The organism is Lentzea miocenica (assembly GCF_033949945.1).
In the GTDB taxonomy this organism is placed as follows: Bacteria; Actinomycetota; Actinomycetes; order Mycobacteriales; family Pseudonocardiaceae; genus Lentzea; species Lentzea miocenica.
Genome location: NZ_JAXAVW010000039.1, coordinates 57,153 through 114,177, shown reverse-complemented (window position 1 = coordinate 114,177; position 57,025 = coordinate 57,153). Strand labels below are relative to the sequence as shown.

52 protein-coding genes (2 of these 52 only partly in view) are annotated in these 57,025 nt (G+C 68.2%); 27 read left to right on the top strand and 25 right to left on the bottom strand.

What is annotated here, in order from left to right:
* Window positions 1-575: the 5' portion of an Lrp/AsnC family transcriptional regulator gene (locus SK803_RS37570; RefSeq protein ID WP_319970959.1), read on the bottom strand. The gene continues 352 nt to the left of window position 1, outside the view; 575 of the gene's 927 nt are visible here — the first part of the coding sequence; it begins with the start codon at window positions 573-575; the stop codon falls past the left edge of the window.
* A gap of 85 nt (window positions 576-660) precedes the next feature.
* Between SK803_RS37570 and SK803_RS37565 the strand changes: the two genes are divergently transcribed.
* Window positions 661-1,350, top strand: a complete 690-nt coding sequence (locus SK803_RS37565; protein ID WP_319970958.1) for a class I SAM-dependent methyltransferase — start codon at window positions 661-663, stop codon at window positions 1,348-1,350.
* Here the strand turns inward: SK803_RS37565 and SK803_RS37560 are convergent.
* Window positions 1,307-1,909: a TetR/AcrR family transcriptional regulator gene (locus tag SK803_RS37560; RefSeq protein ID WP_319970957.1), complete on the bottom strand. Its 603-nt coding sequence runs from the start codon at window positions 1,907-1,909 to the stop codon at window positions 1,307-1,309. The two genes, SK803_RS37565 and SK803_RS37560, sit on opposite strands and share 44 nt — an antisense overlap.
* Window positions 1,910-1,972: 63 nt before the next feature.
* Between SK803_RS37560 and SK803_RS37555 the strand changes: the two genes are divergently transcribed.
* Both SK803_RS37555 and SK803_RS37550 read left to right on the top strand, forming a co-directional pair.
* Window positions 1,973-2,446 (top strand): DUF1453 domain-containing protein, encoded by a 474-nt coding sequence (locus tag SK803_RS37555; protein WP_319970956.1) that lies wholly within the window; start codon window positions 1,973-1,975, stop codon window positions 2,444-2,446.
* Window positions 2,433-3,650, top strand: coding sequence for an aminotransferase class V-fold PLP-dependent enzyme (locus SK803_RS37550; protein WP_319970955.1), 1,218 nt, complete (start codon window positions 2,433-2,435; stop codon window positions 3,648-3,650). The genes SK803_RS37555 and SK803_RS37550 overlap by 14 nt, the downstream gene beginning before the upstream one ends.
* Here SK803_RS37550 and SK803_RS37545 read toward each other — a convergent pair.
* The 3 genes from SK803_RS37545 to polA form a co-directional block, all read right to left on the bottom strand.
* Window positions 3,640-4,695, bottom strand: coding sequence for an Hsp70 family protein (locus tag SK803_RS37545; RefSeq protein WP_319970954.1), 1,056 nt, complete (start codon window positions 4,693-4,695; stop codon window positions 3,640-3,642). The two genes, SK803_RS37550 and SK803_RS37545, sit on opposite strands and share 11 nt — an antisense overlap.
* 56 nt (window positions 4,696-4,751) lie before the next feature.
* Window positions 4,752-5,378, bottom strand: a complete 627-nt coding sequence (locus tag SK803_RS37540) for a SecDF P1 head subdomain-containing protein (protein ID WP_319970953.1) — start codon at window positions 5,376-5,378, stop codon at window positions 4,752-4,754.
* Between the two features lie 392 nt (window positions 5,379-5,770).
* The gene (gene polA / locus SK803_RS37535; protein ID WP_406601641.1) at window positions 5,771-8,551 is read right to left on the bottom strand and encodes a DNA polymerase I; all 2,781 of its coding nucleotides are present in this window, start codon (window positions 8,549-8,551) and stop codon (window positions 5,771-5,773) included.
* On the opposite strand from polA, the gene SK803_RS37530 reads away from it, so the two are divergent.
* Window positions 8,550-8,909: a hotdog fold thioesterase gene (locus tag SK803_RS37530; protein WP_319970961.1), complete on the top strand. Its 360-nt coding sequence runs from the start codon at window positions 8,550-8,552 to the stop codon at window positions 8,907-8,909. The genes polA and SK803_RS37530 overlap by 2 nt on opposite strands.
* A gap of 76 nt (window positions 8,910-8,985) precedes the next feature.
* Window positions 8,986-10,152, top strand: coding sequence for an alpha/beta hydrolase family protein (locus SK803_RS37525; protein WP_319970951.1), 1,167 nt, complete (start codon window positions 8,986-8,988; stop codon window positions 10,150-10,152).
* Between the two features lie 54 nt (window positions 10,153-10,206).
* On the opposite strand, the gene SK803_RS37520 is transcribed toward SK803_RS37525, so the two are convergent.
* From SK803_RS37520 to SK803_RS37500, 5 genes are all read right to left on the bottom strand, one after another.
* Entirely contained in the window at window positions 10,207-10,923 is a 717-nt protein-coding gene (locus tag SK803_RS37520; protein WP_319970950.1) for an ABC transporter ATP-binding protein, read from the bottom strand.
* On the bottom strand, window positions 10,920-11,741 hold the full coding sequence (locus tag SK803_RS37515) for an ABC transporter ATP-binding protein (RefSeq protein WP_319970949.1): 822 nt from the start codon (window positions 11,739-11,741) through the stop codon (window positions 10,920-10,922). The genes SK803_RS37520 and SK803_RS37515 overlap by 4 nt, the downstream gene beginning before the upstream one ends.
* Window positions 11,738-13,474, bottom strand: coding sequence for a branched-chain amino acid ABC transporter permease (locus SK803_RS37510; RefSeq protein ID WP_319970948.1), 1,737 nt, complete (start codon window positions 13,472-13,474; stop codon window positions 11,738-11,740). The genes SK803_RS37515 and SK803_RS37510 overlap by 4 nt, the downstream gene beginning before the upstream one ends.
* Window positions 13,471-14,385 carry a branched-chain amino acid ABC transporter permease gene (locus SK803_RS37505; protein WP_319970947.1) on the bottom strand — a complete coding sequence of 305 codons (915 nt, stop codon included), beginning with the start codon at window positions 14,383-14,385 and terminating at the stop codon, window positions 13,471-13,473. Before SK803_RS37505 ends, SK803_RS37510 begins: the two co-directional genes overlap by 4 nt.
* Window positions 14,386-14,461: 76 nt before the next feature.
* Window positions 14,462-15,559, bottom strand: coding sequence for a branched-chain amino acid ABC transporter substrate-binding protein (locus tag SK803_RS37500; RefSeq protein WP_319970946.1), 1,098 nt, complete (start codon window positions 15,557-15,559; stop codon window positions 14,462-14,464).
* Between the two features lie 576 nt (window positions 15,560-16,135).
* On the opposite strand from SK803_RS37500, the gene SK803_RS37495 reads away from it, so the two are divergent.
* Window positions 16,136-17,548, top strand: a complete 1,413-nt coding sequence (locus tag SK803_RS37495; RefSeq protein ID WP_319970945.1) for a hypothetical protein — start codon at window positions 16,136-16,138, stop codon at window positions 17,546-17,548.
* Here the strand turns inward: SK803_RS37495 and SK803_RS37490 are convergent.
* The 4 genes from SK803_RS37490 to SK803_RS37475 all read right to left on the bottom strand — a co-directional run bounded on the left by SK803_RS37490 (window position 17,529) and on the right by SK803_RS37475 (window position 20,167).
* Complete coding sequence (locus SK803_RS37490) at window positions 17,529-18,140, bottom strand: ANTAR domain-containing response regulator (RefSeq protein ID WP_319970944.1); 612 nt, start codon at window positions 18,138-18,140, stop codon at window positions 17,529-17,531. The two genes, SK803_RS37495 and SK803_RS37490, sit on opposite strands and share 20 nt — an antisense overlap.
* Before the next feature lie 42 nt (window positions 18,141-18,182).
* Complete coding sequence (locus SK803_RS37485) at window positions 18,183-19,004, bottom strand: hypothetical protein (protein ID WP_319970943.1); 822 nt, start codon at window positions 19,002-19,004, stop codon at window positions 18,183-18,185.
* A gap of 210 nt (window positions 19,005-19,214) precedes the next feature.
* Window positions 19,215-19,817, bottom strand: a complete 603-nt coding sequence (locus SK803_RS37480) for a hypothetical protein (protein ID WP_319970942.1) — start codon at window positions 19,815-19,817, stop codon at window positions 19,215-19,217.
* The gene (locus SK803_RS37475; RefSeq protein ID WP_319970941.1) at window positions 19,814-20,167 is read right to left on the bottom strand and encodes a PLDc N-terminal domain-containing protein; all 354 of its coding nucleotides are present in this window, start codon (window positions 20,165-20,167) and stop codon (window positions 19,814-19,816) included. The genes SK803_RS37480 and SK803_RS37475 overlap by 4 nt, the downstream gene beginning before the upstream one ends.
* Before the next feature lie 557 nt (window positions 20,168-20,724).
* On the opposite strand from SK803_RS37475, the gene SK803_RS37470 reads away from it, so the two are divergent.
* Genes SK803_RS37470 through SK803_RS37460 form a run of 3 tightly spaced genes read left to right on the top strand, consistent with a single transcriptional unit; the run spans window position 20,725 to window position 24,225 of the window.
* Complete coding sequence (locus SK803_RS37470; RefSeq protein WP_319970940.1) at window positions 20,725-22,311, top strand: thiamine pyrophosphate-binding protein; 1,587 nt, start codon at window positions 20,725-20,727, stop codon at window positions 22,309-22,311.
* Between the two features lie 29 nt (window positions 22,312-22,340).
* The gene (locus SK803_RS37465) at window positions 22,341-23,720 is read left to right on the top strand and encodes an ArnT family glycosyltransferase (RefSeq protein WP_319970939.1); all 1,380 of its coding nucleotides are present in this window, start codon (window positions 22,341-22,343) and stop codon (window positions 23,718-23,720) included.
* Between the two features lie 19 nt (window positions 23,721-23,739).
* A complete protein-coding gene (locus tag SK803_RS37460; protein WP_319970938.1) occupies window positions 23,740-24,225 on the top strand; it encodes a DinB family protein in 486 nt (161 codons plus the stop codon).
* 9 nt (window positions 24,226-24,234) lie between these two features.
* Here SK803_RS37460 and SK803_RS37455 read toward each other — a convergent pair whose 3' ends face one another.
* The gene (locus SK803_RS37455; protein ID WP_319970937.1) at window positions 24,235-25,152 is read right to left on the bottom strand and encodes a LysR family transcriptional regulator; all 918 of its coding nucleotides are present in this window, start codon (window positions 25,150-25,152) and stop codon (window positions 24,235-24,237) included.
* A gap of 81 nt (window positions 25,153-25,233) precedes the next feature.
* Between SK803_RS37455 and SK803_RS37450 the strand changes: the two genes are divergently transcribed.
* From SK803_RS37450 to SK803_RS37425, 6 genes are all read left to right on the top strand, one after another.
* Window positions 25,234-26,718 carry an aldehyde dehydrogenase family protein gene (locus SK803_RS37450; RefSeq protein ID WP_319970936.1) on the top strand — a complete coding sequence of 495 codons (1,485 nt, stop codon included), beginning with the start codon at window positions 25,234-25,236 and terminating at the stop codon, window positions 26,716-26,718.
* 43 nt (window positions 26,719-26,761) lie between these two features.
* Entirely contained in the window at window positions 26,762-27,859 is a 1,098-nt protein-coding gene (locus tag SK803_RS37445; protein WP_406601643.1) for an NAD(P)/FAD-dependent oxidoreductase, read from the top strand.
* A 10-nt stretch (window positions 27,860-27,869) separates the two neighbouring features.
* Window positions 27,870-28,988, top strand: a complete 1,119-nt coding sequence (locus SK803_RS37440; RefSeq protein WP_319970934.1) for a Glu/Leu/Phe/Val family dehydrogenase — start codon at window positions 27,870-27,872, stop codon at window positions 28,986-28,988.
* Entirely contained in the window at window positions 28,985-30,070 is a 1,086-nt protein-coding gene (locus SK803_RS37435; RefSeq protein WP_319970933.1) for a CaiB/BaiF CoA transferase family protein, read from the top strand. Before SK803_RS37440 ends, SK803_RS37435 begins: the two co-directional genes overlap by 4 nt.
* Window position 30,071: 1 nt before the next feature.
* Window positions 30,072-31,244: an acyl-CoA dehydrogenase family protein gene (locus SK803_RS37430; protein ID WP_319970932.1), complete on the top strand. Its 1,173-nt coding sequence runs from the start codon at window positions 30,072-30,074 to the stop codon at window positions 31,242-31,244.
* Window positions 31,245-31,346: 102 nt separating this feature from the next.
* Complete coding sequence (locus tag SK803_RS37425) at window positions 31,347-31,895, top strand: TetR/AcrR family transcriptional regulator (RefSeq protein ID WP_319970931.1); 549 nt, start codon at window positions 31,347-31,349, stop codon at window positions 31,893-31,895.
* 202 nt (window positions 31,896-32,097) lie between these two features.
* On the opposite strand, the gene SK803_RS37420 is transcribed toward SK803_RS37425, so the two are convergent.
* From SK803_RS37420 to SK803_RS37405, 4 genes are read right to left on the bottom strand one after another with little or no spacing between them, the layout of a single operon-like run.
* Window positions 32,098-32,814: a peptidylprolyl isomerase gene (locus tag SK803_RS37420; protein ID WP_319970930.1), complete on the bottom strand. Its 717-nt coding sequence runs from the start codon at window positions 32,812-32,814 to the stop codon at window positions 32,098-32,100.
* A gap of 50 nt (window positions 32,815-32,864) precedes the next feature.
* The gene (locus SK803_RS37415; protein WP_319970929.1) at window positions 32,865-33,197 is read right to left on the bottom strand and encodes a lipoprotein; all 333 of its coding nucleotides are present in this window, start codon (window positions 33,195-33,197) and stop codon (window positions 32,865-32,867) included.
* 60 nt (window positions 33,198-33,257) lie between these two features.
* On the bottom strand, window positions 33,258-33,884 hold the full coding sequence (locus SK803_RS37410) for a response regulator transcription factor (RefSeq protein WP_319970928.1): 627 nt from the start codon (window positions 33,882-33,884) through the stop codon (window positions 33,258-33,260).
* On the bottom strand, window positions 33,881-34,954 hold the full coding sequence (locus tag SK803_RS37405; RefSeq protein WP_319970927.1) for a sensor histidine kinase: 1,074 nt from the start codon (window positions 34,952-34,954) through the stop codon (window positions 33,881-33,883). Before SK803_RS37405 ends, SK803_RS37410 begins: the two co-directional genes overlap by 4 nt.
* Before the next feature lie 108 nt (window positions 34,955-35,062).
* Here SK803_RS37405 and SK803_RS37400 point away from each other — a divergent pair, with 108 nt between their 5' ends.
* From SK803_RS37400 to SK803_RS37370, 7 genes are all read left to right on the top strand, one after another.
* Window positions 35,063-35,746, top strand: a complete 684-nt coding sequence (locus SK803_RS37400) for an ABC transporter ATP-binding protein (RefSeq protein ID WP_319970926.1) — start codon at window positions 35,063-35,065, stop codon at window positions 35,744-35,746.
* Window positions 35,743-37,527 carry an FtsX-like permease family protein gene (locus SK803_RS37395; protein ID WP_319970925.1) on the top strand — a complete coding sequence of 595 codons (1,785 nt, stop codon included), beginning with the start codon at window positions 35,743-35,745 and terminating at the stop codon, window positions 37,525-37,527. Before SK803_RS37400 ends, SK803_RS37395 begins: the two co-directional genes overlap by 4 nt.
* Window positions 37,528-37,581: 54 nt before the next feature.
* Window positions 37,582-37,773, top strand: coding sequence for an antitoxin (locus SK803_RS37390; protein ID WP_319970924.1), 192 nt, complete (start codon window positions 37,582-37,584; stop codon window positions 37,771-37,773).
* Window positions 37,774-37,877: 104 nt separating this feature from the next.
* Window positions 37,878-39,437 carry a galactose-binding domain-containing protein gene (locus SK803_RS37385; protein WP_319970923.1) on the top strand — a complete coding sequence of 520 codons (1,560 nt, stop codon included), beginning with the start codon at window positions 37,878-37,880 and terminating at the stop codon, window positions 39,435-39,437.
* Window positions 39,438-39,491: 54 nt separating this feature from the next.
* Entirely contained in the window at window positions 39,492-41,528 is a 2,037-nt protein-coding gene (locus SK803_RS37380) for a hypothetical protein (protein WP_319970922.1), read from the top strand.
* An 88-nt stretch (window positions 41,529-41,616) separates the two neighbouring features.
* Window positions 41,617-42,282 carry an RlpA-like double-psi beta-barrel domain-containing protein gene (locus tag SK803_RS37375; RefSeq protein ID WP_319970921.1) on the top strand — a complete coding sequence of 222 codons (666 nt, stop codon included), beginning with the start codon at window positions 41,617-41,619 and terminating at the stop codon, window positions 42,280-42,282.
* 58 nt (window positions 42,283-42,340) lie between these two features.
* A complete protein-coding gene (locus SK803_RS37370; RefSeq protein WP_319970920.1) occupies window positions 42,341-43,006 on the top strand; it encodes a hypothetical protein in 666 nt (221 codons plus the stop codon).
* A gap of 4 nt (window positions 43,007-43,010) precedes the next feature.
* Here SK803_RS37370 and recQ read toward each other — a convergent pair whose 3' ends face one another.
* Entirely contained in the window at window positions 43,011-44,987 is a 1,977-nt protein-coding gene (recQ, locus tag SK803_RS37365) for a DNA helicase RecQ (protein ID WP_319970919.1), read from the bottom strand.
* 202 nt (window positions 44,988-45,189) lie between these two features.
* Window positions 45,190-47,040, bottom strand: coding sequence for a Xaa-Pro dipeptidyl-peptidase (locus SK803_RS37360; RefSeq protein ID WP_319970918.1), 1,851 nt, complete (start codon window positions 47,038-47,040; stop codon window positions 45,190-45,192).
* Between the two features lie 101 nt (window positions 47,041-47,141).
* Between SK803_RS37360 and SK803_RS37355 the strand changes: the two genes are divergently transcribed.
* The 4 genes from SK803_RS37355 (at window position 47,142) to SK803_RS37340 (ending at window position 54,235) form a co-directional block, all read left to right on the top strand.
* Window positions 47,142-48,080, top strand: coding sequence for an iron-containing alcohol dehydrogenase (locus SK803_RS37355; RefSeq protein WP_319970917.1), 939 nt, complete (start codon window positions 47,142-47,144; stop codon window positions 48,078-48,080).
* A gap of 92 nt (window positions 48,081-48,172) precedes the next feature.
* Window positions 48,173-49,471, top strand: a complete 1,299-nt coding sequence (locus SK803_RS37350; protein WP_319970916.1) for an alpha/beta hydrolase — start codon at window positions 48,173-48,175, stop codon at window positions 49,469-49,471.
* Window positions 49,468-51,933: a rhomboid family intramembrane serine protease gene (locus tag SK803_RS37345; RefSeq protein ID WP_319970915.1), complete on the top strand. Its 2,466-nt coding sequence runs from the start codon at window positions 49,468-49,470 to the stop codon at window positions 51,931-51,933. The genes SK803_RS37350 and SK803_RS37345 overlap by 4 nt, the downstream gene beginning before the upstream one ends.
* Before the next feature lie 64 nt (window positions 51,934-51,997).
* Complete coding sequence (locus SK803_RS37340; protein ID WP_319970914.1) at window positions 51,998-54,235, top strand: ATP-binding protein; 2,238 nt, start codon at window positions 51,998-52,000, stop codon at window positions 54,233-54,235.
* Between the two features lie 232 nt (window positions 54,236-54,467).
* On the opposite strand, the gene SK803_RS37335 is transcribed toward SK803_RS37340, so the two are convergent.
* The 3 genes from SK803_RS37335 to SK803_RS37325 are packed head-to-tail and all read right to left on the bottom strand — an operon-like array spanning window position 54,468 to window position 56,174.
* Window positions 54,468-55,076 (bottom strand): LysE family translocator, encoded by a 609-nt coding sequence (locus SK803_RS37335; protein ID WP_319970913.1) that lies wholly within the window; start codon window positions 55,074-55,076, stop codon window positions 54,468-54,470.
* A gap of 40 nt (window positions 55,077-55,116) precedes the next feature.
* Entirely contained in the window at window positions 55,117-55,596 is a 480-nt protein-coding gene (locus SK803_RS37330; RefSeq protein WP_319970912.1) for a GNAT family N-acetyltransferase, read from the bottom strand.
* Window positions 55,596-56,174 carry a DUF4232 domain-containing protein gene (locus SK803_RS37325; protein WP_319970911.1) on the bottom strand — a complete coding sequence of 193 codons (579 nt, stop codon included), beginning with the start codon at window positions 56,172-56,174 and terminating at the stop codon, window positions 55,596-55,598. The genes SK803_RS37330 and SK803_RS37325 overlap by 1 nt, the downstream gene beginning before the upstream one ends.
* Window positions 56,175-56,276: 102 nt before the next feature.
* Between SK803_RS37325 and SK803_RS37320 the strand changes: the two genes are divergently transcribed.
* A complete protein-coding gene (locus tag SK803_RS37320) occupies window positions 56,277-56,810 on the top strand; it encodes a M23 family metallopeptidase (RefSeq protein ID WP_319970910.1) in 534 nt (177 codons plus the stop codon).
* A 59-nt stretch (window positions 56,811-56,869) separates the two neighbouring features.
* Here SK803_RS37320 and SK803_RS37315 read toward each other — a convergent pair whose 3' ends face one another.
* Window positions 56,870-57,025, bottom strand: partial view of a chitinase C-terminal domain-containing protein gene (locus tag SK803_RS37315; RefSeq protein WP_319970909.1) — the final stretch only. It continues 2,193 nt past the right edge of the window; 156 of the gene's 2,349 nt are visible here — the last part of the coding sequence; its start codon lies off the right edge, out of view — the gene reads right to left on this strand; the stop codon is at window positions 56,870-56,872.

Sequence of the window (57,025 nt, the reverse complement as noted above, 5' to 3'; positions counted from 1 at the left end):
GACGTGCCGGCTCGTGTCGCGAGCTCGGCGTACCCGGCGCGACCGTCGAGGGCCAGGGTGACGAGCAGCGCCTCGTCCAGGTCCGTGAGCCCGGTCGGCGGTTCTGGTGCGACCTCCGGTTTGAGGGCGGTCGCTTCGTCGTCGGTGAGGCACGCGATGCCGCGCCAGGTGCCCGGCGACGCGAAGCCTTGAAGGATGTTGTGGGCGCTCACGTCCACCAAGCGCCTGGGGAGGCGGTCCAGCAGCAGTTCGTCCGGACTCTCCACCTGCTGGAGGCAGGAGATCTCGGTGCCGCCGGACATCAGGTGCACCCAGAAGGTGTCCGGGCGCCTCGCGAGCGCTTGCGCCAGCGTCGGTCCGGCGTCCGGGGTGCAGCGCAGCCGCAGCGTCCACGCGTGGTGGCCGAGCCGGAACCGGTTGAGCGCGCCCCGCACCCTGATGCCGCGTTCCCTGAGCCGGTGGTAGCGGCGAGCGGCTGTGTGTTCGGAGATCCGGAGGGCTCCGGCGATCTTCGCGAACGGGGCGCGGCCGTCGATCTGCAGCGCGTGGATCAGCCTCTGATCGATGGATTCCACCTACCGGACGCTAGTTGGTGGCGGATTCCGCCGCATTTGCGTTCATGGCCGATGGATCAGCTCCGGTTCCGCCAACCTTGATCACATGGTTGATTTCGAGGAGTTCTACCGGGGCGGCGAACTGGTCGAGGGGATGCCGCACGCGGGCGTGCCGTGGGACATCGGTGCGCCGCAACCGGTCGTCGTGGACTGGGAGCGTGCCGGACGGTTCCGCGGGCACGTGCTGGACGCGGGGTGCGGCACGGGCGACAACGCGATCTTCCTGGCGTCGCGCGGGCTGCGGGTGACGGCGGTGGACATCGCGCCGACCGCGATCGAGACGGCTCGGGCCCGCGGAATCGATTCCGTCTCGCCCCCTTCGGGGGAGATCGAAGGCCCCACTCCCATCTTCTCAGGCAGGTCTGACAATTCCGGGAGCGTCGAGTGGGTGGTGGGCGACTCGGCGGCGTTCGCCGGGCGGTTCGACACCGTGCTGGCGAGCGCGTTGATCCACTGCGTGCCGGCAGAACAGCGCCCCGGCCTGGCAGCGGCCCTGCGGAACGCGGCTGTCGACGGTGCGTTGCTGAACCTGACCTCGCTCGCGGTCGAGGGAAGCCCGTTCGACGTGACCGAGCCCGAACTGCGGTCCGCGCTGGAAGGCGCAGGGTGGGAGATCACCAGGTTCGAGCGGGATGTCATCGTCCTGACCGGCGTCAACGACCTGCCCGAACTGCCGGTCTGGGTCGTGGAAGCTACCGCAACGAGTCGAGGTGCCGACGCAGCAACAACACCGTGAGATCCGGCGTCATCCGGTCCGGGTGCAGCACGCCGTCGACGGTGAGGCCGTTCAGCAGTGACGCCAGCCGATCGGTCTCCAGCGCGATGTCGAGGCCGGCGGCCGCGGTGCCGGCCTCGGACATCACGGTCAGCGCCCGACGGCACAACGCGCGCAGCCCGTCGTAGAGCCGTTCGGCGTGCGGCAGCAGTGACGGCCGGGTGCGGGCGGCGGTCGCGAAGGCCAGCCACAGCACGGCCTCGTCGCGCCGGCGGTCGTCGAGCGGGAGGACCTCGGACAGCACGCGTTCGGCCGGGCGGCGGAGGTCCGTGCGGCCCGCGAGCGACCGCACGTGGTCCATCACGCGCTGGTCTGTCGACTGGATCAGGGCTTCGACCGCGAAGATGATCATGTCGTCGTGGCTGTCGAAGTAGTGCCGGATCGAGCCGATGGCCAGGCCCGCCTCCACGGCCACGTTGCGCAGCGAGGCCTGCTCGACGCCGTCCCGCACGACCACGCGGAACACCGCCTCGGCGACGGCCTGGCGGCGGGCGACGGGATCGACGACTCGAGGTGACACCTCCCTTTTGTAGCATGACCCTGCTAGTTTAAGTAGCAGGGTCATGCTACTAAGGGGGATGCAATGACGTATGCGCTGATCGCGGCGGGTGTGCTGTACGTGCTGGTGCGCAGGTTCAGGGGAGAACCGCTCAACGCCAGGGACCTGCTCGCGCCGCCCGCGTTCCTGTTGTTCTTCGGCATCCGGGCCGTGGAGGAGTTCCAGCTGATCTACCTGCTGCCGTTCTTCGCCGGGTTCGCGTTCGGCGCGTTCCGGGGGATGACGATCAGGCTGTTCGAACGCGACGGGCACCTGTGGCAGCGCTACACGCCGTGGACGTTGCTCGTGTGGGTGACGTCGTTGGGCGTGAGTTTGGGACTGGGGCTGCTCATCGGCGGGCACGCGCCGACGCAGTTGTCCATCGGGGTGGGCATGCTCGGCGAGTTGTGCACGATCGGGGCCAAGGCGTTGAACACCGGGATTCCGTTCGCCCCGGAGAAGAAACAGCTGTCCAACGACGTCCGCGAGCGGTTCTATGGAAGGCATGGATCGTCGTGACTTCCTCGTGGGGACCGGGCTTCTCGCCGTCACGCCGACCGCGGCGTCGGCCGCGCAGGGAGTGGACTGGGGTGCCGTGCGCCGCGAGTTCCGGCTGGACCCGACGCTGATCAACCTGGGGTTGTTCTACCTGGCGTCGAACCCGCGGGAGGTGCGGAACGCGGTCGACAGCTTCAAGCGCAAGCTCGACGCCAACTCGCACGACCTGATGACCGGCCAGGCGCAGGAGGTCGCCGTCGCGCTCGGGCAGTACGTCGGCGGCGATCCCGGAGACATCGCGTTCGTGCCCAACACGACCATCGGGCTCTCGATCGTCTACGGCGGCCTGAAACTGCGCCCGGACCAGGAGTTGCTGCTCAGCGACCAGGACCACTCGTGGCACCAGCAGGCCGCCCAGCTCGCGGCGGGCCGGGTCGGCGCGAAGGTCAGGATCGGCACGCTCTACGAGAGTTCGGCGAAGGTCACCGAGGACGAGGTCGCGTCGAGGCTGCGAAACTCGATCACACCGCAGACACGGGCCGTGGGCGTCACGTGGGTGCAGTCGAGCACTGGCGTGAAGATGCCGGTACGGGCGTGCGCGCAGGTCGTCGCCGAGGCCAACAACGGCCGCAAACCGGAAGACCGCTGTCTTCTCGTCGTCGACGGCGTGCACGGACTGGCGGCGGTCGACGACGACGCCGCGCGCATGGGTGCGGACGTGTTCGTCGCGGGCACGCACAAGTGGCTGTTCGGGCCGCGCGGCACCGGCATGGTCTGGGTGAACCCCCAGGTGAGCAACGAGATCGTGCCGTTGCTGCCGAGCCTGAGCAACCGCAGCGAAACAGCGTCGCTCGGGCCGGGCGGTTTCCACGCGTTCGAGCACTACTACGCGGTGAAGGCGGCCGTGGAGTTCCACCAACGCCTCGGCCGCAACCGCGTGGCGGCCCGGATCACCGAGCTGGCCACGCGGTTCGAGGACGGGCTCGCCGAGATCCCCGGCGTCGTCATCCACACGCCGCGCGACCCGCGGATGTCCGCGGGCCTGGTGTGCTTCGACGTCGCCGGGCAGACCGGCAACGAGGTCGTGGCGCGGCTGGAGCAGAAGCGCGTCCAGATCACCACGGCGGCCTACCGGATCCCGTACGCGCGGATCGGCACCGCGATCCTCAACACGCCGGAGGAGATCGACCGGACGTTGAAGGAGATCCGCGCGCTCAGCCGGTGATCCGGGGCAGTTCCGCGGTTCCTGGCGGCTTGAGCACGACGCTGGTGGTCTCCACCTGCACCTTCGGCCGGTCCATGGCCTCGTGCGCGGCCCATCCTCCTCCGAGGACGACCACGAGCAGTCCCATGGCGATGAACGGCGTCGTCGGAATCCGCCGCTTCGGCTTCTCTTCTTCGCGCGGCACCGGCACGTAGACGGTCGTCTCGTCGGACGGTTCAGGCTCCAGCTGCTTGGCTTCGAGCAACGCGCCCATCGCGGCCGCGCCGTCCGGTGCCCGCATCACCGGGATGTGCAGCCGTTCCACGATCTCCTTGACCACCAACGGAATCCGCGCCGACCCGCCGACGAGCAGGATCACGTCCGGCTCACACAGACCCGCGGTCCGGACGACGCGTTCGAGCGCGTCGACGACGAGTTCGACGGACGGCCGGATGATCGACTCGAACTCCAGCCTGCTGAGCCTGATCTCGCGAACCTCGGCGTCGACCACGACCGGAATCCGCACCTCGGGATAGCTGCCGAGCAGTTCCTTCGCCTCCACGCAGCTCCGCACGAGCTCAGGGCTGTGCGCCCGGATCTTCGCGATCACGTGCTCCGCGACCAGGTCGTCGAGGTCGAATCCGCCGATCTCGACCCGCTCCGGCCGCCCGGTCAGCAGGAACACGCTTTGCTTGCGCAGCAACGTGATGTCGCACCCGGTGGCGCCGAAGTCGAACACCGCGACCGTGCTGTGCTCCGGCATCTGCGCACTGTCGTCGAACGCGATCGCGGCGGCGTGCGGTGCCGGCACGAACAACACGTCCGCGCGCCCCTCGTCGATCAGGTCGCTGCGGAACTGTTCGAGGTACTCGTGCGGCCAGGTCAGCGGATGCGTCAGGGCGACCCGGCTCGGCGGCTCCCCGTGCCGTTCCGCGAGGTCGTCGAGGACCTTCGTGACTTCCCTGGCCGCGGCCTGCCGGCGCCGGACGCTGCTGGTGGTGACACCGCGGTCGGTGGCGACCGTGGTGCCTGCGGATCCGAGATCGAGCCCAACCTGGTACGACATCGCGGGTCTCCCTCATGCGCGGACACCCACAACACGTACGTCTCAGTTGGTCCGGTTCACCTTCCGCTCAACTGTGCGGCGAGCTGCGCGGCTTCCTTCGCGGTGAACCTGCCGGAGATCTGCGCGGCGCCACCGGTGATCGGCGACTGGATCGTCGGCGCGCTGAGCACCCGTCCGTTGATCAGGATCGCCACCTGCTTCCCCACGTGACCGGTGGTGAAGTCGCCCCACACCTTCGCACCCTGTGAGTCGAACTCGACCGACACGACGTGCCCGCCGTCCGGGCTCGGCACGGGCTCCGCCTCGGTGATCCGGTCGCCGTCCAGGAACACCGGGCCCAGGTCGTACTTGACGTCACCGGCGTTGCAGGTGACCAGCGGGGCAACCGCGTCGTCGTTGCCCACCAACGGGTCCGGCGCACTGCAGTCGAACGCGCCGAGCGCTTGCTCGCGGACCTGGTCGTCCGCGCTCTGCCTGGTCGCCTTCGCCGACCGGACCGCGGGGTCGTCCGCCTTCTGCTGTGGCGCCGGGTAACCGGACGACGGCTTCGCGGTCGGGGCCTCGGTCTTCACCTCGCGGAACGTCAGCTTGCCCGTCAGCCAGGCCTCCCTGGTCGGCGCGCCTTCCTTGGTGGTCGTGCAGGCGGCGACAACGAGGAGCAACGCGACGGCAAGGATCTTCATACCGCTGGATTACCACGCTGCCGCCGTCCACATCAGGCGATCAGAGCCCCATCAGCCGTTTCGCCGCGACCCGCGCACCGTCCATGCGCACCAGGGTGGCCACCTTGGCGACCTGTTCGACGAGCCTGCCCAGGTCCTCGGGCTTCATCCTGACCGCGGTCGCGGTGCCCCGCCGCGGCCACGACCTCTGACTCCGAGGACCGAGAGTGGGCGCTGGCCAGCAACGGCGAGCAGGACTACGGGTACGGCTACGGCCCGGACCGCACGAGCTTCCGCGCCCGTGATGCACAAGTTCGGTCTGCCGCACCCCGAGCTGCTGAGCGAGATTTCCTGAGACGAACACGGCAACGCCGTCCAGGCCACGGGCTTGGACGGCGTTGCCGGTCCTGCGTCTAGTGAGCGGCGTCGTCCCAGGAACGACCCACGCCGACCGAGACCTCCAGCGGGACCTGGAGCGGGTAGGCGTTGCCCATCTGGTCGCGCACCAGGGCCTCCACGGCCTCGCGCTCGCCGTCCGCGACCTCCAGGACCAGTTCGTCGTGGACCTGCAGGAGCATCCGCGAGCGCAGGCCGGACTCCTCCAGCGCGCGGAAGACGCCCAGCATGGCCACCTTGATGATGTCCGCGGCGCTGCCCTGGATGGGGGCGTTGAGGGCCATGCGCTCGGCCATCTCGCGACGCTGCCGGTTGTCGGACGTGAGGTCCGGCAGGTAGCGGCGGCGGCCGAGGACGGTCTCGGTGTAGCCGTCCTTGCGGGCCTTCTCGACGATCTCGTTGAGGTAGTCGCGCACGCCGCCGAAGCGGGAGAAGTAGGCCTCCATCTGCTCGCGCGCCTCTTCGGTCGGGATGCGCAGCTGCTGTGAGAGACCGAACACCGACAGGCCGTACGCGAGGCCGTAGGACATGGCCTTGATGCGGCGGCGCATCTCGCCCGTCACCTCGGCGGTGGGGATCGAGAACGCCTGCGAGGCCACGTAGGTGTGCAGGTCCTCGCCGCTGTTGAAGGCCGCGATCAGACCTTCGTCACCCGACAGCGTGGCCATGATCCGCATCTCGATCTGGCTGTAGTCCGCGGTCATCAGCTCCGCGAAGCCGTCGCCGACGACGAAGGCCTGGCGGATGCGGCGGCCCTCGTCCGTGCGGATCGGGATGTTCTGCAGGTTCGGGTCCGTCGAGGACAGCCGGCCGGTGGCGGCGATGGTCTGGTGGAACGTCGTGTGGATGCGGCCGTCGTCGGCCACCGACTTCAGCAGGCCGTCCACAGTGGACTTCAGGCGGGTGACGTCGCGGTGCGAGAGCAGGTGCTGCAGGAACGGGTGCTCGGTCTGCTCGAAGAGGTTCTGCAGCGCGTCCGCGTCCGTGGTGTAGCCGGTCTTGGTCTTCTTCGTCTTCGGCATGTTCAGCTCTTCGAAGAGCACCGTCTGCAGCTGCTTCGGGCTGCCGAGGTTGATCTCCTTGCCGATGACCGAGTACGCGTCCTGCGCCGCCTGCTTCACGCCCGCCGCGAAGTGCGCCTCCAGCTCCGACAGGTGCTCGACGTCGATCGCGATGCCGACGGCCTCCACCTCGTCGAGCACGTTCATCAGCGGCAGTTCGAGGTTCGCCAGCAGCTCGGCGCCGCCGATGGTGACGAGTTCGGTGTCCAGGCGGTCGGCGAGCTCGGCGACGGCCCGCGCGCGCAGGATCGTGCTGGTCGCGACCTTCTGCGCTTCCTCGGACTCGTCGGTGAGCAGCGACAGCTGGCCGTCGCCGGACTCCTCGGCGCGCAGCTCGCGCTTGAGGTAGCGCAACGCCAGGTCGTCGAGGGCGAACGAACGCTGGCCGGGACGCACCAGGTAGGCGGCCAGTGCCGTGTCCGAGCTCAGGCCGCGCAGCTTCCACCCGCGAGCGCGCACGCGACGCAACGGCAGCTTCAGGTCGTGGCCCGCCTTGGCCACGCTCTCGTCGGCCAGCCAGGCCGCCAGCGCCTGCTCGTCGGCCTCGTTCAGCTCGGTGACGTCGACGTATCCGCCCTCACCGGTGGCCGTGCACAGCGCGACGCCCTCCAGGTCGGTCGTGATGCGCAGCGCGACACCGACCCGCGTCTGGCGCGCGTTCTCGTCCAGCCACTTCTTGAGCGTGCCCGCGGGAATCGCGCCGCCGGAGACCTCGAAGCCCTCCTCGGCCTCGGGCTCCGCGGTGGTCAGGGTCTGGAAGAGACGGTCGCGCAGGACGCGGAACTCCAGCTCGTCGAACAGCTGGTGCACGGCGTCGCGATCCCACTGCCGGGCCTCGAGGCCGTCGATCGTGTACGGCAGCTCCACGTCCTTGATCAGCTCGGTGAGCTGGCGGTTCATGATGATGTTCGCCAGGTTGCCGCGCAGGGCCTCACCGACCTTGCCCGGCACCTCGTCGATGTGGTCGACCAGCTCGTTGAGCCCGCCGAACTGGTTGAGCAGCTTGATGATCGTCTTCGGGCCGACACCGGGGGTGTTCGGCAGGTTGTCCGACGAGTCGCCGCGCACCGCCGCGTAGTCCGCGTACTGGTCGGGCCGCACGCCGTGCTTCTCCTCGACGTACGCGGGCGTGAACCGGCCCATCTCCGAGACGCCCTTGACCGGGTACAACACCGTCACCTGGTCGTTGACCAGCTGGAACGCGTCGCGGTCGCCGGTGACGATCTCCACCTCGACGCCCTGCGCCACGGCCTGCGTGGTGAGCGTCGCGATGATGTCGTCCGCCTCGTAGTTCTCCTTCTCCATCGTGGGGATCTGGAGGGTGGCGAGCACGTCCTTGATCAGGGACACCTGGCTGCGGAACTCGTCCGGCGTCTTGGTGCGACCGGCCTTGTACTCGGGGTACTGCTCGGAGCGGAACGTCTTGCGCGACACGTCGAACGCCACCGCGACGTGCGTGGGCTTCTCGTCGCGCAGGATGTTGATCAACATGGACGTGAACCCGTACACGGCGTTCGTGACCTGGCCCGTCTTCGTCACGAAGTTCTCGGCGGGCAGGGCGTAGAACGCTCGGTAGGCCATCGAGTGACCATCGATGAGCAGGAGTCGTTTCACGTCTGAGGAAGTCACAGCCCCGAGTCTAGGGTGGGGGTCTGACAGTTTTGCTTGAGCCCTTGGAGCCCGCGTGACCCCCGACCTGCCCGCCGAGTTCGCCGACGAGCAACTGCACGTCCGCATGGGTATCGAAATCACCCAATGGGATGTCCAGGAAATGATCGGCACGATGCCGGTCAAGGGCAACCGCCAGCCGTTCGGCCTGCTGCACGGCGGCGCGAACGCGGTCCTCGCCGAGCAGCTCGGCTCCCTCGGCTCCGCGATGCACGCCCACCAGTTCGGTTCCATCGCCGTGGGCCTCGAGCTGTCCTGCACCCATCATCGAGCGGCACGCGAGGGCCTCGTCACCGGTGTGGCCCGCCCCATCCACCTCGGCCGCAGCACCACGACCTACGAGATCGTCGTGACGGACGAGGAGGGCAAGCGCACCTGCACCGCCCGCCTCACGTGCATCCTCCGCCCGAAGCCGCCGGGAGCCTGAGCACTGGGGTCAGCCCCACCCCGACTCTGCGGTCAGCCCCAGTGTCCAACCAAGATCACCTCGACATCGTTGGGGCATGACCTTCACGACTCGACTGACAGCAGCAGTCCTGTGCGGCGTCGTGGCCACCTCTTTGGTTCCGGCCACGGCTTCTGCCCACTCGACGCGCGGCGAACTCCTCGACGTCGTCCCGGTGTCCACGATGGACACCACCCAGTTGGTCACGTATCTGGGGGACTACGACCTGGACGCCTCACGCGTCCGATTCGACGTGGACGCGAAGCGGATCACGTACCGCACCATCGACACCAAGGGAAAACCGACAACGGCCAGTGCCCTGGTGGCGGTGCCGCGCAACAACGACAGGTCACCGCGCCAGGTGACCTGGTTGCACGGCACCACCGGCTACCGCGGCTCGGTCGCCTCGATGACCGACGGCAACGACCGCGCGGCGGCTCTGCTGTTCGCGTCCGCCGGCTACCTCACCACGGCGCCCGACTACCTCGGCCTGGGCACTGGCCCTGGCCACCACCCGTACGTCGACGGCCCGTCGACCGTCACGGCCTCGATCGACGCGTTGCGCGCCACCAGGCAGCTCGCCGCGCAACGGGGCCGCAAACCCGACCCGCGCGTCATGCTCACCGGCCATTCGCAGGGCGGCCACGCCGCCATGGCGATCGGACAGGCACTGCGGGGCAGCCGCGAGTTCGAGGTCGGCGGCCTGGCCCCGATCGGCGGCCCCATGAAGCCGACCCTGATCCTCTCCAAGGCCCTGAACGGCGAGATCGCCAACGGTGTCGCGTACCTGGCGTACTGGACGGTGGCCTGGAACCGGATCCACCACCTGTACTCCGACCCGGCCGAGGCGTTCAGGGACCCGTCGATCGAGGCCCTGTTCGACGGCGACCACCGCAACGAGGAGATCTTCGCGCACCTGCCGGGCACGGTCTCCGAGCTGTTCACGGAGTCCTACCTCGAGCGTCTCCGGCACCTGACCGGAGTGCTGCGCGCGAAGATGCGCGAAGCCGACAGCTACTGCGACTGGCGCCCGGCGGTTCCGGTGTCGATCTACTCGTCGAGCGGTGACCGCGACACGTTGATCGAGACTTCTGCCTACTGCGACCGGCAACTGGCCAAGCACGGCGCCAGGAGCACGTTGATCGACCTGGGCCCGGACGTGAACCACGGCCGAGCCGCCAAGCTGGCGCTGCCCCGCATCCTGGCCGACTTCGACCGCGGATGAACGAAAGCGGGGCGGAGGACAAGTCCTCCTCCGCCCCGCTCCTGAAACCGAATCTCAGTGAGCCTCACCCAGGTACGCGTCGCGCACCTGAGGGTCGACCAGGAGCGAGCGCCCCGGACCGTCCAGAGTGGTGCGACCGAGGTCGATCACGTACCCGTGGTCCGACAGCGCCAGAGCGGCCAGCGCGTTCTGCTCCACCAGCAGAATGGTGGTGCCGAGCGACTGCAGTTCCTTGATGGTGTCGAAGATCTTCTGCGTCATGATCGGCGAGAGACCCATCGAGGGCTCGTCGAGCATCAGCAGACGGGGCTTGGACATCATCGCGCGGCCGATGGCCAGCATCTGCTGCTCGCCACCGGAGAAGAGCCCGGCCTTGTTGTGCCGCCGCTCCCCCAGCACGGGGAAGAGGTCGTACACGCGCTGCATGTCGGACGCGACACCGTCGTCCTTGCGGACGTAGGCACCGAGATGCAGGTTCTCCTCCACGGTCATCCGAGGGAAGAGCCGGCGGCCCTCGGGGCAGTGGGCGATGCCCTCACCGAGGATCGCGTGCGCCGGGTCGTTGTGGATCGGCTTGCCCTGGAACAGGATCTCGCCGGACGCCGGCCGCAGCAGACCCGAGATGGTGCGCAGGGTCGTGGTCTTGCCCGCACCGTTCGAGCCGATCAGTGACACGATCTGGCCGGCCTCGACGGTGAACGAGATGTCGCGGGCAGCTTCGATGGCGCCGTAGGCGACCGAAAGGTTGCGGACTTCGAGCAGCGCGGTCATGCCTGCTCCTCCTCAGCAGAAGCAGCGGCGGCCTCGATGTCGTGCTCGACTTCCTCCGGCGGCTTGCCGAGGTAGGCCTCGACCACCCTCGGGTCCGCCCGCACGACCTCGGGGCTGCCCTCGACGAGCAGTTCGCCCTGCACGAGCACGGAGACCGTGTCGCACAGCCCGAAGATGAACTTGATGTCGTGCTCGATGACGACGACCGACACACCCGTCTCGCGGATGCGGAAGATCAGCTGCTGCGTCGCTTCCGTCTCCTGCGGGTTCATGCCGGCGGTGGGCTCGTCCAGCAGCAGCACTGCCGGGTCCGTCGCCAACGCGCGCGCGATCTCGAGACGGCGCTGGTCGCCGTACGGGAGGTTGCGCGAGAGCTCGTCGTCCAGGTTGTTCAGGCCGACGAACGCGAGCAGCTCCCGCGACCGCTCGCGGGCCGCCCTCTCACCGCGGTGGTAGGCGGGGCCGTGGAACAGCGAGGCCAGCGGGCCCTGCTTCATCCGCACGTGCCGGCCGACCATGACGTTCTCCAGCACGCTCATGCTGGGGAACAGGCGGATGTTCTGGAACGTGCGGGCCACGCCCGCGTCCGTCACCTTCGCCGGGTCGCCGGGCAGGACGTTGCCCTTGAGCAGCACCTCACCCGTGGTCGGCGTGTACAGACCCGTCAGGCAGTTGAAGAACGTCGTCTTCCCCGCACCGTTCGGGCCGATCAGGCCGACGATCTTGCCTTCTTCGAGCGTCAGAGTGACGCCCTTCAACGCCTTGAGGCCACCGAAGACCATCGAGACGTCACGCGCTTCCAGTACAGGCGTGCTCATGCCTTCTTCGCCTCCACGTGCGCCTCTTCGGCGTTCTCGTCGGCGCGCTCCGCCATCTCGGCGCGCCTGTGCGCATCGGGGATCAGGCCGACCGGCCGGAACCGCATGATCAGGATCAGCGCGAGGCCGAAGATCATGAGGCGGTAGTCCTCGAAGTCGCGCAGCTTCTCGGGCAGCACGAACAGCAGTGCCGCACCGAGCACGGCGCCCGGGATCGAGCCCATGCCGCCGAGGATGACCGCCGCGAGCAGCGTGACCGACTCGAGGAACTTGAACGACTCGTAGGACACCGTGCCGTTCTTGTGCGCGAACACCGCGCCCGCCAGACCCGCGAGCGTGGCACCGATGAGGAACGCGAGGATCTTCATCTTGCCGGTGCGGATGCCCATCGCGCGGGCCGCGTCCTCGTCCTCGCGGATCGCGATCCAGGCACGGCCGATGCGGCTGAACTTGAGGTTCGCGAACACCGCCATCGTCCCCGCCACAAGCAGCACGATGAGGACGTAGTAGAGGACACCGGCGGGCAGCTTCACCGCGCCGATCGAGATCGACTTGTTGAACTCCGTGCCGAACAGCGACAGCGGCGGGATGCCCGGGATGGCGTTGGAGCCGTTGGTGATGCCACCGATGTTGTTCTGCGCGGAGCGGGTGAAGATCTCACCGAACGCCAGCGTCACGATCGCCAGGTAGTCACCGCGGACCCGCAGCGTCGGCGAACCGACGATGGCGCCGAAGATGCCGGCCACGATCGCCGCGGCCGCCGCGGCGACCGGGAACGGCAGGTGGATGCCGAAGTGCGCGGTGGCCGCACCGGAGAAGTTCGCTGCCACCAGGGCACCGATGCCCATGAACGCCACGTACCCGAGGTCGAGCAGACCCGCGAGGCCGACGACGATGTTCAGGCCGATCGCGGTGGCGGCGTAGATGCCGATGTTCGCCGCGACCGTCATCCAGTACTCGTTGCCCGCGTCGGTGAACGGCAGCAGCAGCGCGCACGCGGCCAGCACGATCACGCTGAACACGCGGTGCTGCTCGGACAGCGCCGAGAGCCAGCGGACGAAGCCGACCCCGCTGAGCGCGCCGATCAGACCACCGGCGAACCCGAGGAACGACAGGAAGATCGCACCCGCGTACGGGTTCGCGGAACCGACACCACCGGTGGTCAGCATCGCGGCGACGGCGTACAGCACCGCGCCGAACGACACCAGCAGCACCAGGTACGCGACCGGAGTGGAGACCTTGAAATTCCACTCGCCCACCGGCCCGATGCCGATGCCGTAACCCGCCAGGATCGCCAGCACACCGGCGACGAGACCGACGACGGCACCGAACGCGGTGGCACCTTCGACAGCCGTGATGGCACCGAGGCCACCGCCCTTGACCGTGATGTACGCGGCGTTGACGAACGCCACCACGGTGAGGCCCCAGCCGAGGGCCCGGACGACCCGGCCCTTGGACGGGACCGGCGCGAACGTCGCGACCAGGATGAGGACGCCGATCAGCAGGACGTGCCAGCGGAAGCCGGTGACGGCGAACGGCGCGTCGAAGAACTGCAGCGTCGACTTGTCCGGCCAGTTGCCGTCGTTGAGGGTGAACGTGACCCACGGCAGGAGAGCCGCGACGATCGCCAGGACACCAGCGGCGGCCGCGAACGGCTTGCCCAGGGGCGCGAGCGCGGAACGCTTCGCCACCGTCGTGGATCCAGAAGAGGTGGACACAGTGCTCGTGCTCATGCGCGCACCCTTTCCGGCTCGCCGAACAGACCCTGCGGACGGAAGACGAGCACGAGGATCAGCACGACGAAGATCCACACGTAGTCGTACTGGGTGCCACCCGGCATGTACTGACCGGCCAGGGTCTTGATCAGACCGATGATGAACGCGCCGATGACCGCGCCCCGGATGCTGCCGACACCGCCGAGAACGGCCGCCGTGAAGGCGAAGATGCCGTTCTGGAAGCCCATGTCGATGTTGATGTTGCCGAGGAAGCCGCCGTAGAGGATGCCCGCGACGCCGGCCAGCACGGCACCGAGGATGAACGTCAGCACGATCACGCGGTCGGGGTTGACGCCCATCAGCTTCGCGGTGTCGGGGTCCTGCGCGGTCGCCCGCATCGCGCGGCCCATGCGCGAGCGGTTGATGTAGGTCTGCAGGATGACCGCGAGACCCACGGAGAGCACGACGAGCAGTACACCGGTCCACGAGATGTTGACCGGGCCGAGCGACAGGTTGCCCTCGGGGAAGACGTTCGGGTAGGGCAGGTTCGACTTGGCGTTCGGGTAGAAGACGCGCACAGCCTCCTGCAGGAACACGGAGACGCCGAGCGCCGTGATGAGAGGCGCGAGCCGGGGCGCGTTGCGCAGCGGCCGGTAGGCGAACCGTTCCATGATCACGGCGACGACGACCGCCACCACGATGCCGCCGACGAACATGAGCGGCAGGGCCACGGCAGGCGACTTCTTGAGGTCGTCAGGAAGAAGCGTGAACGTGGCAAGGCCTCCGTACGAGGCCACCATGAAAACCTCGCCGTGGGCGAAGTTGATCAGCTGGATGATGCCGTACACCATCGTGTACCCGAGGGCGATCAGGGCGATCAACGCGCCCTGCATGACCCCGTTGGCCAGCTGTTGAAGCAGGACTGACACGACTACCTCCGTAGACGGCGGGGGCGAGCAAACAACGCCCGCCCCCGCCGTAGCTTCAATCAGTGATCAGTAGTCGTCAGCCGGTGAACTCGCCGGTCTGAACGTCCTTCCACTTGCCAGAGGTGACCTGGTACACGGTCAGAACCTTGTTGGTGCTGTCGCCGTACTGGTCGAACTTGACCTCGCCGGTGGCGCCGGAACCGCTGTAGGAACCGACGTTGGTCAGCATCGAGTCACGCTTCGACTCGTCCCAGGCAGCGCCGTCGACGGTCTTGGCCAGCGCACCGATGATGGCGTTCGCGGCGTCGTAGGAGAACGCACCGTAGGCGGCGTAGTCCTCCTTGCCGAACTTCGCCTTGTACGCGTCGACGAACGCCTTGGCCGTGGCCAGGGACTCGGTCGGCGCGCCGACGGAGGTGGCGAGGTCGCCTTCCTTGCCGCCGAGCTCGATGTACTTGCCGTCGAAGATGCCGTCGCCACCCATCAGCGGGACGTTCAGGCCCGCGCTCGCCATCTGCTTCGACAGCGGGCCGGCGACCGGGTACTCACCGCCGTAGTAGACGGCCTCGGGGGCCAGCGCCTTGATCTTGGAGATGACACCGGAGAAGTCGGTGTCCTTCTCGCCGACCTTCTCGGAGCCGACGATCGTGCCGCCCTTCTTGGCGACCTGCTTCGACAGCTCGGCGGCGAGACCCTCACCGTAGGTCTTGCCGTCGGTGATGATGGCGATCTTCTTCTTGCCGGCCTTCTCGACGAGGTAGTTGCCCGCGTACGGGCCCTGCAGGTCGTCGGTGGTGCAGACGCGGAAGTAGTTGTCGAACTGGCGCTTCGGGGCGGTCAGGAAGTCGTTGCCCCTGGTCAGCGTCGGGTTCGTGTTCGCGGGCGACACCTGAGGAATCTTCTTTTCCTTCAGGATCGGCTGCACGGTCTGGGCGACCGAAGAGTTCAGCGTGCCGACGACGCCGACGACGTTCGGGTCGGTCGACAGCTTGGTGGCCGCCTGGGCACCCTTGGCGGGGTTGGCCTCGTCGTCCTGAGCGGACACGTTCAGCTTGTAACCCTTGACCGTGCACTTCTTGTTCGCCTCGTCCACGGCGAGCTCGGCGGACTGCTTGATGCCGAGGCCGAGAGCGGACAGGTTGCCGGACAGCGGGGCGACCACGCCGACGGTCAAGGTGCCCTTCGACGTGTCGCAGCTGCCCCCCGCAGTGCCGCCTTCATTCTTGTTCGAGCCACAGGCTGCGACGACAAGCAGCGTGGCGCCGACAATCGCAGCGGACTTCACAGAGTGCTTACGCACGTGATGTCCCTCCTCTATCCCTGCTCCCGGCGACGCGAGTTCTCCGCGCACCGCTCCATCACCCTCTCCTGAGGGATGGCCGGAACCTAGGCGATGACTGTGACCCCAGTCATCAAAGCCAATGGGCTCGTGACCATAACGCAACGCGGCGTTATGTTTCACTTAAGCAATGTCACATACCGTAACCTTCGTTCACTCTTTGGACGGCTGCCATAACCTGGGCGAATGACTCCGCGTGGCCGGGTGATCGCAGCGGTCGGCGCCGCCGTCGTGCTCGGCGCCGCGGTGCTGGTCTTGCGCCAGACCGATGATGCAGCGACGAAGCCCAGTTCACAGCCAGTTCGGCTGACGAAGTTCGCGGCGGATTTCGTCAAGTTGCCGTCTCAACCGGCTCCACTCAACGCACCGTCCTCCGTATGGAGCAGCGAGGGCAGGATCCAATGGGCACCCGTGCCCGGCGCGACAGGCTACGAGGTCTTCGGCAGGCTGGTCGCGTCGCCCGAGATCGCGGGTTCCGGACGCACCGACGTGCGGGCCGTCGACGCGTTCGGCCAGCGTTCTCTCGCCGCCAGATCCGAGGAACGTCCTGGTGACGACGGGTGGCGGCGCGCGGTCGGCGGGTGGCTGGACGACTTCGACGACACGTTCCTGGAACGCCGCTACCACCTGAGCGGCAGGCCAGGTTGCGTCAATCCCAGCTCTGGATCGGGCGGCCGGCTGGTGATCGACATGCCATGCGGCAACGACACGGCCGTGTTGCGCGCACGGACGTTGCTTCAGCTGAACGACTCAGACGAGTTGGGCCGGGTGGCAGTCGTGACGGACGCGGCCGGACCGCGCGGGAAACTCGTGCTCGACCTGGTCCCCGGAACACCGGACCGCGTCGGACCCATACCTCCCGCTGATGCGATTCGGGTGGTGGTGGACGACTCCGTCGCATCCGGCACGCGCGGTGCGGGCGTTCTGCATCGATTCGAAGTAGTGCTCACACGTAACGGTGTGCGCGTTCTGCAAGACGGCGCACAAGTCGCAACTTCACCTGCCGTGCCTAAGTGGCGTGAGGCGAGCGTCCTGATCGCCGTGACCCCGCCGCCGAGCTATCCCGGACGCGTGGAAATCGACGCGGTCGGCATCACCGGGCCGCTCCAGCCGCTGCCCGAGGTGACCGAGACGCCGATCGTGGCGGGGACGTTGCGCGTTCTGGAGCCCGAGGAGGAGGCGCCGGGCATCGGTGTGGCGCGCACACCGTTGCGTGCGACTCCTTCAGCGCGATTGCGGGCAACGGTCCGGCTCGGCGACGGCGGCGACCCGAACGGCCTGGTCGCGCAACTCGGTTCGGCCCGGTTGCCGTTGCGCCCGGTGGTGAGCGGCTGGTCCGGGGCACAGGACAGTGAGCTGACCCTGGTCGGGGACGTGCCGGCCGAGCTGCTCGGGCCGGCCGGACCGGACGCGCTCACGCCGTTCGTGCTGCGCATGCCCGGCGCGTCGCAGGCCCAGGTGGTCGAGAGCTACCTGGAGGTGCCGGGCCGGTCGCCGGTGAAGCTGGAGGCCGCGCCGGGCGAGCCCGCGCCCGTTCTGCCCGTGATGACGGCTGAGTTCGTCCGTGTGACCCCGAACGACGCGACGCTGGTGATCACCCTCGACGCCGCCCACGCACGCTCAGTGGCCCCGATAGCGGGCTTTGAGGTGTACGTCGACAGCGGTCACGTCGCGACGCTGCCGATGCCGGGTGGTGCCGGTGGCCGGCACGAGCTGGAGATCTCGCTGAGGGGCAGCCACAACGTCGAAGTCCGCCTGCGCCCTGAGGATCCAGGGCGGCAGACGGACTCCGTGTGGCTCGAACTCAGCCGAAGTTCTCGATGACGGCCTCTGCGACGGCCTTCATCGTCGTGCGGCGGTCCATGGCGGTGCGCTGCACCCAGCGGAACGCCTCCGGCTCGCTCAGACCCTGCTTGGTCATGAGAATGCCCTTGGCGCGTTCCACGACCTTGCGCGTCTCCAGGCGCTCGGTGAGCCCGGCGACCTCCTGTTCGAGGGCCGCGAGCTCGCTGAACCGGCTGATGGCCAGTTCGATCGCGGGCACCAGGTCCCGCTTGGCGAACGGCTTGACCAGGTAGGCCATCGCACCGGCGTCACGAGCGCGTTCGACCAGGTCGCGCTGGCTGAACGCGGTGAGGATCACGACCGGCGCGATCCGGTTGCCCGCGATCTGCTGCGCCGCCTCGATCCCGTCGACCTTGGGCATCTTCACGTCCAGGATGACCAGGTCGGGATTGAGCTCGGTCGCGAGCTTGATGGCCTCCTCGCCATCTGCGGCCTCGCCCGCCACGTCGTAGCCCTCTTCGCGCAGCATCTCGACGAGGTCGAGACGGATGAGCGCCTCGTCCTCGGCGACGAGCACACGAGGGGCCTTGCGCGTGGCTTCGGCTTGGGCCTCGGCAGCCTGCTGGGTCACCGGGGTCCTCCTGACGATCGTTCCTGCGGGCGAAAGCGCAGTCTACCGGCGGGCAGGTCCCTGATCCGGCTCACCAGCCGTGACGGCAGACACGAACTCCTCAGGCCACGGATAGGTCCGCATGCCCTCCTCGACGTCCTCGGTGGGCGCTTCTGCTCTCCGGAGCGTGATCTCGCGGGTCGTGCCGAACCGCGGGTGGGCGAGCTTCTCCCTGATCTCGCTCTCCTCCGGTCCTCCGGGCCACTCGACGAACCACCCTGTTCCCAGCGGAAGTGCTCGTAGCCAGCTCGCGTCATGCCACAGGTGTACCCGGCGCAGTAGAGCGCTCCCAGTGGCCGCTTCCGAGATCTCCTCGTCGGCACCGCCGCCGTCGACGTGCTCGACGCCGCGGAACTCGTGCATCCAGCGCACGTACCGCATGCCGAGGTCCCACGCCTTCTCGTCGACCCCGGCGAGCACGACGGCGGCGTCACCCGTGGTCAGCTCGGCCGACCGCCGGTACTGCCGGTGCGCGAGTCCCGCGACACCCATGCCGAAGCCGGCCTCGGTGCGCGGCAGCAGTTCGAACAGCAGCGGGCCGAGAGCGTGGTCGTTCAGGTGCAGCTTGAGGGTCTCCCCCGGTTCCACCGTCCGGAACGCGTGGGCGGGCCTGACGATGCTCGCGGGCGGCATCAGCTGGAGCATGCTCGCCGCGGTGCACGCCGCGATCAGCACCTTGGCCTCCAGCTGGTGCTGGGCCTCGGTGGTCGCGTCGGGCAGCGGGATCTCCCCGTCGCGGACGGCCGGAACCGCCTGGGACAGGTTCTCGCCCGTGTAGGTGCGCCGCAGATCGGCGAGCTGGTCCGTAGTGGACAGACGTGCCATGACAGCAGTCCTCGTTTCCGCCGCCCGGCTCGGCCGACAAGGACGCATGTGCACGCGTCTACGTGGTCGATTCGCTTCAGTGAGCAGGAGTTGCTGAACACTGCGGCGGAACGTGCCACTCACTGCCGGGGAGCGGCTCCAGCCTCACGTCTGCTCGACGCCGATGACCACGTTACCGGATCAGCACAGCGATTTTCTCCGGCGACGGGTTCAGTCCGAGCCCACGATCAGCTTGTACTTCACGTCGACGTCCTTGCCGTCGGCCGACCCGCGGATCACGAGCTCGTGCTCACCGGACGCGGGCGGGGTGATCCACGCGTACAGACCGCACCCGACCGAGTTGACCCGGCCGGCCTGGGCGCCGAACGGGTTGCCCGCGCGCGCCTCGTAGGTGAACGGCGTGGCGGACACCCTCGTCAACGCCAGCGTGGAACCGTCCATCAGCACCTCGCCCTGCGCGCCCTTCATGAACGTCTCGCAGCCGGCTACATCACTCGCGAGGTTCACGACAGGCGCGAGCAGGGGCTTGGAGGCGGGAACGCGGCACTGCCGCTCGACCGGGCCGGCACCGAGGGAACCGGCGAGCAGCCAGACCTCGACGGGCTGTTCCCGCATGCAGAAGCGCCCGGAGGTGTCGGAGACCGGGTTGGAGTTCGCGGGCTGGGAAGCCCACGTCCACCAGCGTGCCTGGAACTCGGCGGGCGCCAGTTTGTCCGAAGTGGACGTCTGCGGCGCCTTGGGTGGGGCCGCCAGCTGCGCGTTGCCTCCGCAACCGGCGAGCAGAACAACTAAGAACAGCAGGACTTTCCTCACTGGTTCTCGCGTCCCTTGCGTCGTTGTTCCTCCGCGCGCTCACGGCAGCGGCGCAGGAACTCCTCGTCGTCGTCAGGATTGGTGGCCGCGAACCGCCCCGGCCGGTTGTACTCGGGAAAAGAAGAAGCTTCGCGCTCATACGCACCGAGGCGCGCACGTCCGGTCCCCACCGGACGGCCTGCCACGAACCACGCGATCGAGCCCACCAACGGGAACAGCAAGACCAGAAGAAGCCACAGCATCTTCGGCAGATTGCGAACCGAGCCTTCGTCGGTCGTGATCACGTCCACGACGGCGAAGACCGTCACGCACAGCATCACCACTCCGAACAGCCCACCGAAGTACAGCATCTCCTACCCCCAGGTCGTGCGGTCGCCGCACATCGTGGCACAAGGGGCCACTCCCTGAACATGGTTCAGTCGTCAATCATCCGAAGGCCATTTCACGGAGTCGCGAATCGCCGGGAAACGGGAGTCGCCACTCCACCTCGACGCTCTTATTCAATTCGGTCTTCGCAGAAAAGGCGCGGCACCCGGCGTCGGGGCCGGTAGGAGTGCTGGCCCAGGTGGAATTCGCCTAGCCACAGGGCACGGACAGGCGGCGGGCCGCGGTTCGCACGCTCTGCCGAACAGGTCCGCCGCCCTGGGCCGACCCGAGCAACCAATTCACCCCAGAGGGTGAAATGGTGCACGTGGCGACGTCGATTTACTCACACACCACGGCCATGGATGCGGATTCAACTTCCTCGATTCCGCACGTACCCGATCGAACAACCGGCACTTTCCGCCAAGTCGTTCTCACGCCGAGTATCGGAACGTCCGCACGAGCCGTGGTGCACGTGAGCCTGAGCACCAGACCTGCTGCTGACCCGTTGTCGAGGTCGTAAGCAGGCCTTAGCGTCGAGCACATGCCCAGGGGTGCCGAGGTTCTGCTGGAAGTGCTGGCCGCGCACGACGTCGAGGTCGTGTTCGGCCTGCCGGGTGTGCACAACCTCGCCATCTGGGAGGCGCTGCGGAAGCATCCCGGCATCCGCATGGTCGGGGTCCGGCACGAGCAGACAGCGGTCTACGCGGCGGACGGCTACGCGCGGACCACCGGCAAGCTCGGCGTGGCGGTCGTGACCACCGGGCCCGGTGCGGCGAACACCCTGGGCGCCACCGGTGAGGCGTGGGCGTCGGGCAGCCCGGTACTGGTGATCGCCACGGACATCCCGTCCACGCTCCGGCGGCCTGGGGTCCACCGGGGCGTGCTGCACGAAACCCGCGATCAGAAGGCCATGTTCGGGCCGGTCACCAAGGCGGCGTTCGACGTGCCCGCCGCGCAGGACCTGGGGGCGTGCGCCGACAAGGCGGTGCAGCAGGCGGTGCTCAGTCCGCACGGACCGGTTTACCTCGGCGTGCCAACGGATTTCCTGTCCGCCGAGGTTCCCCGCCACACGGTGGCGAAGGCCGGACAGACCCACCTCGTCCCGGATCTCACCGAGGCCGGAGCACTGATCGCCGCGGCGGAGCGGCCGCTGATCTGGGCCGGTGGTGGCGCGGCGCGGTCGGGAGCCGGAGCGGCGATCGGGGCGCTGGCAGCCAGGTTGCAGGCGCCGATCATCACCACGTACGGGGCTCGCGGTCTTGTTGACAGCCCTCAGGTCGTGCGGGGGCCGGTGCACGCACCGCCCGTGGGGAGGTTGTGGGACGACGCCGATCTCGTCATCGCGATCGGCACGGACTTCGACGGCATGATGACGCAGAACTGGTTGCAGCCGAAGCCGCGCAGGCTGGTGGCCGTCAACATCGACAAGGCCGAGGCGAACAAGAACTACCCCGCCGACGTCACGATCGAAGGCGACGCGGCCGCTGTCACGGCGGCGCTCGCGGCGATGGTGAGCGGCAAAGAGGCCGTCGTGGACGTCGAAGCGGTCAACGCCGAAGTGCGGGCACTGGCAGAAGCCGACTCTCCCGAAGCCGTGAAGTTGTTGAAGGCGCTCGAAGACACCGACGCCACGATCGTCGCCGACATGTGCATCCCCGGCTACTGGATCGGCGGCTTCCATCACGTCACCAAACCGCGCGGACTGGCCTATCCCGTCGGGTGGGGAACGCTCGGGTTCGGCTTCCCGGCGGCGCTCGGTGCCGCCATCGACGGCCGGACGATCGCGGTGGTGGGCGACGGTGGGTTCCTGTTCGCGTGCGGAGACCTCGCGACGCTCAGGCAGGAGAACCTGCCGCTGACCATCGTGCTCGTCGACGACGGCGGGTACGGGATGCTCCGGTACGACCAGCAGGTCGCGAACCACGCCATCAGCGGGGTGGATCTCACGAGGCCCGACTTCGCGAAGCTGGCGGAGAGCTTCGGGATTCCCGCGGTCACCATCGACGGCTTCGACGGGCTCCGCGAAGCCCTTTCCGACGCGGCGGGCCCGACCATGATCGTGGTCGACGCGAGCCTCAAGCCGCCGATCAACACATCGCCCCGCTGGTACCGCAAAAACGCCACCTGATCAGGTTTCCGCTGGGTACCGTCCCGCCCATGAGGCGTGGGCTGGGGATCGTGCTCGCTGTGCAGGCGGTGGTGCTGACCGCGGTGTCCGGCCGCTACGGGTTCCACCGGGACGAGCTCTACTTCATGGCGGCCGGCGACCGGCGCGCGTGGGGATACGTGGACCAGCCGCCGATCACGCCGTTCCTCGCCGACGTCTCGACGGAGTTCTTCGGCAAGACGCCCACGGGGCTGCGGGTCGTGGCGACGTTGATGGCGCTCGCGACAACGGTCGTGGTCGCGCTCATCGCCAAGGAACTCGGTGGTGGCGCGGTGTTCGCCGCGGCCGCGTCGGCCACGGGGTCGTACGTGCTCGCGGTGGACCACATGCTGTCGACCGCGACGCTCGACCTGTTGATCTGGACGCTGATCGGGTACTTCACGATCAGGCTGCTCAAGTCCGGCGACGGCCGGTGGTGGCTCGCGATCGGCGCGGCGATCGGGGTCGGGCTCGCGAACAAGTGGTTGCTGCTGCTGTTGGTCGCGGCGCTGGCGATCTCGTTGCTCGTCACCGGGCCGCGAGGCGTGTTCCGCACGTGGTGGCTGCCCGCGGGCATCGCGGTGGGCATGGTGATCGCCGCCCCGGTGGTGGCGTGGCAGGCGTCGCACGACTTCCCGTTGCTCACGGTCGCGCAGGGCATCAGCGAGGACGACGGCTTCGAGAACCGCGTCATGTTCGTGCCGATGCAGATCCTTCTGCTGTCGCCGTTCCTGGTGCCGGTGTGGGTGATCGGGTTCCGGAACCTGTGGCGCGACAAGACGTTGCGCTCCATCGCGCTCGCGTACCCGGTGCTGTGCGCGATGACGCTGATCACGGGCGGCAAGCCGTACTACGCGGTGTCGTTGTTGCTCGTGCTGCTGGCGGCGGGCTCGCGGCAGGCCCAGGAATGGTTGTTGCGTCGCAAGGTGATCGGCGCAGTGCTGGTGGTCGCCAGCGTGGTGCCCGCGGTGGTCGTTTCGCTGCCGGTGCTGCCGAAGGAGGCGATCGGCCCGATCCTGGCGATCAACCAGGAGCCCGGCGAGCAGGTGGGCTGGAACGAGTTCGCCAACACCGTCGAGAAGGCCTACTGGTCGAACGATCAGCCCGTCGTGATCACTCGCAACTACGGCCAGGCCGGGGCGATCTCGGCCTTCACGCTGATCCAGGTCTACTCCGGCCACATGTCGTTCCACGACTGGGGACCTCCGGTGACGTTGAACAAGAACGTGCTGCTCGTCGGCTTCAACACAGCGCCGTTCACGGGGTGCAAGCGCGTCGCACAGCACCACAACGTCATCGAGAACGAAGAAGACGGCACCGAACTCTGGATGTGCACGGCCCCAACGGAATCATGGGACGTCATCTGGCCCCAGCTGCGCCGCTACTACTGACCGCTGACAAACTCGCCGGATGACGCGAACCTGGCCCGCGAACCTCGCCACGGACGAAGGCGTGCTCGCCTGGGAGTTCCTGGACTTCCTCCGCGAGACCGCCGTGCTGAAGGCCGACGGGCTGACCCGCGACCAGGCCGCGGCGGCCCCCGTCGTCACGTCGCCGAAGCTGACCGCGCTCGGCGTGCTCAAGCACCTTGTCGCGGTGGAACGGTATTGGCTGTGCATCGCGGGCGCGGGACTGGATCTGCCGTCGTTGTGGAAGGGCGATCCTGATCCGTCGTGGGATCTCGTGGACGACGACACACCCGAGTCGTTGATCCAGGCTTACCGCCAGGAATGGGACAACGCCGAGGCGTTGAAGCAGCGCGGACCCGACGACAGCGCGGCGGACGAGAAGTTCACCGTGCGGTGGATCCTGGCCCACGTGACGCAGGAGACCGCACGGCACGTCGGGCATCTCGATCTGCTCCGCGAACTCGCGGACGGCCAGACCGGTGAATAGCCGCCGGGCTCATGGCTGCGATATGTAGCCGCCCACCGCGTTTTCACACACTTCCTGGAGTGCGTTCACCGCGTCACGAAGCAACGGATTGGTGTTCGCGGTGCGGTGAACGACATGCACGTGCCTGCGCAAGGGCTTGCTGCGCAACGGCATCGCGTGCGTGCCGGGCAGCCCCTTGTAGCCGAGCGCGGGAACCAGTGCGACGCCGACACCGGCTGCCACGAGCGACTGCACGACCTCGTAGTCGTTGCTCCGGAAAGCGATCTTGGGAGCGAACCCCGACGCGGCGCACAGACGGGTGAGGCAGGTGGCTCCAGAGGTGCCGTCACGTGACGCGATCCAGCGTTCGTCTTTGAGATCTTCGAGTTTGAGGTTGCTCTTCGCGGCGGGGTGCTCGGCCGGCACCATGACCAGGAGGGACTCGTCCAGCAACGGCAACACCGTCAGTTCCTCCGGCCATGTCTGCGGCACGAGGTCGTAGGCGTAGACCAGCGCGAGGTCGAGCTCACCGGTCAGCACGAGCGGCAGGACGTCGTCCGGCTCGGCCTCGTCGAGACGGATCTCGGCGTCCGGCAGGTCCGCCGACAGCTTCGCCACCGCCTTGGGCACGACCCGCGAGCTGGCCGTGGGGAACGTGCCGATCCGCAGACGGCCCCGCAGACCCTGCACCATCGCCTTGACCTCGTGCTCGAAGCCGTCGAACGCGGCCAGCAACTCGCCACCGCGGTCGGCGATCAGCAGCGCGGCGCTCGCCGGCCTGATCGAGTGCGCCTCACGTTCGAAGAGCGTCACGCCGACGGCTCGTTCGAACGCCGAGATCTGCTGCGAGACGGCCGACGACGTGTAGCCGAGGCGGCGCGCGGCCTCGGCGAACGAGCCCGTTTTCACGACCTCGACGAGCGTGCGGAGATGGACCGGGTTGAGCACCAGGTCAGCTTATGCTCGACTTCGCGAGGTTTCATTCTGCAACCCCTGGCGAATCCATCGGGCAGCTACCAGGGTGGATGCATGCCCTATGTCTCCACGAACCCGTCGAACACCTCCGACGTGGTCACCGAGATCGAGCTCGGGACCAGCCGCACCTTCGTCGACGCAGCACAGCGGGCGAAAGCGGCACAGCGCGCATGGGCCCGCGTGCCCGCGCCCGTGCGTGGACAGGTCATCGGCAACATCGGCCGGCTCGTCGAGGCGAACTTCGAGCCGCTCGCCCAGCTGGTGACCCGCGAGATCGGCAAGCCGCTCGCCGAGGCCCGCGGCGAGGTGCAGGAGATCGTCGACACCGCCAACTTCTTCCTCGGCGAGGGCAGGCGCCTCTACGGGCAGACCGTCCCGTCCGAGATGGCCGACAAGCAGCTCTTCACGTTCCGCAACCCGGTCGGCGTGGCGGCCATCATCACCGCCGGCAACTTCCCGGTCGCCGTGCCGTCCTGGTACATCATCCCGGCGCTGCTGTGCGGCAACTCGGTCGTGTGGAAGCCCGCCGAGTACTCCGCCGCGTCGGCCCAGGCCTTCTACGACGTGTTCCAGGCCGCCGGCATTCCGGCCGGCGTGTTCGAGATCGTCTTCGCCGAGGGGTCGGAGACGTTCGACGGCCTGGAGCAGTCGCTGCAGCAGGGCCTGGTCGACAAGGTCGGCTTCACCGGGTCCAGCGAGGTCGGCGTGCGGATCGGCGAACTGTGCGGCCGCCACCTCCAGACGCCGTGCCTGGAGCTGGGCGGCAAGAACCCGATGGTCGTCACCGAGGACGCCGACCTGGACCTGGCCGTGCAGGGCGCGTTGTTCGCCGGCTTCGGTTCCGCCGGCCAGCGCTGCACCTCGCTCGGCACGGCGATCGTGCACGAGTCGGTGTACGACGAGTTCCTGTCCCGGTTCGTCGAGGCCGTCGCCGGCGCCACCGTGGGTGACCCGACGGGCGATGTCCTCTATGGACCGTTGCTGGACGAGAAGTTCGCCCTGGCGTACGAGAAGTACCTCGGCTGGATCGGCGAGCACCACACGGTGCACGGCCCAACCGGCCGCATCTCGGCTGCCAGCCCCCGCAACGGTTTCACTGGTGAGAACGGCTTCTTCTACCACCCCGCAATCGTTTCCGGTGTGCGTGCCGACGACGAGCTGTTCCTCCAGGAGACGTTCGGCCCGATCGTCGGCGTCATGAGGTACTCGGACCTGGACGAGGCGATCGAGCTCGGCAACAAGCCGGGCTACGGCCTGTCCTGCTCGATCTACACCACGGACCCGAACAAGGCCTTCCGGTTCCGCGCCGGCATCTCCGCCGGCATGGTGAGCGTCAACAACTCGACGTCCGGGGCCGAAGCGCACCTGCCGTTCGGCGGTAACGGCAAGAGCGGCAACGGCTCCCGGCAGTCGGGCGTTTGGGTGCTCGACCAGTTCACCCGCTGGCAGTCCATGAACTGGGACTACTCAGGGAAGCTGCAGAAAGCGCAGATGGACACTCTCGCGATCGAGGCGAACCTTGACTACCGGCTGGCCTGAGCTACCAAGTCAGGCCGAGGTCGTCGTCATCGGCGGCGGGGTGATGGGGACGTCCATCGCCTTTCACCTCGCCGAGGCAGGCATCCGGGATGTCGTGGTCGTGGAGAAGGACGAGCTGGGCTCCGGCTCCACCTGCAAAGCAGCGGGTGGGGTGCGCGCCCAGTTCTCCGACGAGCTGAACATCAGGCTCGGAGCTCGATCAATCGAACTGTTCCAGCGCTTTCCGCAGCGACCGGGGCAGGAGATCGATCTGCACCAGGTCGGCTATCTGTTCCTCCTTTCCTCTCGGGAACACGTCACGGCGTTCGAGCGCAACGTCGACCTCCAGAACTCCCTCGGCGTGCGCAGCCAGATGCTGACTGTCGAGGAAGCACGACGGATGTCGCCGTTGATCGAAACGGACGGCCTGCTCGCGGCGACCTTCTCCCCGGACGACGGACACTGCACGCCTGAGTCCGTGGTCCTCGGTTATGCCACCGCGGCCCGCCGGCTTGGTGCCCGCTTCCACACCAGAACCACCGTGAGATCGATCGTAGGGACGGGGTCTGACACTTTTCGCGTCCAGACCGACCGCGGAGAGGTTTCGACGGGAACTTTGGTCTGCGCGGCCGGTGCGTGGTCGCGGTCGATCGGCGAGATGGTGGGCGTTGACCTGCCGGTTTCCCCGTTGCGACGGCAGATCATGTTCACCGAGGCCATGCCCGAACTACACGATCGGGTGGTGCCCTTCACCATCGACTTCGACAGCACCTTCTACTTCCACCGCGAGGGCCGCGGGCTGCTGTTCGGCATGTCCGACCCGGACGAGACACCGGGCTTCAAGCTGGACATGTCCGACGCGTGGCTGCCGCGGCTCACCGAAGCGATCGGAAGGCGTGCGCCGAAGCTGCTGGACGTGGGCGTGCGCAACGGGTGGGCGGGGCTGTACGAGGTGACCCCGGACCACAACGCGCTGATCGGCTCGGCCGGCCGGTTCTTCTACGCCACGGGTTTCTCCGGGCACGGTTTCCTCCAGGGCCCCGCGGTCGGAGAGGTCGTGCGCGACCTCGTGCTCGGCCGCGAGCCGTTCGTCGACGTGTCCAGTTTGGACGCCTCCCGGTTCGCCGCCGACCAGGCGCGCCCGGAACTCAACTGCGTGTGAGGGAATGCTGATGGACGTTCTCCAGCTCATGGACGAGTGGGGACCTGAGAAGGTCGTCTGCGTGTCCGACCGGCGCACCGGGATGAAAGGTGTGCTGGTCATCGACAACACCGCGCGCGGCATGGGCAAGGGCGGCACGCGGATGAGCCCGCACGTGACGGTCGCGGAGATAGCCCGTCTCGCGCGCGTGATGACGTGGAAGTGGGCGGGGGTCGACCTGTTCTTCGGCGGCGCCAAGGCCGGGATCGTGTTCGATCCTGCTTCTCCCGGCAAGGAAGCAGCGCTGCGGGCGTTCGCGCGCAAGCTCTCCAACGAGGTGCCGCGCGAGTACGTGCTCGGGCTCGACATGGGCCTCACCGAACGGGACGCGGCGATCGTCCAGGACGAACTGTCGGACCGCGGCGCTATGATGGGCGCACCGGCTCAACTCGGCGGTCTTCCGTACGACGAGCTGGGTGTCACCGGGTTCGGCGTGGCCGAGGTGGCGGACGAACTGATGGTGTTGCGCGGCAAGCGCGTGGCGGTTCAAGGGTTCGGTGCGGTGGGTGCCGCGGCGGCGAAGCGGTTCGCCGAACTGGGCGCTGTCGTCGTTGCCGTGTCGTCGGTGCACGGTGCGCTGGTGGATTCCAACGGGCTGGACGTCGCACAACTGCTGAAGCTGCGAGCGGAGATCGGCGACCTCGCGGTCAAGGAGTACGGCGGAGTCCGCGAGCTCGGTGCCGAGCTCCGGGTGCCGTGCGACGTGCTGGTGCCGGCCGCGATGCAGGACGTGATCGACGCGGAACTCGCGGGCGAGCTCGACACCACCCTGGTGGTCGAGGGCGCGAACCTGCCGACTTCCGTTGCGGCGCAGGAGGTTCTCGCGCAACGCGGGATCACGGTCGTGCCGGACTTCATCGCGAACGCCGGTGGCGTGGTCGCGGCGGCGTTCGGGATGGACGCGCGGTACTCGCCGTTCCCGGTGAACCCCGCGACGGTGCTGGACGCCGTGTCCTCGAAGCTGAGGGCGAACGCGGCGAACGTCATCGTCGAGGCGAGAAACCGGGGCACCACAACACATGTGGCCGCGCGCGAGCTGGCGCAGGACCGGGTGCTGGCCGCGATGAAGCTGCGGGGGCGGGTCGCATGAGCTCGCTCGAAGGCGTGGTGATCGCGGACTTCAGCCGGGTGCTGGCGGCACCGTACGCGACCATGATGCTCGGCGACCTCGGTGCCGAGGTGATCAAGGTCGAGCAACCGGGCCGGGGCGACGAGACCCGCACGTGGGGCCCGCCGCACCACGAGGACGAAGCGACGTACTTCCTGTCGGTCAACAGGAACAAGACGTCCGTGCAGATCGACCTGTCGACCAGGGCGGGCCGGGAGCAGGCGCGCGAGCTGATCGCGCGGGCGGACGTGGTGGTGGAGAACTTCAAACCGGGCACCATGAAGAAGTTCGGGCTGGACTACGAGTCGTTGGGGCGTGACGACCTCGTCTACTGCTCGATCTCGGGGTTCGGTTCGGGCAAGGGCGCGGACCTGCCCGGCTACGACCTGCTCGTGCAGGCCGTGGGCGGGCTGATGAGCGTGACCGGGCCCGGTCCGTACGAGCCGGTGAAGACCGGTGTGGCGCTGGTCGACGTCCTCACGGGGTTGCACGCCTGTGTGGGCATCCTGGCGGCGTTGCGGCACCGGGAGGCGACCGGGCAGGGGCAGCTCGTGGAGCTGGACCTGCTGACGGTGCTGCTGTCCAGCATGGTGAACCAGAGTGCGGGCTTCACCCTGGCCGGTGCCATCCCGAAGCCGATGGGCAACCGGCATCCGTCGATCGCGCCGTACGAGGTGTTCCCGACCGTCGATCAGCCGATCGTGCTCGCGGTGGGCAACGACAGGCAGTTCCGCCGGCTGTGCTCGGTGCTGGACGTGCCGGAGCTGGCCACGGACCCGCGGTTCGCGACGAACTCGGACAGGGTCCAGCACGTCGACGAGCTGTTCGAGATCCTCTCGGCACGACTGAAAGCGCGCCCGGCACAGCACTGGTTCGAAACGCTGACACCCCTTGGTGTTCCGTGCGGTCCGGTGAACGACGTGGCGCGCGCGTTCGCGCTGGCCGAGTCGCTGGACCTCAAGCCCACCGCGACGATCGACGACATGACGCTCGTCGCGAACCCCATCCGCCTGTCGCGCACGCCGGTCACCTACCGGCTGCGCCCACCGAAGCTGGAGCAGTGAAGTGCCGGACCCAGTGCAGGACCCGTTGCAGTTGCTGGACATCCCGTCGTTGCTGAGCGACGAGGAGCGCGACATCCAGGCCACCGTCGCGGCGTACCTGGCCGATCACGTCCGGCCGCACATCGGTTCGTGGTTCGAGCAGGGCGTGCTGCCGCGCGAACTGGCACAGGAACTCGGCAAGCTCGGCGTGCTGGGCATGCACCTCGAGGGTTATGGGTGCGCGGGCACTTCAGCGCTGGCGTACGGACTCGCCTGCCTGGAGCTGGAGGCCGTGGACAGCGGGATCCGCAGCTTCGTGTCCGTGCAGGGTTCGCTGTCGATGTACTCGATCTGGAAGTACGGCTCGGAGGAGCAGAAGCAGGAGTGGCTGCCGCGACTGGCGGCGGGCGAGGCGATCGGGTGCTTCGGGCTGACCGAGCCGGACTTCGGCTCCAACCCGTCCGGGATGCGCACGCGGGCCGTGCGGGACGGGTCGGACTGGGTGCTCAACGGCACCAAGATGTGGATCACCAACGGCGGTCTGGCGGACGTCGCCACGGTGTGGGCGCAGACCGAGGAGGGAATTCGAGGATTCCTCGTTCCCCGCGGCACTCCCGGATTCTCGACCCGGGACATCAAGAACAAGCTGTCGATGCGAGCGTCCGTCACCTCCGAGTTGGTCCTGGAGGACGTGCGGCTGCCGGAAAGCGCTCGGCTCCCGCTCGCGACTTCCTTGCGCGCTCCCCTTTCGTGTCTCAACGAGGCCCGCTTCGGGATCGTGTTCGGCGCTGTCGGTGCCGCACGGGATTCGTTGCAGGCGGCGCTGAACTACGCCGGCACGCGCATCCAGTTCGACAAGCCGATCGCCGCTTTCCAGCTGACCCAGCGGAAGCTCGCGAGCATGTCCGTGCAGGTCAGCACGGCGATGCTGCTGGCGTTGCACCTCGCAGGGCTGAAGGAGGCCGGCACCTTGAAGCCGGAGCAGATCAGCATCGGCAAGTACAACAACGTCGAGTCGGCCATCGCGATCGCGCGGGAAAGCCGGACGATCCTCGGCGCCAACGGCATCTCGTTGGAGTACTCGCCGTTGCGCCACGCGAACAACCTGGAATCCGTGCTGACTTATGAAGGCACCTCGGACATCCACCTGCTATCCATCGGCCACGCGTTGACCGGAATCGCCTCATTCCGTTGATCGTTCCCCTTATCCTGCACTCCCAACGGGGTTCGCGGGTGGGAGGACGCTCTGCCGGAGGAGACAAGCAGCCGCAGTGACGCGCGCCGCAACCGCAAGCGATTGCTGGATGCGGCCACACACGTCCTGCGGGCTGAACCAGCTACGGCGACGATGCAGTCCATCGCGCGAGAGGCGGCGCTTTCACAAGCGACCGCGTATCGCCACTTTCCATCCGTGGAAGCACTTGTGGCCGCTTACCACGAGGACGTCATCGCGTCGTTGATCGAGCACGGCGAACGATCCCGCAAGACCGGCAAGGAGTTGTTCGAACACCAAGCCGCGCGTTGGGTGAAGATGCAGAACGTGCACGGCCCCGTGATCGTGCGGTTCTGGTCGCAGCACGGGTTCTTGCAACGGCTGCACTCCGCCGACGTGATGACGTCGTTGTCGTGCAGTGCGTGGGACCGGGCGTTGCGGGGAGTGCTGATCGATCTGGCGCTGCCGGACGCTTTGCTGTCCGTGGCACGGTTTCTGCACAACGCGTTGTTCGACCCGCGCGAGATCATCGACCTGACGAAAGCCGCCGGACTACCTGACGATCAGGTGGTCCGGCGGCTCTCGGACGCGTTCTACGGAGCGCTGACGGGCTGGGCGCTCTCAGACGCGTGAAGCCACCTCGACGAGATCGACGATCTCACTCCCGAACGGGACTGGCAGGTCGAGGAGCTGTCGCGCATCGCCGCACTCTCACGTTCCGCGTTCGCGACCCGGTTCACCGAGGTGCTCGGCCAGTCACCCGGCGCCTACGTGCCGCGACAGCGCCTCGAACACGCGGCACACCTGCTGCTCACCACGTGCTGGCGCGCTTCGGTCAGAGCCCGAGCGGGAGCACCCGCTTGAGCTCGGACTTGATGTTCGGGCGGCCGTCCAGCGGGTTCTCGCCCGCGATGCCGCCCGCCGCGATCTTGTCGAGCGTCTTCAGGCCTTCCGGCAGGATCTGGCCGAACACCGTGTAGTTCGGGCGCAGGACGCTGTCGCTCTGCACGAGGAAGAACTGCGAGCCGTTCGTGTCCGGGCCGGCGTTGGCCATGGCGAGCGTGCCGCGCGGGTAGATGCGGCGCAGGCCCGTCGGGTCGTTCGGCGCGGGCTGCAGGTCCGTGGGCAGCTCGTCCTTGTACTTGTAGCCGGGGCCACCCTCGCCCGTGTTGGACGGGTCGCCGCACTGCAGCACCTTCAGCGTCGGGTACGCGGTGAGGCGGTGGCACTCGGTCTGGTTGTAGAAACCGCGATGTGCCAGGTGGATGAAGCTGTGCGCGGTGCAGGCGGCCTTGGTGCGGTCGAGCACCAGCGGGAGGTCGCCCTGGTTCGTCTTCACCTTCACCAGGACCTTGCCCTTGGTGAACCACGGGTTGTGGGGAACGGACACCGGACGAGCGGGTGGTTCGTCCGGCGTCACGGTGTAACCGCAGTCAGGCCGTGCACCGGACTGCCCGGACGGCTCTGCAGATGGTTGCGCGGAAGCCGTTCCGGTGGTGATGAGTCCAGCGGCCAGTGCCGCCACTGCCAGGCCAGCTGCGATTCGCCTCATGCGCGATTCCTAGTGGAGTCGGCGGTGACCGGCAAGGTTTAACGGATCACTCAGTTGTCGGTGGCCTCGGTGATGTCGTACTCGCACGTCGCCGGGCTGCCCGCGTTCGTGATCTCCTTTTCCTTCTCCACGCGCAACTTGCAGGTGGCCTGGCCGTTCTGCGGCTTGACCGTGAGCGTGATCTTGCCGAGGTCGTTGGCGAGCATCGCGCGGTCCTTGAACGGCAGGTCGACGGTCTGCGTCTCGGTGGCACCACCGGGGACGACCAGCGTCATCTCGGCCTTGCCCGTGCCTTCCACGTCGTAGAAAGCCTCGTAGGTGTAGCTCTTCTGGCCACAAGCGGCGAGCGCCAGCACGGGAATCAGCAGGAGAAGTTTCTTCATGGCTCGAATTCTGGTGATTTCAGGGGAACAGGACTTCTGTCCGCAGACCGGTTCTGGGTCCTACTTTTGGCCGACCAGCCTGGTTTCCCACGCCCAGGCGGCGATCTCGACGCGGTTGCGCGCGTCCAGTTTGGCCTGAACGCTCGCCAGGTGCGTCTTCACCGTGCCTATTGAGATGAACAGCTCCTGCGCGATCTCGGCGTTCGTCCTTCCCACTGCGGCGAGTTTCACGACGTCGAGCTCGCGCGCGGAGAGGTTGTGCGGCTGTTGCGTCGCCGGAGCGTTGATGTGCTGCAACAGTCGGACGGTGATCGACGGGCTGATGAGCGCATCACCCGTGACGGCTGCACGAACGGCTTCGATGAGCAGGTTCGGGCCGGCGTCCTTCAGAAGGAACCCGCACGCGCCGTTCTTCAGCGCTGTATGTACGTACTCGTCGTGGTCGAACGTCGTGCACACCACCACGTGGACGTCGTTCGCGATCTGCTTGAGCGCTTCGAGTCCGTCCATGCGCGGCATGCGGATGTCCATCAACGCGACGTCCGGCTTGGTACGCCGTGCTTCGGCCACGGCCTCGACGCCGTCCCGCGCCTCCGCCACGACCTCGATGTCGGGCTCGGCGCCCAGAATCATGCCGAACCCGGTGCGCACCATCGCCTGGTCGTCCGCGACGAGAACCCTGATCACGCAGTGGCCTTTCCGGTGGGGAGTGCGGCGTCGACGACCCAGCCGCCGTCGATACCGGGACCCGCCTTGATCCTGCCGCCGAGCGCCTGCACGCGCTCGGTGAGTCCGATGAGGCCGAAGCCGTTGCCCGGCCTCGCGGGCCTGCCGTCGTTGGAGACCTTGACGGTGACCCAGTCCGGTGTGGTCTGGATTCGAACGTCCACTTTGGTCGCTTCCTGGGCATGTTTCCTGATGTTGGTCAACGACTCCATGACGACCCGGTGGACCGAGCTGGCGACCTCGAGCGGCAGGTCCCCGGTGTCACCGTCGATCGCGAGGGTGGCCCGTGGTTCGGCCTCGATCAGCGGCTCGATGTCGACGATGCCCGCGACCGGCGCGACGGGGGCGTCGTCGCGGAGCATGCCGATCATGCGGCGCATCGCGGCCATCGCCTCGCCGCCGGCCTCGTCGATGCGGTCGAGTGCCTGCTTCGCCTGCGCCGGGTTGCGTTCGACGATCCTGCTCGCGCCCTGGGCCAGCACGACCATGCCGGTGATGTGGTGACCGACGAAGTCGTGCAGGTCCCTCGCGAACTCGGCCTTCTGCTCGGCTTTGACGGCCGCGACCTGCTTCTCCCTGGCGTTGCCGAGCAGGCGGAGGTAGCCGACCAGCGCGAGCACACCGATCGCGACGACGAGCAGGCCCATCGCCAGGGTCAGCTCGGTGCTGCCGAGCGGGTACCGCACCGGCTGGGTGACCAGCGCGATGACGATCCAGGCGATCAGCGGCGCGTCCCGCCAGGACTTCGCGCGGTAGGTGGTGACCGCCAGCACCCCGGTGAGCGCCAGGCTCTCGGCGAGCCCGAACTCCTTCTCCAGCGGGTTGACCAGCGTGTATGTGAAGCACGCGGTGGCGGCGACAGCGGCCAGCGCACGGTTGGGGCGCAGCCAGGCGAACGCGGGCAGCAGGATGCACGCCAACGCGGCCCAGCCGGTCCACGGGTAGAGGCCGGGCGATCTGAACAGGCCGTAGTACCAGTCCACGAACGCGGCGGCGATCAGCGCGGCGATCGCGCCGTACCTCCAGAGCATGGCCATGACCTTATGCAGTTGCCCGTGTTCCGCAGATCGGCCGAAAGACAGAGGCAGGCCGTGCTCGGGACGGAGGTTTTCCGTCGCTTTCTGCCATTGGCTCGTCATGTGAACAACTACGCTTCCGCCGCGGTCGACCTCGTGAAGGTGTACGGCTCCGGCGACACCGCGGTTCGAGCACTCGACGGGGTGACCGTCGGGTTCCGGCCCGCCGCCTTCAGCGCGATCATGGGACCGTCCGGTTCCGGCAAGTCGACCCTGATGCACTGCCTGGCCGGGCTCGACACGGCCACGTCCGGCGCCGCGCTGCTGGGCGGCAAGGACCTCACACGGCTCTCCGACAACACGCTGACCAAGGTGCGGCGCGACCGGATCGGGTTCGTCTTCCAGGCGTTCAACCTGCTGCCGACGCTGACCGCCGAGCAGAACGTCCTGCTGCCGCTGAACATGGCAGGGCGCAAGCCCGATCGCGCCTGGTTCACGCAGCTCGTGGAGGTGCTGGGGCTGTCGTCACGGCTGTCGCACCGGCCCTCGGAGATGTCCGGCGGGCAACAGCAGCGGGTGGCGCTGGCGCGTGCGCTGGTCACGCGGCCGGAGGTGATCTTCGCCGACGAACCGACGGGGAACCTGGACTCGCGGTCCTCCGCGGACGTGCTGAACCTGTTGCGGCAGGCCGTGCGGGATTTCGGCCAGACGATCGTGATGGTCACGCACGACGACCGGGCCGCCTCCTACGCCGACGCCGTGGTGCGGATGGCCGACGGGCGCGTCGTTCAGGCGGTCGCCGCGTGAGGAGGTTCCTGCCCGTCCTGTCGATCTCGATCGCCGCGTTCTTCGCCTACTCGACGGTGCTCGCCAAGGACATCACCGAACGGTCGCTCGCGGTCAAGGCGGCGAAGCTGGTCGAGGTGTTCGCGCTGCTCGGCGCGTTCGTCACGGTGGCCATGATCGTGGCCGCACTGGTCTCCACCTCGACGTTCCGGATCGTGTTCGCGCAACGGATGCGGGAGCTCGCGTTGCTGCGGGCTGTCGGTGCTTCGCGAGCACGACTGGCGCGGGGACTGATCGCCGAAGGCGCGCTGACCGGCTTGCTGGCGTCGGTCGCCGGCGTGGCGCTGGCGGTGGGCGCGGGACAGCTCGTGCCGCTGGCCGGCCTGGTCGCGCCGGGCTTTCCGCTCACACCCGCGTTGATCGTGGTCTTCGGGTCGTTCGTGCTGACGACACTCGCCGTGCTGGCGCCCGCGTGGTCCGCGGCCAAGGTCTCGCCGCTGGAGGCACTGCGCACCTCTGCTGTTCAGGACACCAAGAGCCGGATCGGAGGCCTGCGCTGGGTGTCAGGGATCCTGATGGCCTCGGGCGCGGGCGTGCTGCTGGTCAACGTCGCGGTCGAGGGGCTGGCGAGCAAGCGGCGACCGGCCGGGATGACCGAGGACCTGTTGCTGCGCACCACGATCAGCGGCGCGCTGGCGTTCGGCGCGCTGATCACGCTGGGGCCGGCGCTGATCTCGCCGGTGCTCCGGCTGATCAGCGTTCCGTTGCGGCGCAGCACGATCGGCTCGCTGGCGGTGAGCGGTGTCGGCGGTGCGCCACGCCGGGCCGCTTCGGTCACCGCGGTGGTGGCGCTGGGTGTCAGCCTGATCATCGCGACGCTGACGGGCGCGAACACGTTGCAGGGGCTCGGAAAGGCCGAGATGGCCAGCGCCTACCCGGCGGATCTGGAGATCACCGGACCTGTCGACGTCCCGGTGTTGCGGGCGGCCGGGCTCACCGACGTGCTCCCGTACCGGCGCGCGGAGATCACCGTGACCACCGCGAACGGCCAGCTCACCATGAACGGCACCGATCTCGACATGCTGAAGCTCCGCGACCTCTCGGACTTCCAGGTCGACACGGGTGCCCTCCGCGACATGGGTCCGCACAAGATCATCCTGTCGACCTACACCGCGAGCAGGCTGGGACTGGCCGCCGGATCGCAGGCCGAGGTCAACGGGGTGCGAATGACGGTGGCGGCCACCGTGTTCGGCGGAGTTCCGCTCGGCAGCGCGTTGCTCCACGCCTCCGATGTGGACGGTGAGCCGGTCGGCGTGCTCGCGAACGGCGCCAAGGAACGCGTGCCGGCCGGGCTGGAGGTCGAGTCGCTCACCGACCGCCGGCTCGCCCAGGAGAACTGGTTCACCACATTGGTGGCGATCGCGGTCGGGCTGCTGTTCCTCACCATGTTGATCGCCGTGGTGGGAGTAGGCTCGACCACGGCGTTGTCGGTGCTCGAACGGACTCGAGAGTCCGGGCTGTTGCGCGCGATCGGGTTGACCCGCAAGGAACTCGGCCGTCTGGTCACGACCGAGGCCGGCCTGTACGGGATCGTCGGCGCGCTGATCGGACTCGTCATCGGGATTCCCTACGCGTGGCTCGCGATCATCTCGCTCGGCGTCGAATGGCCGTTGCAGGTGCCCGTGGTCGCCGTGGGCGTGGTGGTGCTCGTCCTGGCCGCACTCACAGCAGGTGCGGGGCTGCTGCCTGCCCGCCGTGCGGCACGGGTGAGCCCGGTGGCCGCACTTCACTCGATCCAGTGACGTGTATCGAATCCAAGACGGGGTACCCAGATTCCATAGGGAGGTAATACAGCTATGGGACTCGATGATCTGAAGAACAAGGCCAAGGACATGATCGGCCAGCACGGCGACAAGGTCGATGAGGGTGTGGAGCGCGCAGGGCAGTTCGCCGACGACAAGACCGGCGGGAAGCACAGCGAGCACATCGACAAGGGCGAGGACAAGCTCAAGGAAGGCCTCCGGAATTTCGGCGATCAGCAGCAGTGACCGCACGGAACCGGTACCGGCGAAAGTGATGCCTCCTCACCGTTGACAGGCCTGCCACCATCGTTCGTGGGAGCGCTCTCACGCGCTCGTTCGGAGGGTTGGCAATGAGGCTCACTCGACAACGAACATCCATCGCCCTGGCAGCGGCCAGCGTGCTCACCCTGAGCACGCTGGTCGCTGTCGCTCACGACACCAAAGCCGCGCTTCCACCTCCCCCTGCCGGGTGGACGCAGGTGTTCGGCGACGACTTCACCGGACCGGCGAACTCGTTGCCCAACGGGGGAAACTGGCGGTTCTCGCTCGGTCACGGCTATCCGGGCGGTCCAGGGAACTGGGGCACCGGCGAGATCGCCGCGCACACCAGCAATCCCGCGAACGTGTCGCTCGACGGCGGCGGGAACCTGCGCATCACGCCGCGTCGTGACGGCGCGGGAAACTGGACGTCCGCGCGCATCGAGACGAACGCGCAGAACTTCAAGGCGCCCAACGGTGGCGTGCTGCGGATGGAAGCGCGGATCCAGATGCCGAACGTCTCTGGCGCCGCCGCGCTGGGGTACTGGCCCGCGTTCTGGGCGCTGGGTTCGCCGTATCGCGGGAACTGGTGGAACTGGCCCGGTGTCGGCGAGTTCGACATCATGGAGAACGTCAACGGCGTCAACCGCGTGTGGGGCGTGCTGCACTGCGGCGTCTCGCCCGGCGGGCCGTGCAACGAGAAGAACGGCATCGCGAACAGCCGGCCGTGCCCCGGCGCCTCGTGCCAGGGCGGCTTCCACGCCTACCGGTTCGAGTGGGACGCCTCGACGTCGCCGCAGCAGCTGCGGTGGTACGTGGACGGCGAGTTGTTCCACCAGGTCAACCAGAACCAGCTGCCCGCGGACACCTGGAACCAGATGACCGGGCACGCCGGGTACTTCATCATCCTGAACGTCGCGATCGGCGGCGAGTTCCCCGACAACTACTCCGGCACGCGCACGCCGGGTCCGGGGATCGTGCCAGGTATTCCGATGGTCGTGGACCACGTGGGCGTGTGGACACGGGGATCCGGCGGCGGACCCACGACCACGACCACGCCCCCTCCGACGTGCGGGCCGGTGTTGTCGCAGAACCGGCCGACGTCGGCGTCCAGTGTGGAGAGCGGAAACCAGGCGGCGGCGTTCGCGGTGGACGGTTCGACCTCGACGCGATGGTCGTCCGCGCACAGCGAACCGCATTGGTGGCAGGTCGATCTCGGGTCGTCACGAGCTCTGTCGCGGGTGCGGATCAACTGGGAGGCCGCGTACGGCCGGGCGTACTCGATTCAGCTGTCCGACAACGGCAGTTCGTGGCGGAACGCCTACACGACAGCCACCGGCGCAGGCGGCGTGGAGGACATCGGAGTCTCCGGTAACGCGCGATATGTGAGGTTCAACGGCATGAATCGAGGAACTGTCTACGGGTTCTCGTTCTGGGAGTTCGAGGTCTTCGGGGCGTGTGGATCACAGCCGACCACCACAACGACGCAACCTCCCGACGGCGGGGCATACCCAGCGTGGGCGTCTGGGACTGCTTATGCGGCTGGTTCGCGTGTGAGTTACGCCGGATTGGACTATCAGTGCCTGCAGGGGCACACATCGATCACGACGTGGGAACCGCCGAACGCGGCATCCCTCTGGCAACGCCTCTGACTCACTTCCGCGATCCCGGCGGCCCGGTTACCGTCGTTCGCCGGGATCGCGGAGGTGAAGGTGGATCCGAGCGGGGTGACAAGGGCGGCACGGCTGACCGCGTTGGCCGCGTTGTGCCTGGTCACCGTCGTTTTGCTGCTTCCGGCGGCCATCAGTGTGAGCACCGGCGGGGCCACGCCGGAGTTCCTCGGCCAGTTCGGGCGGTGGCTGTGGCCGCTGGTCGGCGCGATGGTGCTGGTCGCCATCGGTCTCGCGCTCTGGGAACGCGGACGGGGTCATGAGACGAGCAGCCGCACCGCCGCGCTGGGACGCGTCGAGACGCGGGTGAAGGCGTTGCTCGCCTCCTCGCTGGCCGCGCAGACGCAGATCAAGCTGGGCGTGCTGCGGCAGCCGAAGCTGTCCGTGCGGGCAGTGGGCGAGGAGGTCTCCTCTTCGGACCTGGAAGCCGTTTACGACCGCCTCGGTCACACCATGGTTCTGGTCGGCCCGGTCGGCAGCGGGCGTTCGACGTTGTTGCGCGAACTTTGCCTGGTGCTGGTCGAACGCGCGCGAAACGACCCTGAGGCACCGATTCCGGTTGTCGTGGACTTGGCTACGTGGCGCGCGTACGGCACGCGCAAGCCGACCGAGTTCACCGCGTGGCTGTTGCGCGAGATGAACCGCCGGTACGGCATCAGCCGCTCGGCCGGCACGATCTGGCTGCGCCGTCAGCGGGTGGCCGTGCTCATCGACGGCCTGGACGAGGTGCCGCTCATCGACCGCGCGCACTGCGAGTCCGAACTCGCGCCGTTCGCCTCGGTCGTGTGCTCGACGGAACCCATCGAGAACCTGCCGGCGGTGCTCGTCGAACCGTTGTCACGCGGTCAGGTGCTCGAGTACATCGCGTCGGTCAGCCCTCGGCTGGACGGCCTGGAATCGGCGCTGACGCCGGAGATCTGGCAGCGGCTCGACTCACCACTGGCGCTGAACCTGTTGGCGCTGACCCACTTGGACAAGCAGGTCGACACGATCGGCGACGACTTCGTGGGTTCCTTCGTCGTGGAGCGGCTTTCCGGCCAACGCGCTGCGGGCCCCACAATCCGCGCGTTGAAGTTCCTCGCACGGTTGGGCAGACCAGACCTCGGTGCGCCCGTGCACATGCCTCACCGCCGTGCATGGCTTCCGCTGCTGCCGACGCGTCCGTTGTGGTTGCTGTTCATACGCGCGGTACCTGCCGCATATGCCGGTGGTGTGTGTGCCGTGACGTTCATGACGGGTGTGCAACTCGGATTGTGGCCCGCTTTGGTTTTCGTGATCGCGGCTTCTTCGATGTTCGTGCTGGTGAACAAACTGCCGTATGTCTTCCACCCGCCCGGACGCGCGCACGGCATTCTGACTGCCGCACTTGGCTTTCTGGCAGGCGCGTTGGCTGGATTGTTGATCGGGCTCGCCGGGTTGTGGCTTGGCGGCATTGGCACGCCGTGGCCGTACATCGTGGCGTATGTGTTCGTGGTGGTGGCGTCATTCTTCTTGGCGTTGGGTTTCGTGCCGGGCAAAGCGCCGGCGCCGTGGTCCGTGCTGATCGCCGCCGCGCCGGGAGTCTCGATGATCTGGACGAGCCCCTACGTGGTGTTGGCAGGGATGGGGGTCGGTTTCTCCGCAGGCGTGGCAGGCGGTGTGTTCGCGGCAGCCGTGGGACGCGTGTGGCGCACGGTGCGCACGGTGCAGCAGCAACGGATGCGCGTCGGGCGCCCTTGGTGGGTTCAGCCCGCCGTTCCGGTGCTCGGCGCGGTCGGTCTGCTGGGTGGGCTCGGGACGTTGGGGTCGTGGGGAACCGCGCTGGGCGTCGCGCTGGGGTTGCTGGTGACGCCGACCGCCGCCCGCGACTACGTCTGGCCGTTCGACGCGCTCGCCGAAGTCGCCGCCGAAGGTGTCACGCGACCCCTGTCGCTCGGCGAGTTGTCGTTCCGCCGCAAGGCTTTGCTGCACGTCGCCCAGGACCGCCTGCTGCTCACCCGAGACGACGGCGAGTACCGGTTCGTGCACGTTGCCCTGCGCGACCATCTGGCGTCGTGTGACCCAACAGCGCTGGTCCGGGCCACGCGTCGTTGAACCTTCCCGATCTGCGGGCCGTACGGCTTGGCAGAAAGGTCGGGTGTTGCACATGCGCTGGTCGAAGGGCTGGATCGCGGGCGCCGGGGTGTTCTCGGTCGCCGCCGCCATCGGGGGTACGGCCTTCGCCCTGGCTGGTTCCGCCACTCCCTCGTCACAGGCGGGGGTGGCGGGCAAGGAGGTCTGCGCGGGGCAGCAGGTGCGTTCGGTGGAGTCCGGCGGGCCCGCCGGCGCGCTGTCGGACCAGTTCCCCGTCGGGACGGCTTTGCGGGTCACCAATCTCGCCAACGGGCGGGCAATCACCGTTTCGGTCACCGGGGTGTCGACCGGGTGCGCTTTGCTGAACACAGCGGCTTTCGATTCGCTGCGTTCGACAAATTCGGGGCAGGGCGGTGCGGAAAGCGTTCTCCGGCGGGTCCGGGTGGAGATCGTGGGGAATGCACCGGCACCGATGCCGTCGCCCACCCGGTCTTCCACAGCGCGGATTCGTGCCTCCGGGGTTGTCGGTCAGGTCGTGTGCGACGGCGCGACCATCGGGTTGTCACCAGTCGGCGGGACGGCCGGAGCATTCTCGTCGCAGTTGCCGGTCGGAACATCGGTCCGGGTGACCAATCTCGACAACGGGCGGCAGACCACCGTGCGGATCATCGGGGTCGGGACGGGTTGCGTGGTGTTGAACAGCGCGGCGTTCGATCTGGTCGGCGAGTCGGGGAAGAGCGTGATCAAGCGCGCACAGATCGAGAAGGTGACCTGAGGAACGTATGCTCCCCTCTCGACCTGGGGGTAAGAGCGTGTTCCGACGTTTTCTGATCTTGGCTGTCCTGTTGGCTGGATGCGGCGCGCAGGAGGCTGCCGCGCCGCCGTCGTCCCCATCGCCGACCTCGTCGTCCGTGTCCGTGCCGGACCAGTGGAACCAACTGGCTGCCCGGGCCGAGAAGACTTATGTGCCCAAGGACGCGTTCCTGCCGGACGCGCCGTGGAACAGGGACCATCCGGCCACACCCGGTGGATACGAGGACACGACCCAAGAGGTGTCCACGGTGTGCGGCGGCCTCAAGATCAGCTCCGGGTTCAAGGTGTCGCGGAACAGGCTGTGGCGCGGCGAGCACACAGTCGTGTGGCAGGACGTGCACGCGTTGTCGGCGGACAAGGCTGCCATGGTGGTCGAGCAGATCCAGGCGAAGGCGCGGAGTTGCGCCACTTACGCCCGCACGGCAGGCAAGCCCGAGCGAGCGGTGACGCCTGACGTCGCCGTGACACCGCCGACCGGCTTCGACGGGTTCTACGCCTTCTGCGAGACCGCCACGGACATCAAGCCGGGACAGCTCAACTGCCAGGCGCTCCTGGCTCGTGGTGACCTGCTCGTCGGCTTCGGCAGCAACGTCGTGTCGGACGATCCGGCCCATGCCCAGGCCACGGCATTGAGGCAGTTGCACCGAATGATGCCGGTGGTGGCCCAGGCTCTCGCGGCGGTCTGAGCCGCTACCAGTCCATCGGCTCGTCGGGTTCCTCCGGTTCCGGCCACTCGTCCGCCGCCGAGCCGCCCGAACCCCACGCCGCGCCACCCGTGCTCGTCGTCCTGGGCTTCGGTTTGGGGGCGGGCGGGGCAGCCGGTGCGGGGCCACCGCCGGCCACCACCTCCAGGATCTGCTCGCCGTACTTCGTGAGCTTCGCCTGACCCACACCGCTCACGTTGCCCAGCTCGGCCAGCGTTGCGGGACGTGAGGCGGCGATGGACTTCAGGGTGGCGTCGTGGAAGATCACGTAGGCGGGCATGCCCTGTTCGCGGGCCTGCTGAGCGCGCCACTCGCGCAACGACTCGTACAGCGGGCCCGCGGTCGCCGGAAGCTCCACCTTCGCCTTGGGAGCGCTCGCCGAGGCCGTGCGCGTGGTCGAGCGGACCGGAACCGGGTCCTTGCGCAACAGGACTTCGCGTTTGCGGCCCAGGACGTCGGAACTGGCCTCGGTGAGCACCAGGGTCGAGTACTCGCCCTCCACGGCCAGCAGGCCCTGGGCGAGGAGCTGGCGGACGACACCGCGCCACTCGCTCTCGTTCAGGTCCTCGCCGAGGCCGAACGTGCTGAGGCGGTCGTGGTCGAACTGGATGACCTTGGCGGTCTTGCGGCCCAGCAGGATGTCGATGATCTGGCCCGCGCCGAACTTCTGGCCGCGCTCGTTGCGCAGCCGCCAGACCGTGGAGAGGACCTTCTGGGCGGCGACCGTGCCGTCCCAGGACTCCTGCGGCGTCAGGCAGGTGTCGCAGTTCCCGCAGGGCACGCCGGTCTGCCCGAAGTAGTCGAGGAGCATCGTGCGGCGGCACGTGATGGTCTCGCACAGGGCGAGCATCGCGTCGAGGTGGGCCTGCGAGCGGCGCCGGAAGGCCAGATCACCTTCGGACGACTCGATCATCTTGCGCTGCTGCACCACGTCCTGCAGGCCGTACGCGAGCCAGGCGGTGGACGGCAACCCGTCGCGGCCCGCGCGGCCCGTCTCCTGGTAGTAGCCCTCGACCGACTTCGGGAGGTCGAGGTGGGCCACGAAGCGGACGTCCGGCTTGTCGATGCCCATGCCGAACGCGATGGTGGCGACCATGACCAGACCGTCCTCGCGCAGGAACCGCGCCTGGTTGCGCTGACGGACCGACCCGTCGAGCCCCGCGTGGTACGGGAGGGCCTTGATGCCGTTGGCCACCAGGAACTCCGCGGTCTTCTCGACCGACGCGCGGGAGAGGCAGTAGACGATGCCCGCCTCGCCGTCGTGCTCGCCGCGCAGCAGGTCGAGGAGCTGCTTCTTGGGTTCCTTCTTCGCGACGATGCGGTACTGGATGTTCGGGCGGTCGAAGCTCGACACGAACTGGCGGCCGTCGCCCAGTTCGAGACGCGTCAGGATCTCCTTGCGCGTCGCGTCCGTCGCGGTGGCCGTCAACGCGATGCGCGGCACCTTCGGCCAGCGTTCGTGCAGGTGCGCCAGCATGAGGTAGTCGGGCCGGAAGTCGTGGCCCCACTGGGAGACGCAGTGCGCCTCGTCGATCGCGAACAGGGCGATCTCACCCTGGTCGAGCAGGCGCAGGGTCGCGTCCGACGTCAGGCGTTCCGGCGCCAGGTAGAGCAGGTCGAGCTCGCCGTTGACGAACTCGGCCTCGACCATCTTGCGTTCGTCCCACGACAGCGACGAGTTCAGGAAGCCCGCGCGCACGCCGAGCGCACGCAGTGCGTCCACCTGGTCCTGCATGAGCGCGATGAGCGGGGAGATCACCACGCCCGTGCCCTTCCGGACCAGGGCGGGCACCTGGTAGCACAGCGACTTGCCGCCACCGGTCGGCATCAGCACGAGCGCGTCGCCACCCGCGATCACGTGCTCGACGATGTCGGCCTGGTCGCCGCGGAACTCGGGATACCCGAAGACGCGCCGCAGAACCTGCAGCGCGTCTTCGAGAACGACACCGTCGATTGAACCCATGCCGCCGATGCTAGCGAGCGGCACCGACAGTCCGGTCGAGAAGGCCGCGTCTGGCGGGCCTCGTTCGCGACAGCCGCGCCCGAGGGGGTCCCCGACGGCACCGCCGCGACCACCGAACACGCCCGGTATGAGGAGGTCGCGGCGGCACCGTCAGGAACCCGCTCGGACACGACTCTCATCGAACGGACCCACCAGACCCGGCCTAGCCCAAATCGCTCTTCGTACCAGCGGAAACGCTGTTGGCGACCAGCGGGACCGCCGACGCCGACGGCACCGAGCCCCGCAGCGGGACGCGCACCGACGTGTCCGCCAGGTCGAAGGTCAGCCTGGGCGGCTGACTCGGGCGCGAGGTCGCACTCGAGTCGGTACCGGCGATCAGCAGGCCCAGCCGGTGCCCCGCCGGGATGACGTGGTCCGTTGTGGACAGTCGGAACATCATGCGGTACTTGGTTCCCGGCGTGATCGTGCGCGGCGCCGACAGCGACGCGTAGTTCGCGAGGTCTGCCCACCCGCGCGCGATGATCTGCGCGTCGACGTTGCCCGCCGTTGCCTCCGTGTTGCGGTAACAGGCGTCATCGCCTGTGCGGCTCTCGCCCCAGCACGACTCCGTGGTCAGGGTCCGGATGCCTTCGCCGGTCCGCACCCGTGCCGGGCCGTAGTCGACGAGGTACGCCGTGAGGTGCGCGGTCGGCGTCGACGACGAGACGCCCACCGTGATCGACGAGGTGCCCGCGACGCGCAGGTCTGATGCCAGCGGTGCGGTCGAGTAGATCGCCCGGCCCGTGTTCGAACCGGAGAGCCAGTTCGTCGGCGTGCCACTGCCGTTGTCGGTGAACGCCGCCGTGCCTGTGCCCGCTGCCGTGCCGAGGCCCGAAGAAGATGGACGCAACACGGTGCTGACGGTGCCCGCAGGAGGCCACGTCTGGTCGTCCGCCCACTGGTCCGGCGCACGTTCCGAGGACACCTGCGGTTCGTTCTCGATGCCGTTGGGCACGTTCAGCAGCCAGCGGTCGAACCACCGGTGCAGCGTCGAGACCCACTCACCGCGCCGGAAGTCGAACGGGTCGACGTGCGCGGTCTGCGAGAACCACAGCTTCTTCGGCACCGACGCCGGCACCGCGTCCCAGAACTGGCCGTACTGCAGCGTCTTCACGTTCAGGTCGTTCAGTCCGTGAATCGCGAAGATGGACGCCTTCACGCGCGAGGCGTTGCGCACGAAGTCACGTGTCTGCCACATCGCCGTGTAGTCGCCGTTGGAAGGTGCACCGTTCGTCATCTGCGTGCGCACTGCACCACACCGCGAGCGCGCGTTGGTGTTCTCGAAGTTCGAACCCAGGCTGGTCGGCGTGCCGTAGCCGGTGAACGAGACGCCGTCCGAGCGGAACCAGTCGTACCAGGAGCTGATGGCCGCGATCGGCACGATGGTCTTCAGCCCGTCGATCCCGGTCGACGCGACGCCGTTCGCGATCGAGCCGTCCCACGACTTGCCGATCATGCCGACGGCGCCGGTCGACCACGAGGCCGTCTTGGTCGCCGTGCCGGTCAGGGAGCTGTAGCCGGTGCGCCGGCCGTTCAGCCAGTCGATGACGGCGGTGCCGGACGTGATCTCCGACTGACCGCCGACGTCGACGCAGCCGCGCGACCGGTTCGTGCCGAGGAAGTCGACCAGCACGACGGCGTAGCCGCGCGGCACGAAGTAGTTGTCGTAGAAGAGCGGGAACTTCACCGGCACGCCGGCGGAGTCGTAGGTCTTGACCTCGCTCTCGTTGCCGCGGCCCGCACTCTGGTAGTACGGGCTGGCGTCCATGATCACGGGCACGCGCCCGGTCGTGGACGGCCTGATGATGTCGGCGGTGACCCGGTCGCGGGCACCGTCGCCGTCGAGATCGAGACCCGAGTCGACGTAGACGGTCTCCCGGACCGCGTCGGCCATCGAGTGGATCGGTGCGGACACGCCGCCGGACAGGGTGAATGCCGGTGTCGCCGCTGTGGCAGGGAGTGGCAGCAGGGTCAGGGCCCCCGCCAGCGCCACTACAACACGAACACGCTTCATGAAGATTCACGCTATGGAGTGACGAGATCACTCGTCAGAGCCGAAAGGCTTGATCCTCAGCGGTTGCGCCCGCTACGCCCGGTGCCGAATATTCGACCTTCGTGAGCTTCACCTTCGAACCCGCGCGCACCCGCGTCGTCTTCGGCCGCGGCACCGCTGCCACCGTGCGCGCCGAGGCCGAACGGCTGGGCGCGGCACGGGTCCTGCTGATCGCCCGGCACGGCGGGGACAGGGTGGCCGCCGAACTCGGTCCGTTGCTCACGGCGCGGTTCACCGGCGCGGCGATGCACACGCCGGTCGAGGTCACGGAGCGCGCGCTCGCGTTGTTGCGGGAACACAGCGCGGACTGCGTGGTGTCGGTGGGCGGTGGATCGAGCACGGGGCTGTCCAAGGCCCTCTCCGTGCGCGCCGGCGTGCCTCAGATCATCATTCCGACGACCTATGCGGGCTCCGAGGTCACTCCAGTGCTCGGGGAGACAGCTTCGGGACTGAAGAAGACACGGCGTGACGCGGCGATCCAGCCGGACACGGTGATCTACGACGTCGACCTCACGCTGGACCTGCCGATCGACGTGACGGTGACCAGCGCGCTGAACGCCCTCGCGCACGCCGTCGGCGCGCGAGGCAACGAGAACCCGTTGATCGACGCCATCGCGACCAGGGCGATTGATGGCATTTTGTCCGCTTTGGGCGGAAACCCGTCCACAGTGGAAGCGCGGACCGCCCTGCTGTCCTCGGCGTGGCTCGCCGGGACCTGCCTCGCGTCCGTCCCCATGGGACTGCACCACAAGCTCGCGCACGTCTTGGGCGGTTCGTTCGGACTGCCGCATGCCGCCACACACACGGCGCTCCTCTCCCACACGGCGCCCGTCGACCTGGTCGAACAGGTCCACGACACGGCCGCACGCTTCGGTGCGGCCACCTCGTTGCGGCAACTGGGGATGGCGGAGTCCGATTTGTCCCGTGCTGCGGAGATCGCCGAGCATCCTGACGCGTTGCGGGTGCTCACGAGCGCGTGGCGGGACGCGTCATCCGGCTGACGGGTTGTCATTCTTAAGGCTGATGTTCACAGCTCTGAACCAAGACGAACCTCCGATGTGGATACCTGAAGAGCTGCTGAAGAATGAGAGGCATGCTCAGCCCGTTGGATCTGTCCTTGGTAAACGGACCGATCCCGACGGCCGCCACGGTCGCGGCCGCACTCGCCCTCACGTACCTCGCCATCCGGAGGAACCGGACCTGGTGGGTCCGCGTGCTGCCGATCGTCGTGCTGGCGTGCGCACTGTTCGTGACCGGACTGACGATCATGGTCAACGAGGTGTGGAAGCCCTGGCCCGAGCCGCTACCGGTCGTTCTGATGGTGTGGCTGGGCGCGGCTCTGGTCGCGCTGACCCTGGCGGCCGTGCGGCTGCGTTCGGGCAAGTGGATCGGCCGGGTGTTCGGCGTGCTCCTGGCGCTGGGGGTGGTGACCTCCGCGATCACCGCGACGAACGCGCACTTCGGCCTCTACCCCACCGCACGCGCGGTGCTCGACGTCTTCAGGAACGACCGGGTCAACCTCGACGAGGTGGCCAAGCCGTCGTCCGACGTGGTCGAGGTGCCGGCCGGCCAGAAGCTGGTCGACGTGTGGCGCAAGCCGGCGGACCTGCCGGACAGGGGCACGGTCTCGGAGGCGGAGATCCCCGGTGCGATGACGGCGCGGCCGGCGTGGATCTACCTGCCGCCCGCCTACGCCGCGAAGCCCCGTCCGAAGCTCCCCGTCATCGTGCTGATGGCGGGGCAGCCCAGCCTGCCGCGCGACTGGTTCGACGGCGGCCGGCTGACCGAGAACATGGACGCGTTCGCGCGCGAGCACAACGGCCTCGCACCGATCGTCGTGGTGGTCGACCAGCTCGGCTCGATGACCGCGAACCCGCTGTGTCTCGACTCCAAGCTGGGCAAGTCCGAGACCTACCTCGGGCGTGACGTCCCCGCGTGGATCAAGCACCGCCTGACGGTCGACGAACGCCGCGAAGCCTGGACCATCGCGGGCCTCTCCCAAGGCGGCACGTGCGCCCTGCAACTCGCTGTGCGCGCACCAGACGTGTACGGCAACTTCATCGACCTCAGCGGTCAGCGCGAACCCACGCTGGGCACGCGGGCGGACACGGTCAAGGCGGCGTTCGACGGCGACGAGGCGGCGTTCACGCGGGTGAACCCGCTGGACGTCCTGGCCCGCCAGCAGTTCCCCAAGACGGCGGGTGTGATCGTCGCGGGCAAGGACGACGCGATCTACCGCCCGGCCGCGGTCGAGGTGTTCGAGGCCTGTCGCAGGGCCGGAATGGACGTGTTGTGGATGGAACTCCCCGGAGCGCACGACTGGCACGTGTGGCGGCCGGGCTTCTACGGCTCGCTGCCGTGGCTCGCACAGCGGACAGGGCTGGCCAGATGATCGCGAGACTGTTCCGCACCGCTCCTCTGACCTGCGCGTTCCTCATCGCGTTCTGGACCGTCGGGGCGTTGACCGGCGCGATCTGGAGCTCGAACGACGAGCTGCTCGGCCACGTCGGGTTCGGGACCGGCAGTCCGCCGTGGACGGTGTTCAGCTCCGCGCTGTGGTCGATGGACCTGCTGGGGTACGTGGGGACCACCGTGCTGCTGCTCGTCTTCGGACCGCTGGCCGAGCGCTCGTTCGGTGCGCTGCGCACGGCGGCGATCTTCCTGTCCTCGCACGTGATCGGCTCGTTCCTGGGGCTCGGACTGGTGCTGGTCGGGCGGGACGTGCACTGGGGCTGGCTCGAGTCGCTGGTGGGCGAGGTCGCGGCGGGGCCGTCGATCGGCGGGGTCGGCCTGGCGCTCGCGCTGACGTTCCGGATGCCGCCGCTGTGGAGGCGCCGGGTCCGACTGCTGATGATCTTGTCGGTGCTGGTGCTTACGCTGTACTCGGGTTGGCTTGAAGACCTGCTCCGACTGTCCGGTGGCGTGGCCGGGTTGCTGATCGGGGCTGTCATCTCAAAAAACGCTGTCCTGAAGGGCGGGGCGGAGCACAAGCCTCGCTCGTTCCAGGAAACGCGTGTGCTGGTGGCGCTGCTGCTCGCGGCGTCGGCTCTCGGGCCGGTGGTGTCGATGATGTCGCCGTACCCGAACGGCCCGCTGTGGTGGTTCGCGGACGTCGTGGCGGTCGCACAACCGTCGCAGGAGGACGTCGACGCGGTGTGCGGCTCGGACATGATCGAGCTGTGCCGGACGATGGTCGTTCAGCTGTCGTACGGCCGGTTCCCCGCGCTCGTGATGTCGGTGCTGCCGGCGTTGCTGCTGCTCGTGCTGGCGGAAGGGCTGCGGCGCGGCCGGCGGTTCGCGTGGCGGGCGGCGCTGGTGTTCAACGTGGCGTTCGCGGCGTTCATCGGTTCGTACATCGTTTACGTGGCGCGTTTTCCGGATGCCAGTGCACTGGAGCTCGCGGTCTCGTTCGGCGTTCCGATGCTGGCGCCGCTCGCGATCACGGTCGTGCTGTTGTTGACGCGCAAGCACTTCGCTGTGCGTCTGCCTCGGCGTGCCGTGATGAAGTTCTGGCGGTTCACGGCGGGCAGTGTCGCGTTGCTGTCCACGCTGTACGTCTTCGGCGGGTACCTGGTCCGCGACCAGTTCACGCCGGAGCCGGGTTTCGCCGAGCTGCTCGCCGACCTGCCGACGCGGTTCCTGCCGCCGGGCTACCTCGATCTGGTGCCGCTGCAGTTCTCCGCGGAGGGGTTCATCGGCACGCTGCTGCTCGAGTACACGGGCGTGGTGTTCTGGCTGATCGTGCTGGCGGGTCTGCTGATGGCGTCGTGGCGCACGTGGCCGTCGTCGTGCGAGAAGGAGGCGGCGCAGGCCCGTGAGCTCATGCTGCGCTACGGCGGTTCGTCGCTGTCGTACATGACGACGTGGCGCGGCAACCAGTACTGGTTCACGCCGGACGGCGAGACGGCCATCGCCTACCGGGTGGTGGCGACGATCGCGCTGACCGTCGGCGACCCCATCGGTCCCGCGCGGGTGGACGCCGTGCGCGGCTTCGCCGAGTTCTGCGCGCAGAACGGCTGGACGCCGTGCCTCTACAGCGTGGACGGCGAGACCCGGGACGCGGTCGAGAGCATCGGGTGGTCCGCGGTGCAGGTCGCCGAGGACACGGTGATCGAGCTGGACACGCTGAGCTTCACCGGCAAGAAGTGGCAGGACGTGCGCACGGCGCTGAACAAGGCCGGCAAGGCGGGCATCACCGCCGAGTGGTGCACGTACGCCGACGCGCCGTTCGCGATCACCGACCAGATCCGGTCGATCTCGGCGGAGTGGGTGGCGGACAAGGGCCTGCCGGAGATGGGCTTCACGCTGGGCGGCCTGGAGGAGCTGACCGGTGAAGGCGTGCGCTGCCTGCTGGCGGTGGACGCGGACCGCACCGTGCACGGCATCACGAGCTGGCTGCCGGTGTACTCCGACGGCGAGGTCGTCGGGTGGACGCTCGACTTCATGCGTCGCAGGACGCACGGCTTCCGCGGCTCCATGGAGTTCCTGATCGCCTCTGCGGCACAACAACTTCAGGCCGAGGGCGCACGGTTCCTGAGCCTGTCGGGAGCACCACTGGCCCGGCTGGACCGGGGCGAACGCCCTCGGGCGCTGCAGCGGGTCCTGGACTTCACCGGCCAAGTGCTGGAGCCGGTGTACGGGTTCCGTTCGCTGTTCGCGTTCAAGGCGAAGTTCCAGCCCGCGTACAAGCCGATGTTCATGGCGTACCCGGACTCGGCGGCGCTGCCCCGCATCGCGAACGCGGTGAGCCGCGCGTACCTGCCGCACCTCAACGCGCGCCAGGGACTGCGGCTGGCGACCAAGATGATCATCAGGACTCGTGATCGCGCGACCACGCACGGTCGAACTCGCTAGTCCGAAAGGGTGGTGAGGTGATCCTCATCATCACACCGGAGCGTCACTGAGCGAAGATGCGCCGATGACCGTGCGGGGCAATCTGCCTGCCCAGACCACGACGTTCATCGGCCGCCGGGCCGTGCTCGCCGAGACCGAGGCACTCCTCGGCAAGGCCCGGCTGGTCACACTGGTCGGTGCCGGTGGAGTGGGCAAGACACGCATCGCCGTGGAGACCGGGCGTGCGATGACCCGCGCCGGGGCGTTCCAGCACGGGGTCTGGGAGGTGCGGCTCGCGGATCTGAAGGATCCCACGTTGCTCGCGCGTACGGTCGCCGCCGAACTGCGGATCGTCGACAACTCGCCGGACGCCGGGCTCGGCCGGCTGGTGGAGTCGTTGTACGACAAGCATTTGCTGCTCGTGCTGGACAACTGCGAGCACCTGTTGGAGGCGGTGCGGCACCTGGCGCACCACCTGTTGCGGGACTGCGAGGGGCTGACGATCCTCACGACCTCGCGGGAACAGCTCGGCGTCTACGGCGAGCACCTGCTGCGGGTGCCGCCGCTCGCCGTGGACGACGACGCGGTGGAGCTGTTCCTCGAACGGGCGGACGCGGCGGGCGCGATGCTGACCGCGACCGACCTGCCGGAGGTCACGGCGCTCTGCCGGGCGTTGGACGGGCTGCCGCTCGCGATCGAGCTCGCGGCCGCGCGGCTGGCCGAGATGTCGCTGACCGACGTGCTCGACCAGCTCGACCGCCGCTTCGAGCTGCTGATCGGCGACACGCACGGACCGGCCCACCACGCCACGCTGGAGCGGGCGTTCGAGTGGTCGGCGCGGCACTGCACGGACGAGGAACGGCAGCTGTGGGGGACGCTGTCGGTGTTCCCCGCGGACTTCGACCGGGCCGCCGCCGAGGCGGTGGTGGGCGCGGGCGTGCTGGAGCCGTTGTCCGCGTTGGTCCGCAAGTCGATCGTGGTGGCGACGACGAGCCCTGTCACCCGGCGCACGCGCTACCGGCTGCTGTACACAGTGGCGCAGTTCGGCGCGCGTCTGCTCGCGGGTCCCGAAGAACCGTTGCGGCGGCACGTGCTGCACTACAGCGAGTTCGTGGACGAGGCCGCCCGCTCGTGGTTCTCGCCGGACGAGGCGCTGTGGATGGGGCGGCTGCGCGAGGAGTGGCCGAACATCCGCGCCGCGATCGGGTACGCGCTGGAGAGCCCAGACCTGGCCGAGATCGGCACGGTCATGGCGATGAACGTGCAGCGGACCCGGTTCACGTCGTTCGCCGGCATGCTCGGCCAGGCCCGCGACCTGCTCGCGGTGGCGGGCAAGGTGATCTCGGAACCTCCACTGCGGACGTCACTGCTGGCGCACTGCGCCTACCTGGCTCAGCAGCAGGGCGACATGTCGGCGGCGATCCCGTTGATGAACGAGGCCCGCGCGCTGCCCCGGTTGCCGATGTCCGACGTGCACCTGGTGTTCGTCGAGGCCACGCACCTGTTCTACGTGGAGGGCTCGGCGGACTCCGTGCCGTTGTACGCGCACGTGGTCGAGCTGTCCCGCCAGTTCGCATCGCCGGGCGACACCTTCATCACCGACCTGCTGCACACGATGGCGGCGGTCTTCCTGATGGACGCCGAGGCCGCGGACAAGGCCATCAGCGAACTGAACAGGCTGGCCGAAGGCAGCAGCGCGGACTGGTCGCACGCCTGGGTGCTGTGGCTCCGGGGCGTCTACGAGCTGCTGCACGGCGACACGGCGCAGGTGCATCCCCTGGCGGTGGAGGCGTTGCGGATCCAGCTGAGGCTCGGCGACGCGTGGGGTCCCGCGTACAGCCTGTGGTTGCTCGCCTGCACGTGTGCCGACTTGGGTGCATTCGACCGTGCGGCGCGTCTGCTCGGTGTGCTGCGGTCGCAGGAGAGGATCTCGCGGATCTCGTTCGGCAGCATGAGCCCGTTCCACAAGCTGCTGGACCGCGCCGACCGAACCGTCCGCCGCGCGCTCGGCGACGACTACCTGGTGATCACGACACTGGGTGCCGACCTGCGCCAGGAACAGGCGATGGAGTTCGCGCTCGAACCGGTGCCGGACTCCGAGCGGCGGCCGGTCAAGCCCACGCTGCCGGGTGGGCTGACCAGGCAGGAGTTCACGATCGCCGGGCTGGTCGCGGACGGGCTCACGTCGAAGCAGATCGGGGCCCGGCTGTTCATCTCGCCGCGGACGGCGGATCGGCACGTGGTCAACATCCGCGCGAAGCTGGGGCTGCCGAACAGGGTGGCGCTCGCGGCCTGGCACCGCACCGCCACCGGCGAACGCTGACGGCGGTTCAACGCCGGTACTGCACGGGCACCCGGTGTGCTGAGCCAACGCCCCGCGATCAATTCCCCCCGGATGATCACGGTCATCACCGTGGCCGACTCAACCCACCGGGGGTGCCCGTCCGACGCTGAGCTCGACGCCGGACCATCAATCTCACCCACGCCCTGATGCGGACGCATCGGCAAAATTGCGCATTCTGATCGGGGTAGCCGATGTTCACCCGACCGGACTACTAGCGCCCTTCGAACGCCAGCTTCAGTCCCAGCGCGACGAACAGGGATGCGGTCAGGCGGTCCAGCAAAGTCCTTTGGCGCAAAAGGAAAGCACGGACCCGACCGGCCACCGTGATCAGGATCGGGAACCACAGCAGGCCGATGCCGAGGTGGATGGCCACCAACACGCCGCCCCACGCGGGCTGTCCGACGGGCAGGAACTGCGGAAGCAGCGAGATGTAGAAGATGCCCGGCTTCGGGTTGAGCAGGTTGGTGAGCAGTCCGACGCGGACAGCCGCGCGCACCGACGGCACAGGTGCGGGTTCGTCGATCTCGGCCGGACGCCGGGAGTTCCAGAGCGCCTTGGCACCCAAGTAGATCAGGTAGGCGGCACCGAGCCAGCGCACGATGTCGTAGGCCAGTTCGGACGCCTGCAGCAACGCCGTCAGACCTGCCAGTCCTGCGGCCGCCCACACCAGGCACCCCAGCGTGCTGCCCACCACCACACCCATCGCCGCGCGCCGGCCGACCAGCAGCGCGGTCCTGAGCACCAGCAGGGTTTCCAGGCCCGGCGTGATCACGGTCAGCAGCGCGATGAACGTGAAGCCCAGGAGCGCGGTGGTCGACATGCCGTCATGAAAACACGAAAGTGCTGCGCTACCACAAGAATTAACACGCCGGACACGGCTTCGTGTAGCGGTGGGCCGGCACCGGGACGGGACCGTCCGGGTGCGGTGCCTGGTGATCGAACAGGCCCTCGTCCGTCCAGCCCTGCCGCTCGTAGAACCTCCGCGCCCGCACGTTCCCGGCGACGACGGCCAGCCACGCGACGGAACGACCGTTCGACGCCACCCGCTGTTCGGCGGCGGCCAGAAGTGCCGACGCGACACCGGATCCGCGGTGGGCAGCGGAGACGTAGACCTGTTCGACCTCGTCTCCGAGCACCATCACGAACCCGGCCACTTCGCCGTTCACGATCGCGACCGTGGTGTGCTCGACGTGCTCCAGCGCACGCGACTCGAACGTCTCTTCCTGCCGGAGGTCGACGAGCTGCTGCGGCACGTTGCCGAGGTGCGCGTCGCACCAGCCGGGGTACCAGATCCTCGCGACCGCCGGAGCGTCCTCGGGTGTCGCGGGCCGCAGCTCCACTACCGGTACCAGGCGCGGACGCCCATTCGCCCGGTGCTGCCCAGGTCGATGAGGATGCCCTTCTCGGGGGACACCGGGAGCAAGGTCTGCCACGCGGAGTCCGGCGCCAACGCCATGTCGACGTGGCTGCCGACCAGCGGCGGATCGATCGACGTGTTCGTGTTCCGCCACAGGAACGCGCTCTTCGCGCGCTCGCCCGGCTGCACCGTGATCGGCTGCGGCGCGTCGTCGAAGCCGTCGACCGAGGCGATGCCGCCGGAGCCGTCGACGATCTCCACCGCCAGCTGGTGCCACTGCTCGTCGAACAGCTTCACCTGCGGATACCCGTTCAACTCGACGGGCTCCGTGCCGCAGTTGAGCATCTCGATGGACATCACGCGCAGACCCGTCGCCGCGTTGGTGAAGACGGTGGTGAACCGCAACCCGGTGGCGCACGACGGTTCCGCGGACGTCGGCGCGACCAGCGAGATCGGCTGTGCGACCGGCTCCGGCCTCGGCGACGCCTCCGGCCGCGAACCACACGCGGCCAGGCTCATGAGCACAGCCACCAGCGCAAGAATCCTGCCCCCAGGTCTCATGCGGCCGATCATGCCACAGGTGAGGGATTTCCCTCTCTGGTTCCGGTCCAGCCCCGCTGCCAGCCTTCAGGCATCGGGATCTTCGCCTGGAGAGGGGCAATCATGAGGATCAGTCGCCTGGCCGTCGCAGCGCTCGCGCTGCTGGCACCACTCGCGTTCACGACCACCGCCACCGCCCAAGAGTCCACTGTGGACGTCATGGCCCGACCGGCGTTCGAGATGCCGTTCCCGTGCGGCCAGATCTGGCGCGCCGGCACGCGGTCGAACCACAACCCGTTGTACGCCATCGACTTCAACATGGGCAGCGGCGACTCCGACGCGGGCAAGCCGGTGATCGCCAGCGCCGGCGGCACCGTCGACGTGCGTTACGCGGCCTCGGGCTACGGCAACTACGTCGTGATCAACCACGGCGGCGGCTGGGCCACCTACTACGCCCACCTGGGCTCGGTCGCGGTGAGGGACGGCCAGAGGGTCGCCCGTGGCGCGCGGGTCGGCACGGTCGGCAAGAGCGGTGGTCAGACCTACACCCACCTGCACTACGAACAGCGCCTCAACGGCAACGACGTCAAGGCGGTCCTGCACGGCAAGGCCGTGACCTACTACGGCGACATCTCGACGAAGAGCGCCAACTGCTGATCCGCAGACGCCCCCTTGCCGTCACGGCAAGGGGGCGCTCCCTGCGACGGGCTACGACCTCAGACGCGTTCCCACAGCGCCGGAACGTTCGGCGGTTCCCAACCGGTGAGCGACGTGTGCGCCTGACGGCAGCGATAAGTCGCGCCGCCGTAGGTCACCTGAGCGCCGGTGGCGTAGAAGGTGTTGGGAGCCCAGGCACTTCCGCCTGGGTTGGT

What these genes read in the sequence shown, in the direction of transcription:
- SK803_RS37565 (WP_319970958.1), top strand. Translation starts at nt 661, where the DNA reads ATGGTTGATTTCGAGGAGTTCTACCGGGGCGGCGAACTGGTCGAGGGG.
- SK803_RS37555 (WP_319970956.1), top strand. Translation starts at nt 1,973, where the DNA reads ATGACGTATGCGCTGATCGCGGCGGGTGTGCTGTACGTGCTGGTGCGC.
- SK803_RS37550 (WP_319970955.1), top strand. Translation starts at nt 2,433, where the DNA reads ATGGATCGTCGTGACTTCCTCGTGGGGACCGGGCTTCTCGCCGTCACG.
- SK803_RS37545 (WP_319970954.1), bottom strand. Translation starts at nt 4,695, where the DNA reads ATGTCGTACCAGGTTGGGCTCGATCTCGGATCCGCAGGCACCACGGTC.
- SK803_RS37540 (WP_319970953.1), bottom strand. Translation starts at nt 5,378, where the DNA reads ATGAAGATCCTTGCCGTCGCGTTGCTCCTCGTTGTCGCCGCCTGCACG.
- SK803_RS37530 (WP_319970961.1), top strand. Translation starts at nt 8,550, where the DNA reads ATGGGTATCGAAATCACCCAATGGGATGTCCAGGAAATGATCGGCACG.
- polA (WP_406601641.1), bottom strand. Translation starts at nt 8,551, where the DNA reads ATGCGGACGTGCAGTTGCTCGTCGGCGAACTCGGCGGGCAGGTCGGGG.
- SK803_RS37525 (WP_319970951.1), top strand. Translation starts at nt 8,986, where the DNA reads ATGACCTTCACGACTCGACTGACAGCAGCAGTCCTGTGCGGCGTCGTG.
- SK803_RS37520 (WP_319970950.1), bottom strand. Translation starts at nt 10,923, where the DNA reads ATGACCGCGCTGCTCGAAGTCCGCAACCTTTCGGTCGCCTACGGCGCC.
- SK803_RS37515 (WP_319970949.1), bottom strand. Translation starts at nt 11,741, where the DNA reads ATGAGCACGCCTGTACTGGAAGCGCGTGACGTCTCGATGGTCTTCGGT.
- SK803_RS37510 (WP_319970948.1), bottom strand. Translation starts at nt 13,474, where the DNA reads ATGAGCACGAGCACTGTGTCCACCTCTTCTGGATCCACGACGGTGGCG.
- SK803_RS37485 (WP_319970943.1), bottom strand. Translation starts at nt 19,004, where the DNA reads ATGGCACGTCTGTCCACTACGGACCAGCTCGCCGATCTGCGGCGCACC.
- SK803_RS37475 (WP_319970941.1), bottom strand. Translation starts at nt 20,167, where the DNA reads ATGCTGTACTTCGGTGGGCTGTTCGGAGTGGTGATGCTGTGCGTGACG.
- SK803_RS37470 (WP_319970940.1), top strand. Translation starts at nt 20,725, where the DNA reads ATGCCCAGGGGTGCCGAGGTTCTGCTGGAAGTGCTGGCCGCGCACGAC.
- SK803_RS37465 (WP_319970939.1), top strand. Translation starts at nt 22,341, where the DNA reads ATGAGGCGTGGGCTGGGGATCGTGCTCGCTGTGCAGGCGGTGGTGCTG.
- SK803_RS37460 (WP_319970938.1), top strand. Translation starts at nt 23,740, where the DNA reads ATGACGCGAACCTGGCCCGCGAACCTCGCCACGGACGAAGGCGTGCTC.
- SK803_RS37450 (WP_319970936.1), top strand. Translation starts at nt 25,234, where the DNA reads ATGCCCTATGTCTCCACGAACCCGTCGAACACCTCCGACGTGGTCACC.
- SK803_RS37445 (WP_406601643.1), top strand. Translation starts at nt 26,762, where the DNA reads ATGGGGACGTCCATCGCCTTTCACCTCGCCGAGGCAGGCATCCGGGAT.
- SK803_RS37440 (WP_319970934.1), top strand. Translation starts at nt 27,870, where the DNA reads ATGGACGTTCTCCAGCTCATGGACGAGTGGGGACCTGAGAAGGTCGTC.
- SK803_RS37435 (WP_319970933.1), top strand. Translation starts at nt 28,985, where the DNA reads ATGAGCTCGCTCGAAGGCGTGGTGATCGCGGACTTCAGCCGGGTGCTG.
- SK803_RS37420 (WP_319970930.1), bottom strand. Translation starts at nt 32,814, where the DNA reads ATGAGGCGAATCGCAGCTGGCCTGGCAGTGGCGGCACTGGCCGCTGGA.
- SK803_RS37415 (WP_319970929.1), bottom strand. Translation starts at nt 33,197, where the DNA reads ATGAAGAAACTTCTCCTGCTGATTCCCGTGCTGGCGCTCGCCGCTTGT.
- SK803_RS37405 (WP_319970927.1), bottom strand. Translation starts at nt 34,954, where the DNA reads ATGCTCTGGAGGTACGGCGCGATCGCCGCGCTGATCGCCGCCGCGTTC.
- SK803_RS37390 (WP_319970924.1), top strand. Translation starts at nt 37,582, where the DNA reads ATGGGACTCGATGATCTGAAGAACAAGGCCAAGGACATGATCGGCCAG.
- SK803_RS37385 (WP_319970923.1), top strand. Translation starts at nt 37,878, where the DNA reads ATGAGGCTCACTCGACAACGAACATCCATCGCCCTGGCAGCGGCCAGC.
- recQ (WP_319970919.1), bottom strand. Translation starts at nt 44,987, where the DNA reads ATGGGTTCAATCGACGGTGTCGTTCTCGAAGACGCGCTGCAGGTTCTG.
- SK803_RS37360 (WP_319970918.1), bottom strand. Translation starts at nt 47,040, where the DNA reads ATGAAGCGTGTTCGTGTTGTAGTGGCGCTGGCGGGGGCCCTGACCCTG.
- SK803_RS37350 (WP_319970916.1), top strand. Translation starts at nt 48,173, where the DNA reads ATGCTCAGCCCGTTGGATCTGTCCTTGGTAAACGGACCGATCCCGACG.
- SK803_RS37345 (WP_319970915.1), top strand. Translation starts at nt 49,468, where the DNA reads ATGATCGCGAGACTGTTCCGCACCGCTCCTCTGACCTGCGCGTTCCTC.
- SK803_RS37340 (WP_319970914.1), top strand. Translation starts at nt 51,998, where the DNA reads ATGACCGTGCGGGGCAATCTGCCTGCCCAGACCACGACGTTCATCGGC.
- SK803_RS37335 (WP_319970913.1), bottom strand. Translation starts at nt 55,076, where the DNA reads ATGTCGACCACCGCGCTCCTGGGCTTCACGTTCATCGCGCTGCTGACC.
- SK803_RS37325 (WP_319970911.1), bottom strand. Translation starts at nt 56,174, where the DNA reads ATGAGACCTGGGGGCAGGATTCTTGCGCTGGTGGCTGTGCTCATGAGC.
- SK803_RS37320 (WP_319970910.1), top strand. Translation starts at nt 56,277, where the DNA reads ATGAGGATCAGTCGCCTGGCCGTCGCAGCGCTCGCGCTGCTGGCACCA.